The sequence below is a fragment of the Clostridium polynesiense genome (assembly GCF_000820705.1).
GTDB lineage: Bacteria > Bacillota > Clostridia > Clostridiales > Clostridiaceae > Clostridium_AA > Clostridium_AA polynesiense.
Window position 1 is genome coordinate 1 of sequence record NZ_CCXI01000119.1, and the last position, 40,475, is coordinate 40,475.

39 protein-coding genes, 1 pseudogene and 1 riboswitch are annotated in these 40,475 nt (G+C 35.1%); of the genes and pseudogenes, 12 read left to right on the forward strand and 28 right to left on the reverse strand.

Annotated features, from left to right (window positions below):
• Positions 1–145: 145 nt before the first annotated feature.
• Both TA89_RS11330 and galE read left to right on the forward strand, forming a co-directional pair.
• Positions 146–670, forward strand: a complete 525-nt coding sequence (locus TA89_RS11330; RefSeq protein ID WP_040213472.1) for a chromate transporter — start codon at positions 146–148, stop codon at positions 668–670.
• Positions 671–1,038: 368 nt separating this feature from the next.
• Entirely contained in the window at positions 1,039–2,040 is a 1,002-nt protein-coding gene (galE, locus tag TA89_RS11335; RefSeq protein ID WP_040213473.1) for a UDP-glucose 4-epimerase GalE, read from the forward strand.
• 87 nt (positions 2,041–2,127) lie between these two features.
• Here galE and TA89_RS11340 read toward each other — a convergent pair whose 3' ends face one another.
• The 7 genes from TA89_RS11340 to TA89_RS11370 form a co-directional block, all read right to left on the reverse strand.
• Positions 2,128–3,078, reverse strand: a complete 951-nt coding sequence (locus tag TA89_RS11340; RefSeq protein WP_040213474.1) for a Gfo/Idh/MocA family protein — start codon at positions 3,076–3,078, stop codon at positions 2,128–2,130.
• Positions 3,079–3,188: 110 nt separating this feature from the next.
• Entirely contained in the window at positions 3,189–4,850 is a 1,662-nt protein-coding gene (locus tag TA89_RS11345) for a putative ABC transporter permease subunit (RefSeq protein ID WP_040213476.1), read from the reverse strand.
• Positions 4,843–5,568 (reverse strand): ABC transporter ATP-binding protein, encoded by a 726-nt coding sequence (locus tag TA89_RS11350; RefSeq protein WP_040213477.1) that lies wholly within the window; start codon positions 5,566–5,568, stop codon positions 4,843–4,845. The genes TA89_RS11345 and TA89_RS11350 overlap by 8 nt, the downstream gene beginning before the upstream one ends.
• Positions 5,569–5,794: 226 nt before the next feature.
• Entirely contained in the window at positions 5,795–8,425 is a 2,631-nt protein-coding gene (locus tag TA89_RS11355) for a transglutaminase domain-containing protein (RefSeq protein ID WP_040213478.1), read from the reverse strand.
• A gap of 127 nt (positions 8,426–8,552) precedes the next feature.
• Entirely contained in the window at positions 8,553–9,299 is a 747-nt protein-coding gene (locus TA89_RS11360) for a copper homeostasis protein CutC (RefSeq protein WP_040213480.1), read from the reverse strand.
• A complete protein-coding gene (locus TA89_RS11365) occupies positions 9,296–10,729 on the reverse strand; it encodes a leucyl aminopeptidase (protein ID WP_040213481.1) in 1,434 nt (477 codons plus the stop codon). The genes TA89_RS11360 and TA89_RS11365 overlap by 4 nt, the downstream gene beginning before the upstream one ends.
• 315 nt (positions 10,730–11,044) lie before the next feature.
• Positions 11,045–11,335, reverse strand: a complete 291-nt coding sequence (locus TA89_RS11370; protein WP_040213482.1) for a hypothetical protein — start codon at positions 11,333–11,335, stop codon at positions 11,045–11,047.
• On the opposite strand from TA89_RS11370, the gene TA89_RS11375 reads away from it, so the two are divergent.
• Complete coding sequence (locus TA89_RS11375; protein WP_242850129.1) at positions 11,334–11,801, forward strand: nucleoside/nucleotide kinase family protein; 468 nt, start codon at positions 11,334–11,336, stop codon at positions 11,799–11,801. The genes TA89_RS11370 and TA89_RS11375 overlap by 2 nt on opposite strands.
• 67 nt (positions 11,802–11,868) lie before the next feature.
• On the opposite strand, the gene TA89_RS11380 is transcribed toward TA89_RS11375, so the two are convergent.
• The gene (locus TA89_RS11380) at positions 11,869–12,618 is read right to left on the reverse strand and encodes a MurR/RpiR family transcriptional regulator (protein WP_040213484.1); all 750 of its coding nucleotides are present in this window, start codon (positions 12,616–12,618) and stop codon (positions 11,869–11,871) included.
• Positions 12,619–13,016: 398 nt separating this feature from the next.
• On the opposite strand from TA89_RS11380, the gene TA89_RS11385 reads away from it, so the two are divergent.
• Both TA89_RS11385 and TA89_RS11390 read left to right on the forward strand, forming a co-directional pair.
• Positions 13,017–14,573 (forward strand): PTS transporter subunit EIIC, encoded by a 1,557-nt coding sequence (locus TA89_RS11385; protein WP_040213485.1) that lies wholly within the window; start codon positions 13,017–13,019, stop codon positions 14,571–14,573.
• A gap of 19 nt (positions 14,574–14,592) precedes the next feature.
• The gene (locus TA89_RS11390) at positions 14,593–15,918 is read left to right on the forward strand and encodes a 6-phospho-alpha-glucosidase (protein WP_040213487.1); all 1,326 of its coding nucleotides are present in this window, start codon (positions 14,593–14,595) and stop codon (positions 15,916–15,918) included.
• 75 nt (positions 15,919–15,993) lie between these two features.
• Here the strand turns inward: TA89_RS11390 and TA89_RS11395 are convergent, their stop codons facing one another.
• The 3 genes from TA89_RS11395 to TA89_RS11405 all read right to left on the reverse strand — a co-directional run bounded on the left by TA89_RS11395 (position 15,994) and on the right by TA89_RS11405 (position 17,787).
• Positions 15,994–16,521 carry a hypothetical protein gene (locus TA89_RS11395; RefSeq protein ID WP_040213489.1) on the reverse strand — a complete coding sequence of 176 codons (528 nt, stop codon included), beginning with the start codon at positions 16,519–16,521 and terminating at the stop codon, positions 15,994–15,996.
• A gap of 464 nt (positions 16,522–16,985) precedes the next feature.
• Positions 16,986–17,480, reverse strand: a complete 495-nt coding sequence (locus TA89_RS11400; RefSeq protein ID WP_040213491.1) for a GNAT family N-acetyltransferase — start codon at positions 17,478–17,480, stop codon at positions 16,986–16,988.
• Positions 17,481–17,502: 22 nt separating this feature from the next.
• Positions 17,503–17,787 carry a P-loop nucleotide/nucleoside kinase family protein gene (locus TA89_RS11405; RefSeq protein ID WP_479723474.1) on the reverse strand — a complete coding sequence of 95 codons (285 nt, stop codon included), beginning with the start codon at positions 17,785–17,787 and terminating at the stop codon, positions 17,503–17,505.
• A 219-nt stretch (positions 17,788–18,006) separates the two neighbouring features.
• Between TA89_RS11405 and TA89_RS11410 the strand changes: the two genes are divergently transcribed.
• Positions 18,007–18,429 carry a VOC family protein gene (locus TA89_RS11410; protein WP_040213492.1) on the forward strand — a complete coding sequence of 141 codons (423 nt, stop codon included), beginning with the start codon at positions 18,007–18,009 and terminating at the stop codon, positions 18,427–18,429.
• A 345-nt stretch (positions 18,430–18,774) separates the two neighbouring features.
• Complete coding sequence (locus TA89_RS11415) at positions 18,775–19,536, forward strand: alpha/beta hydrolase fold domain-containing protein (RefSeq protein WP_052447457.1); 762 nt, start codon at positions 18,775–18,777, stop codon at positions 19,534–19,536.
• A 216-nt stretch (positions 19,537–19,752) separates the two neighbouring features.
• Here TA89_RS11415 and TA89_RS11420 read toward each other — a convergent pair whose 3' ends face one another.
• The 7 genes from TA89_RS11420 to TA89_RS11450 form a co-directional block, all read right to left on the reverse strand.
• Entirely contained in the window at positions 19,753–20,580 is an 828-nt protein-coding gene (locus TA89_RS11420) for a MurR/RpiR family transcriptional regulator (RefSeq protein ID WP_040213493.1), read from the reverse strand.
• A 94-nt stretch (positions 20,581–20,674) separates the two neighbouring features.
• Positions 20,675–22,189 (reverse strand): DUF4127 family protein, encoded by a 1,515-nt coding sequence (locus TA89_RS11425; protein WP_040213494.1) that lies wholly within the window; start codon positions 22,187–22,189, stop codon positions 20,675–20,677.
• Positions 22,189–22,488 carry a PTS sugar transporter subunit IIB gene (locus tag TA89_RS11430; protein ID WP_040213496.1) on the reverse strand — a complete coding sequence of 100 codons (300 nt, stop codon included), beginning with the start codon at positions 22,486–22,488 and terminating at the stop codon, positions 22,189–22,191. The genes TA89_RS11425 and TA89_RS11430 overlap by 1 nt, the downstream gene beginning before the upstream one ends.
• Before the next feature lies 1 nt (position 22,489).
• A complete protein-coding gene (locus TA89_RS11435) occupies positions 22,490–22,798 on the reverse strand; it encodes a PTS sugar transporter subunit IIA (RefSeq protein WP_040213497.1) in 309 nt (102 codons plus the stop codon).
• On the reverse strand, positions 22,788–23,552 hold the full coding sequence (locus TA89_RS11440) for an HAD-IIB family hydrolase (RefSeq protein WP_040213498.1): 765 nt from the start codon (positions 23,550–23,552) through the stop codon (positions 22,788–22,790). Before TA89_RS11440 ends, TA89_RS11435 begins: the two co-directional genes overlap by 11 nt.
• Positions 23,545–24,828, reverse strand: a complete 1,284-nt coding sequence (locus tag TA89_RS11445; RefSeq protein WP_040213500.1) for a PTS sugar transporter subunit IIC — start codon at positions 24,826–24,828, stop codon at positions 23,545–23,547. The genes TA89_RS11440 and TA89_RS11445 overlap by 8 nt, the downstream gene beginning before the upstream one ends.
• Before the next feature lie 7 nt (positions 24,829–24,835).
• A complete protein-coding gene (locus TA89_RS11450; protein WP_040213502.1) occupies positions 24,836–25,522 on the reverse strand; it encodes an N-acetylmannosamine-6-phosphate 2-epimerase in 687 nt (228 codons plus the stop codon).
• Positions 25,523–25,983: 461 nt separating this feature from the next.
• Here TA89_RS11450 and TA89_RS11455 point away from each other — a divergent pair, with 461 nt between their 5' ends.
• Together TA89_RS11455 and TA89_RS11460 are read left to right on the forward strand one after the other, a co-directional pair.
• Positions 25,984–27,279: a GntT/GntP/DsdX family permease gene (locus tag TA89_RS11455; RefSeq protein ID WP_040213503.1), complete on the forward strand. Its 1,296-nt coding sequence runs from the start codon at positions 25,984–25,986 to the stop codon at positions 27,277–27,279.
• Positions 27,280–27,427: 148 nt separating this feature from the next.
• Positions 27,428–28,201, forward strand: coding sequence for a serine hydrolase (locus tag TA89_RS11460; protein WP_040213504.1), 774 nt, complete (start codon positions 27,428–27,430; stop codon positions 28,199–28,201).
• 264 nt (positions 28,202–28,465) lie between these two features.
• Here the strand turns inward: TA89_RS11460 and tnpA are convergent.
• A pseudogene (gene tnpA / locus TA89_RS18025) lies at positions 28,466–28,703 on the reverse strand (IS200/IS605 family transposase); the annotation flags it as partial.
• 299 nt (positions 28,704–29,002) lie between these two features.
• Between tnpA and TA89_RS18315 the strand changes: the two are divergent.
• Positions 29,003–29,176 (forward strand): hypothetical protein, encoded by a 174-nt coding sequence (locus TA89_RS18315; protein ID WP_156120040.1) that lies wholly within the window; start codon positions 29,003–29,005, stop codon positions 29,174–29,176.
• Positions 29,177–29,703: 527 nt separating this feature from the next.
• Here the strand turns inward: TA89_RS18315 and TA89_RS11465 are convergent.
• The 3 genes from TA89_RS11465 to TA89_RS11475 form a co-directional block, all read right to left on the reverse strand.
• Complete coding sequence (locus TA89_RS11465; protein WP_040213505.1) at positions 29,704–30,099, reverse strand: PPC domain-containing DNA-binding protein; 396 nt, start codon at positions 30,097–30,099, stop codon at positions 29,704–29,706.
• Between the two features lie 64 nt (positions 30,100–30,163).
• Positions 30,164–31,438 carry a bifunctional folylpolyglutamate synthase/dihydrofolate synthase gene (locus TA89_RS11470; protein WP_040213506.1) on the reverse strand — a complete coding sequence of 425 codons (1,275 nt, stop codon included), beginning with the start codon at positions 31,436–31,438 and terminating at the stop codon, positions 30,164–30,166.
• Between the two features lie 7 nt (positions 31,439–31,445).
• Entirely contained in the window at positions 31,446–31,997 is a 552-nt protein-coding gene (locus tag TA89_RS11475; RefSeq protein ID WP_040213508.1) for a folate family ECF transporter S component, read from the reverse strand.
• A 44-nt stretch (positions 31,998–32,041) separates the two neighbouring features.
• Positions 32,042–32,139, reverse strand: a riboswitch (THF riboswitch).
• A 665-nt stretch (positions 32,140–32,804) separates the two neighbouring features.
• Between TA89_RS11475 and TA89_RS11485 the strand changes: the two genes are divergently transcribed.
• Together TA89_RS11485 and TA89_RS19165 are read left to right on the forward strand one after the other, a co-directional pair.
• Positions 32,805–33,245 carry a helix-turn-helix domain-containing protein gene (locus TA89_RS11485; RefSeq protein ID WP_341349994.1) on the forward strand — a complete coding sequence of 147 codons (441 nt, stop codon included), beginning with the start codon at positions 32,805–32,807 and terminating at the stop codon, positions 33,243–33,245.
• Positions 33,246–33,256: 11 nt separating this feature from the next.
• Entirely contained in the window at positions 33,257–33,379 is a 123-nt protein-coding gene (locus TA89_RS19165; protein WP_341349995.1) for a hypothetical protein, read from the forward strand.
• A 93-nt stretch (positions 33,380–33,472) separates the two neighbouring features.
• On the opposite strand, the gene TA89_RS11490 is transcribed toward TA89_RS19165, so the two are convergent.
• The 6 genes from TA89_RS11490 to TA89_RS11515 all read right to left on the reverse strand — a co-directional run bounded on the left by TA89_RS11490 (position 33,473) and on the right by TA89_RS11515 (position 40,242).
• Complete coding sequence (locus TA89_RS11490; RefSeq protein ID WP_040213510.1) at positions 33,473–34,015, reverse strand: phosphoribosyltransferase family protein; 543 nt, start codon at positions 34,013–34,015, stop codon at positions 33,473–33,475.
• A 19-nt stretch (positions 34,016–34,034) separates the two neighbouring features.
• Positions 34,035–35,111 carry a guanine permease gene (locus TA89_RS11495; RefSeq protein WP_040213512.1) on the reverse strand — a complete coding sequence of 359 codons (1,077 nt, stop codon included), beginning with the start codon at positions 35,109–35,111 and terminating at the stop codon, positions 34,035–34,037.
• Between the two features lie 322 nt (positions 35,112–35,433).
• Positions 35,434–36,897, reverse strand: coding sequence for a glycoside hydrolase family 1 protein (locus tag TA89_RS11500; protein ID WP_040213513.1), 1,464 nt, complete (start codon positions 36,895–36,897; stop codon positions 35,434–35,436).
• 30 nt (positions 36,898–36,927) lie between these two features.
• Complete coding sequence (locus TA89_RS11505; protein WP_040213515.1) at positions 36,928–38,778, reverse strand: beta-glucoside-specific PTS transporter subunit IIABC; 1,851 nt, start codon at positions 38,776–38,778, stop codon at positions 36,928–36,930.
• 82 nt (positions 38,779–38,860) lie between these two features.
• Complete coding sequence (locus TA89_RS11510; RefSeq protein ID WP_052447458.1) at positions 38,861–39,700, reverse strand: PRD domain-containing protein; 840 nt, start codon at positions 39,698–39,700, stop codon at positions 38,861–38,863.
• Between the two features lie 269 nt (positions 39,701–39,969).
• On the reverse strand, positions 39,970–40,242 hold the full coding sequence (locus tag TA89_RS11515) for an LPXTG cell wall anchor domain-containing protein (RefSeq protein WP_040213516.1): 273 nt from the start codon (positions 40,240–40,242) through the stop codon (positions 39,970–39,972).
• Positions 40,243–40,475: the final 233 nt, after the last annotated feature.

Genomic DNA, 40,475 nt, shown 5'->3' on the forward strand with positions numbered 1-40,475 from the left:
AAAACATAAACTTAAACAGAAAAACAGTAATAATCCCCATTGTGGTATCTGTTTTAATCGCATTTTTCAATATATCTCCTATAGTTTTCATAGTTCTTGCAGCTTTAGGCGGAATAATATATGGAAAAAGGGAGGAAAAAAGCAGATGAATATTTTTCTGAAATTATTTTTAACATTTTTTAAAATAGGGCTCTTCAGCTTTGGCGGTGGATATGCTATGCTTCCTTTAATTAAAGAAGAAGTGGTAGTTAATAATCTGTGGCTCACATTAAATGAATTTACTGATATAATCGCAATTTCCCAGGTAACTCCCGGACCAATTGCTGTAAACAGCGCTACTTACATAGGCTATACTGTTACCAATTCAATATGGGGTTCCGCTCTTGCCACATTAGGAGTAATACTCCCTTCCTTTATAGTCATGATCATTATCTCCATATTCTTTGTTAAATTCAAAGATAACAAATATGTAGAATATGCCTTTAAAGGTTTAAGACCTGCAGTAATAGGGTTAATAGCTGCTGCTGCTCTGCTTCTGGTTAATAAAACTATATTTATAGATTATATGAGCATAATTATTTTTATAGGGGTTTTCTTTGCATCTTTGAAAAAGGTGGATCCTATACTCTTGATTGTAATTGTGGCGGTGGTTGGATTGGTAGTTTATTAAAAATAATTATTTGATAAATCAATATCATTATCATAATAAACTCTCTTTTGGGAGTTTATTTTTGTATAAAATCAACAATTTTTAATATTAAATAAACTATCTTCATCAGAAAATAAAGGCTCAAACTTGCATAAAATCAACAAATCCTAATCTTAAATTGCAATTATGCTATTTGGCTCTACTTCAATTAACCCTGTATAAAATCAACAGATATTAATCTTAAATGCGGATTAATTTTAAATTATTTTTCTTCTTTATTTATGTTATAATTTTATTGGATGAAAATTATAAAGGTATATTGAGTTATTATGTTGTTAAAACTTTTCATTAAGTAAGAACTATATTTAAAAGTTAAGGAGTGCATAATTATGGCTATTTTAGTTACCGGCGGTACAGGATATATAGGATCCCATACCTGCGTTGAGCTCTTAAATTCAGGTTACGAGGTTGTAGTAATAGATAACCTGGTAAATTCAAAAATGGAAGTTGTGGATATAATTAAATCAATTACTAAAAAGGATTTTAAATTTTATCAAGGAGATCTTCTGGATATAGATATCATAGAAAAGATATTCAACGAAAATCATATTGATGCGGTAATACATTTTGCAGGACTTAAAGCTGTTGGTGAATCAGTTTCAATCCCTTTAAGATATTATCACAATAACATAACAGGAACCTTAAACCTCTGTAACGTTATGAATAAGCATAACTGCAAGAAGCTGGTATTCAGCTCCTCTGCAACAGTTTACGGAGTACCTAAATCTGTTCCTATAAAAGAGGACTTCCCTCTAAGCACTACAAACCCCTATGGAAGCACTAAGCTTATGATTGAGGATATATTAAGAGACTTATATGTTTCAGACAATGAATGGAGCATAGCCTTACTCAGATACTTTAATCCTATTGGAGCTCATTCCAGCGGATTAATTGGAGACAACCCTAACGGAATACCAAATAATCTAATGCCTTATATAACTCAGGTAGCAATAGGTAAGCTTGAATCCTTAGGAGTCTTTGGTGATGACTATGATACCCATGATGGAACAGGGGTAAGGGATTACATCCACGTGGTAGACCTAAGCAAAGGCCACCTAAAAGCAGTAGAAAAAGTTATAAAAGAAAAGGGCGTCAATGCCTATAACCTTGGCACTGGTACAGGCTATAGCGTTTTAGACATAGTAAAAGCCTTCGAAAAATCTACAGGAGTTAAGGTTAATTATAAAATTATGCCTAGAAGAGCCGGAGACATTGCAGAATGCTATGCTGATCCAACTAAAGCAAAGGAAGAGCTCGGCTGGGAAGCAGTATTGGATATAGAGCAGATGTGCAAGGATTCCTGGGACTTCGCAAAAAAGAACTTTAAATAGAAATTACAATAAATGTAACTACCCCTGGGGTGCTTCCATAAAACTGGAAGCACCCCAGGGGTAGTTACATTTTCTTCCTTACTAAATTCATCTCATACCCTTAAGAAGCTTATCCATAATAGCTACAACCTGAAGGCTTAGGTCCATTTTTCCTAAATCATAATTCTGAGATAAAATAGCTTCCTCAGTATTTTTAATTTCATATTCAAAGGCTCTTTTGCTATCCCCTTCAGTTATGACCTCTGAAGTTCCATCAGGATAAACTATTTCCGCCTTATCTGCCCTGGGATAATTATTAACCAGGATATAAGCCTTATCTCCTGCTATAATTCCCCGCTTCGGCAGCTTAGCTCTAAAGGTTAAATTTACGCTGCCTATTTCCTCTTCGGCATTTTTCATAACTATTCCCCACATCTCATCCACACCGGTCTGATATTCAGTGATTACATTTTTAATTTCCCTAGGCTGAGAACTTAGGAAATATGCTACAAAGGAAAGAGCATAAGTACCTATATCCAGCATTGCTCCACCGCCAAGCTCTTTGGAAAAATATCTATTTAAAGGATTGTCCTCTTTAAGACTGCCGAAATTAGCCTGGACCAATTTAATTTTCCCCAAAGCCCCACTACCTATCATTTTCTTAATTTTCCTGAATAAAGGCATATGATAAATAGTCATAGCTTCTCCTAGGAAAAGCTTTTTGCTCTTTGCTAAAGCATATGCCTCCTGCATTTCCCCTTCATCATGCCAGATAGCTTTTTCACAAAGCACATGTTTATCGTGCTTTAAACATTCCATTATGTTTTTATAATGCTGGCTGTTCACTGTGGCAATATAAACAACATCGAGATCTTCATCCAGAAGCATTTCCTCGTAGCTGTTATAGGCTTTAGAAACATTATATCTTTCACAAAATTCCTTAGTTCTTTCACTATTTCTTGAAGCGGCTGCATAGATTTCGTGGATTTTATTCATATTATCCGCAAACTCCTTTGCAATGCCTCCCAAGCCCATAATGCCCCAGTTGAGTTTTTTCATGTATATCACTCCTTTTGAGGAAATTTAATTAATCTATAGCTATATCTTAAAGCAAACTATAAAACTAACTCTTAAAGAATAAATCTTTCAATGCCTTCTAAAGGCAGAATCTAATTAATATTTTCAAACCATCTGCTGATTGACTTCTTCATGATTAAATATAGTATGGCAATGAGGGTAGCAAATACAGCCACTAATGCTATAAATGCAGCAGTAAAGCTTAGATTTAAATTAAATAGGACAATTCCTATGGTAGCTGCAAGAGCTGCACATCCCATAGAAGCAGCAAAGCTTCTAAAATTCTGTTTTACTGCCATAGCTTCATTATCCCAGTTAAGTTTAGGACCGCTGGCATCTACCAACACTCCAATTAAATTAGATAAAATAATAGCCATGTTACCGGTTATGAAAAAGGCTATTAAAAAATAAAGCTTAAAATTCAATACAATCATGGCAATGAATACAAATACAAAAGTGGCATAGGTAACTATAATTCCTGCGGTCATTTTTGCCATCAGCTGCATTTCATAACTTAAAGGGATATACTTCATAAAGAAAGCATTATTCCCCTCTCTGGATATAGCGGTGGAAGACGCAGGTGCCATAGATGCTATACCCAAAAGAGCTGCAGAGCCTATAATAATGATTCCAACCAGCATCCTTTCGTTAAAGGATACATTCCGAATTAAAGCAAGTATTTGAGTAACTCCCATATTATCATTTCCACCGGTTAATAGCGGAAAAATCAAAAATACAGGCCACATAAAATTAATAATTACGCAGTTTAAAAGATACACCGGAGTTCTGACTAAGTTCTTTATCTCCCTTCCTACATAGGTGATAAACGCAGACCTCTTCTTAGTCATTCTTCCAAAGTCGCTTTTGGTTAAATTCTTTCTTTTCGAAGCAATTTCTGCTCCTCCCAATGCTCCTTTAAAGTATAATAAATTTGCTGCTGCCATGAAAATAAGCATCCCAGCTATAGTTAAAATTAAAAATATACCTAAATTAGTAAAGACCTTAAGTATATCCTTTGACAAAAGCATATTTACAGCACTTTTAGCTGTAGGAAAAGCCGCTGCAAGCTTATCTACCAAGGAATTATTCCCCATGGACATAAGCTCTACGATCTTTGACATGTCATCTCCCATAAAATTCATAGATTTTGTTATAAATATATTTATAAATATACCTGAAAAGGCTGCAAGGATTCCTCCAAATAATTTTAGCAGCTCTTTTCTTTTGCCAAGGGAGGTAAAGCTCATCACTACCATGTCCAATATCGCAGCCATGGCTAAAGGCAGTAATGGCAATAGTATAAATAATATAATCATCATTATCCAGTAAATAACTCCGCTGCTGCTTCTTATCCCGAAAAATGCTAATGGAAAAAGAAATGTAAGCATTTGTGTTAAGTATTCATATAATAAAACCGTTGAAAATTTACCCAAAGTTATCTCCTCAGGCTTTAAGGGAAGAGGGAGTAAAAATTCCACATCTTTAGAAAAATAAAAGGTGCTCATTACATAAATTATTCCAAAGATAAATAATATGCTTAAATTTAATGTAACTACCATCCCGACCAGTAGTCCCTGTTGACCTATTGGTTCAAGCATAGTATAAAAACTGTTCATTAAATTTATTATTGGCAATCCTAATCCAAACCCCAATATTAGCACAACCAAAAGAGCCATAGCTCTGCTGTTGTTTTTTGACTCACCAAACCCTGATGTTTTCATAAATAGCTTACACAGTGTCCAAACTCTACTCATGGCTTGTCATCTCCAAGAACATATTCTCCAAAGGAGTATTTTCCGCAGAATGCTGCTTCATTTCTTCAAGAGTACCGCAGAACAATATCTTTCCCTTATTTATTATAGCAATCCTGTCGCAGAGCTTTTCAGCTACCTCCAATACGTGGGTTGAGAAGAATACAGTATTTCCTGCATCAGCATGCTCCCTCATCATTTCCTTCAATATAAAGGAAGATTTAGGATCAAGTCCTGTTAAAGGCTCATCCAATATCCATACTGAAGGGTCGTGGATTAAAGCTCCCATAAGTATTATCTTCTGCCTCATACCATGGGAATAACTTTGTATTCTATCTCCTAAAGCATTACTTAAGTCAAGCTTCTCAGCAAGATCTATAATTCTTGCTTCCCTATCTTCCTTAGATACTTCATATATATCTGCCATGAAATTCAAATATTCAATTCCCTTTAATTTTAGAAACATATCCGGATTATCAGGAACATATCCAAATTGTTTTTTTGATTCCAAAGGATTTTCTAAGGTGTTAATACCATTTATAGTTACAGTTCCGCTATCCTGCTTTGTAATCCCTGTAATCATTTTAATAGTTGTAGTTTTACCTGCTCCATTAGGTCCTAAAAACCCAAAGATCTCACCGGATTTAATATCCAAAGTAACGTCATTTACCGCCTTAACAGCTCCGTCAAAGCTCTTAGTGATATTTTTTAATTCAATCATATAAATTTACCGCTGCCTGCAATGTAAACTTAAGCAGCTCCCCCTTTCAATGTCTGAAATATCTTATATATATTATGTCTTATTTTCTTCAATAATTATAGTGTTTTTATAAAGATAAATAGTAAAAGAATGGAACCACCCCTGGGGTAGTTCCATTTTATGTAAGCTCCCCTGGGGTGCTCCCTTTTTATGGGAGTACCCCAGGGGAGCTTACATTATATGGTGCTTATTCTTTTATGATTCTTGTGAGAAGCTCTGCGACTCCAACATTATATCCGCTGCAGCCGTATATAACTTTGTTTTCCTCATTTACTGCCAAAACTAAAGGCAGTTTTTCCGGATCTACATATACTCTGCGGGCTAAGGTATTTACATTTTCCGAAAAATCATCATAGTATATTTCCACCTTTGGTATCATATCCAAAGTCTTTTTAAGGGTTTTATTTTCAAGGGATGAGCTACTTCTTATTATGAATATAATTTTTCCATCCAACTGGCTGAATTCTTCATTCAGTTCCATAATTTCATTTAAAATATGTTCAGTTGGCTCCACTCCCTCTTCAAGCCAAATAACAATATTTTTGCTGCTGCCCATGAGCTTAAAAGCATCAACGTCATTGTTTTCCTTATCTTTAAGGAGAAAGTTCTCTATTTCATAGCTTTCAAGTATATCAGAAATATTTGATTCTCTCAGGCTTATATTAAGAGTTCTTATATCTCCTTTTTTAAGATTTACTACATACTTATTTAAAAAGACGCTTCCGTTAGGCAGTCTTTTTGAAACCAAAATCCTATAGCTTCCCTCAGGAAGATTTAGGTCCAGAGGCTTGACCACTTCAATATCCATTCCTAAGTCCAAGGTCTTATATCTACCATCCTCCAGCACAGCTATGGTCCAGTTCTGATAATATTTTAAGTCCATATCACTCTTATTCATTAATAAAATGTGGGAGCTATTATGAGTAGTCTCATTTTTTTCAACCTTAATAAATCCATCATTATAGTATTCAATGGATAAGTCCTCTTTGTTTATCCTGGCGGGAATACCCAGGCTTCTGCATATGGAGGTGAACAGAATCTTCTGAGAAAGTTTGCTTCCTATACCTCCTTTAAGAAGCCCTTCAGGAGTAGTGTACAATCCGCTGTATTCATATTCAGGGATTTCTTTAATATTTTCTCTGATATAATTCCATATTTCTGTAGGATTCTGCTCAAAGCTTTTCTTTAATGAATCCTCAAAATAATTCATTATAACCCCTCTAAAATCTGTGAGAGGCTCAAAATGGACTCTTGGACAAAGTACATATTTATAATAAATCTCTTTTGAATATTTTCCTGTAAATTCAGGAGCAGAAGCAATATGAGAGTTTAGTATTTCAAAACTCACATCTGCATAATCCTTTTCTGTGAGATTCAGCAGTAAGTTTATTCTATTTTCATAATCAAAATCATCCTTAGAAAGTGTTAAAAGTTTAAGGATTTCTCTGTAATTCCCCCTAGAGGATTCTAATACCCGCAGAGCTCTCTCATCAAGTAAAGATGCTGATTTACTTTCTGCTGGCTTAATTTCCTCTAAAGATGATACTTCTCCTTCAGCTGTCTTGTTCCCCTCTGAAAATGATAATTTCATTGCCTCTTCCTTAATTTCTCCTTCCAGTGCATTTACCCCTTCCTCTCTGATTTTATTGCATAAATCCACCCTCCTTATATGATCCTCCTTTACACCATCGCTTATGTTATAAGGAGCAGTTTTTGTATCCGAAGGAGGTAATATATCTACAGCTTCCTGAAGAATATCTTCTTCAATCTCAACGCTTTCATCTATATTAAGGACAATTTCATCAAGCTCTTTAGTATTTACAACTTTAAATATAAACCTGTTATCCTTTACCAAATGAATTGCAACGGTGCCAAGACCTAAGGTTAAGGCTGCAATGCCGTCATCCTCTGTGGTTAATTCAGCTGCAGGGAAAAATTCCGAATAATTAAGTATCTCAAAGCTTATAGCAGCTCCCTTCACAGGGTTATTATGAGAATCTACAACTTTAACTATAAACTTTTTGGAGGGAGCATAGTTTGACAGATTATTGATTGTGCTTATCACTTTATTATGAGAAATTAATTCTTCATCTTTAAAATAAGAAGAAAAAATTCTGCTGTGAATCAACATAGCTCTTGCTGCTGCAGAGGTAAACCATCCCTTGTTCAGTACAGGTTCAGGCTCGCAGGCACCTAGATAATGCCATTTTCCATCACACCACACCTCTACCCAGGCATGATTATCATCACAATGAGCCCATCTTGGGGTGTATATCTGCCTTGCAGGAATTCCTATACTTCTAAGAGCAGTTACAGCAAAGGTGGACTCCTCGCCGCATCTTCCAAAGCTTCTCTTTAATACAGTAAGAGGAGATGCAGTTCTTTCATCAGTAGCCTTATATGTAGCTTTTTCTGCACACCAGTAATTAACCTCCAGGGCAGCATCATACATATTTTTATCTTCTACCCTTTTATATATCATGTCATAGAAGGTTTTCCTGCACTTTTCCACAGCTTCATTGTTAATCCTATAATGAAGAACATAATTAAGAAAAATATCTTCAGGAATTTTATGGACCCAGGGAGTGTTTTCTCTTAGAAAAATTCCGTGCTTAACATAATCATAATATATTTCAAAATCATAGCTGAATATATCGCTTAAAGGCATGAATGAATATAAGTATTCCATCAAAAACTTTTCATCACTGCTGCAATGAGAAAGCTTATTTAAAATTTCATCCTTCTTTATGCCGCATAGTGCCATCATTTCATTAAATCTTAAATTCACAAATTCTTTAACCTCTCGGGAAAACTCCATATATTTTCTCCTTTCTCATAGATAAACGGACAACCAGGTGACTGGCACCTGACAATGACATAAAAGACAAGCAGACGTCAGCCACCTATTTATTTTAAGTGGTATAGATTGTCCTCTTTGTCACTTGTCAGGTGCCAGTCACCAGCAAGTCCCTTACCTTTTTTATTTCCTCAGCGGAGGTTCTCTGTATAGTGTATTCACTGATTAGAGGAAGTCCCATACTTACCTCCTCCTTTCTGTATTCCATTCCGCTGTCTAAATCCACTCTTCCTGAAAGATGTAGGGAGGTGGCGTTGGTGTGCTTAATTATCCTATCAGCATTAGTGGAATTCACACCGCTTCCTACTAAAATCTCAACTTTCCCCTTTGACCTTTCCACAAGCTCTTTTATAAGTTCAAGGCCTTCGGTGCATTTATTTTTTTGACCGGAAGTAAGTATTGTGTCTATTCCTAAAGTTTTTGCATCCTCTAGGGTCTTAAAAGGATCCCTGCATACATCAAAGGCACGATGAAGGGTTACCTTCATGCCTTCGGCGACATTCATAAGCTTCTTCATATTTTCAACATCCAGAGTTCCATCAGACTTTAAGACACCAATTACTACAGCATTCGCTCCAGCCTCTTTAAACATCTGTATTTCTCTCTTAATGATTTCAAGCTCATTTTCAGTATACAGAAAATCTCCAAATCTAGGTCTTATAAGTACATTAATGGCTATTCCAACCTTTTCTTTAACCAGCTTAAACAAATTTATACTGGGAGTGGTTCCCCCAATTATGAGATTACTGCAGAGCTCCAGCCTGTCTGCTCCGCCCTTTTCTGCTTCTATAGCAGATTCCGCAGAGTCTACACAAGCCTCTATAATGTACTTCATAGACTAATCTTCCTTTCCTGCTTTTCTGCAAATAAATAATACATGGAAGTAACACCTGCTCCCGTTGCTCCAGGGGATTGATACTCATACAAAGGAGGCTCTACCCAAGCAGTACCTGCAATATCTAGATGTATCCAAGGTCTATCCTCTACAAAGCTTTCAATGAACAAAGCTGCAGTAATGGTTCCGCAGTGGCTCTTTCCCATATTTTTTACATCTGCAATGGTGCTTTTAATCATATTTCTATATTCATCATTTATAGGAAGCCTCCAATAAAGCTCCCCTGATTTCTTATAGGCATTTTTAAAATCACAGAAAAATTTATCATTATTTGTTAATAAACCTGCGGTACTGAAGCCTAAAGCATTAACCACAGATCCAGTTAAGGTTGCAATATCTATAATCTTCGAGGCATTCTCCTTCTTAATAGCATAGGTAACGGCATCTGCAAGTATCAGCCTACCCTCAGCATCTGTGTTTAAAATCTCAATGGTTTTTCCAGACATTGAGCCTATAACATCTCCCGGTATATAGCTGTCATTAGCTATGCGATTTTCGCAGGCAGGTATGATTCCTACCACATTTGCCTTTATATTATTTTTCGCAAGAGCATATACAGCTCCTGCTACCGCTGCTCCTCCGCCCATATCTCCCTTTATTCCCGCCATGGAATTGCTGGACTTAAGGCAGTAGCCTCCTGTGTCGCAGGTAACCCCTTTGCCCACCAAAGCGGTGATTTCTCCGCTTAAAGGATCATTTAAATATCTCATTACAATAAGCCTGGGAGGATTTCCGCTGCTTCTTCCTACCGTGTGAAAAGCCTCCATTCCCGTGTCCATTATATATTTCTCATCATAAACCTCTACCTGTACATTAACTTCCTTTAGAAGCTCCCTTATCTTCTCTGCCATAATATGAGGAGTAAGCATATTTGCCGGAGTGTTAACCAAATCCCTGGCAAGTATTACCCCCTGGGCAAGATTTATACCGTGATTCACTTCATGAGTAAGCTTCACTTCATCTCCACTATAACCCTGAAGATATACATGGCATTCACCAGAGCTTTTTGAAGTACTATAACCTTTAAATTCATAGAGTCCAAGCTTTATTCCCAGAACTATCTCTGAAATACATTCCGCTCCGCATTTATCCAAAAACATGGAAATATCTAAAGAGGCACTGGTTATCTTATATTTTTTAAGCTGTTTAATTCCGAAGGCCACCGCTTCTTTAATCCTAGTAATTGTGAATTTAACTTCTTCTCCAAGTCCAACATATAAAACCGGAATATCTTTTCCGCTGATTACAGGAATACTCTCCAGATATTCTCCTCTGAATATACTGCTGATATGTGAAGGCAGGTTGTCCTCCTCCTTGAGGATAAATACAATATTAAAATCGCATTTTTTAGAGTTATCTACATAAATCATATTTTCCCTAAAAGAAAAGCATCAGGCTCTTCTTTACCTATCCTCCTTTAACTATAATAGTAAGCTTGCACTCTTGCTTGAATTAGTAAAAACCTTTTATGATAGGAATTTATTTGTTTTCCCTGAGGGTTTATATATACATCTCTATCACTGTATCATTTATTCCCTAATGTATATAAGAAGAGATCCCCTCGCACTACCTGATGAACATAAGAAGGAATACCTCACACTAGGTGCACAGCTTTGGTAATGTATTATTAATTCTACGGAAACTCATTATAACCTTCCAATTTTATCAAAATTGCTGATAGGAGTTTAATATTCAACGGAAATCATGCTGTGGCCTTGAACTTTGTCCACATTAAATACTGTATAATCATCAATGGCTTTAAAAGGTATCTCCTGCCTCTGAGGAGGAACTTTTATGGTCTTAACCTTCTTATTTCCTGTAAATATCTTCATTTCAACATTATAAATAGGAATAATATCCTCTATGGTGTATATGTCCTGGGAGCGTTTTTCAGTAATATAGTACAGCAAATGAATAATTTCAGTTGCATCAGTATCAGGAGGAGGAAAAACCACTGCTGTTAATGATTTAAACATTAAACTGCCATCATCAAGAGCGCTATATTTTGATGACTATGATTTTGAGGAATGTCCTGAAGACTTCTTTCAATGGGTACAAAGTGGTGCAGATTATAATGCATGGAATATTGAGGTATTAGCCCATGATATTGAAAATTTATTAAATCAGCCTAATCTTAACTATATACTGCTTGATTATCCCTTTGCATATAAAAACAATCAAATCGAACCCTATATTGATTATGCAATTTTTATAGATACTCCATTAGATATTGCAATGGCAAGAAGAATTTTAAGGGATATGATAAATTCACCTTCAGATTTATTGAAGGATGATTTGAATTCATATCTTTCTCGCGGCAGAATTGCATACTTAGAAATGATAAAAACAATAAAGCCAAATTCCGATTTAATTATCGATGGCAGTTTAAGCATTGATAATATTGTATATCAAATTATTGAACACATTAAAAAATTCGGATAATGTTAAATTTCTGGAAGCACCCCTGGGGTAGTGACAATAAAAGGAAGCACCCCAGGGGTACTCCCTTTTATTTTCCAATATACTTATCCATATACCTATAAAATATGTATTCCATTATAACCAAAGCAGGAATTCTAGATATAAAATTCATATTCCTTATGGAGTACTTTGTAGAAGATATGAATATAGTTCTGTCAGAAAGACTAGATAAGGTATTAATGCTCATATTGGTTATTGATACCACTTTTGCTCCTCTAGACTTTGCTATGTTTGAAGCTTTGATGACCTGAGCGGTTTCCCCTGACATAGAAACTGAGAATACCAAATCATTAGACTCTAAGGTTGCAGCGGAGGAGTACATGATAGTAGTGTCATCATAATAAAAGCATTGCTTTCCTATAAGCTGAAATCTTCTTGCCATTTCTCTGCATACAGATCTTGAAGATCCTTCCCCGTAAAAATCTACCCTATTAGCATTAAAAATTAAATCCAACACCTCATCTACTATGCTTTCATTTATCAGCTGCTTTGTTCTTTCTATATCTTCAAAGGTGGTAACTTCATTGTTAAAGGATATCTGCCTGTTTTGATTTTCCATGGTGAAAATAAGATTGTTCTTAAGTTCTGTATATCCTGTAAACCCTAGCTTTTTGCAGAATCTTATTATAGCTGCAGTGGACATAAAGGTGCTCTTTGAAAGGTCCTGAATCCTCATACTTTTAATATTTTTAGCATTGTCAATGAAGAACTTAAGGAGCTCTCCTTCATTTTTATTTAGCTTGTCTCTATTTTTTTCAATTATAGTAAAGAAGTCCATGATTCCACCTCCTGAGATACATAATATTCTAATTATTTATGCTGCCGGAATAAAAACTTCTTTCCGAAATGTATCAATATAATTCATCAAAAAATTGTTTTTATATACATTATATCCTATTTTTTGCATATGGGTACTTATATTTAATATATTTATCCTTCGGTGAAAAATTTTTCATTTTTGAAATTTTTTCTTCTTTATAACATATTTTCTAAATAGGTAAAATTCATTTAATTAATTATCAATAATACTTATAATGATTTTATAATTAATCAATTTGTAATTAAAAGTTCGGCCGGACAAAAATTTACAGTTATTCAAATAATACTTTCATCATTTATCGAATCATTAAATTATATTTTCATCATTTATAATTTCATTTTTGGAAGGAGATTAATATGTTAAAAAAACTGAATAATTATTTTCAAAGGCTGGGTAAGGCATTTATACTTCCCATAGCATTGATTTCTGTAGCGGGAATATTTTTAGGTATTGGATCCGCTTTCTCAAATCCTAATGTTGTTGCAAATATCCCCTTTCTGGGAAACAAATTTCTGCAAACGATTTTTGTATATTCACGGTCCATAGCAGGAGCTTTGTTTAACAACTTATCCATACTATTTGCAATTTCACTTGCTATAGGATTAGCTAAGGATGAAACTGCTATATCCGGATTTTCGGCTTTTGTTGGGTACGTAATTTTAAATATTACCATTAATACTGTACTTACTTCTAATAAAATGCTGGCAACGGCTGAACTTATGAGACAATCCGGTCAAGGGGTGACCCTAGGTATACAAACTCTGGAACTTGGAGTCTTTGGCGGTATACTAGTAGGAATGGTGGTAGCGGCATTACATAATAAATTTTACAATATCAAGCTTCCTGATTATATAGCATTCTTCGGAGGTACAAGATTTGTACCTATAATTACTACTTTTACTCTTGCTCTTATAGGGTTAATAATTCCTATAATTTGGCCTCCAATAAGCTATGGAATACAAATGGTAGGCTTCGGCATTGCAAATTTAGGCTACTTTGGAACGTTTATATATGGTCTTTTAGAGCGTTTATTAATACCTTTTGGACTTCATCATATCTTAAATGCCATGTTTAGATTTACACCGGTAGGCGGCGAAGCAATAATCGACGGTAAAACCATAGTAGGTGCTTTGAATATTTACTTTGCACAGCTTTCATCCCCAAATACTCAAGCATTTTCCACAGAAGCTACCAGATTTTTAGCTCAGGGCAAGATACCAATGATGGTTTTTGGTCTTCCTGCAGCAGCGTATGCTATGTATAAGAATTCAAAACCAGAAAACCGCAATAGGGTTAAAGGAATTTTATTAGCGGGAGCACTAACTTCTTTAGTAACTGGAATTACTGAACCACTTGAGTTTTCCTTTTTATTTGCAGCTCCTATTTTATTTATAATCCATGCTGTTTTAAGCGGATTTTCCTTTATGTTAAACAGCATGCTGGGAGTTGCCATAGGAAATACTCAGGGAGGAGTTATTGACCTTGTAGTATTTGGAATGATGCAGCCAAACACAAAGTGGATAGTAACCCTTCTTATGGGAATAGCTTATGCTTTCATATATTATTTTGCCTTTAACACTTTGATAAAGAAGATGAATCTTAAGACTCCCGGAAGAGAAGATGTATCAGTATCTGAAGGAGCAGGAATTTCTGTGGACAAGGATATGGAATCAAAGGCTGCAGAGATAATTCAATATTTAGGTGGAAAAGACAATATAGAATCTGTAACCAACTGCTTTACACGTCTAAGAGTTGTGGTAAAGGATATGAATATTGTAGAAGAATCAGGCTTTAGAAATACCGGTGCTTCCGGAGTAATAAAGCCAAGCAAGACAGATATACAGGTAGTATACGGCCCATCAGTTTCACAAATAAAGGTGGCAGTATCTAATGCATTAAAATCTGCAAATTAAAAATACAAGGAGATTAAACATGAGAAGAAAATTTAATGTATCAATAATCGGCGGAGGAAGTACTTGGACACCTGGTTTATTAATGAGTATGTGCAAGATGAAGGATAGATTCCCAATAAATAAACTCACCATGTACGATATAGTTGAGGACCGTCAAAAGGTAATAGGTGAATTTGCAAAGGTTCTGCTTAGAGAAGAATATCCTGAGGTTAACTTTTCTTATACGACAAGTAAAGAGGAAGCCTACAAGGATGTAGATTTTGTCTTTGTTCAAATCAGAACCGGCGGATATAAGATGAGGGAGCTTGATGAAAAAATCCCTCTAAGCCTTGGAGTTATAGGTCAGGAAACCTGTGGAGCCGGCGGATTTGCTTACGGCTTAAGGTCTATAGGAGATATGATTGAAATAATAAATGATGTAAGAGAATACTCAAAGGACGCATGGATATTAAACTATACAAACCCCGCTGCAATAGTTGCAGAAGCATTAAGAAGGGTATTTCCTGATGATAAAAGGATACTGAATATCTGCGATCAGCCTGTCAATCTTCTGAGATCTTACGGCAGGGTTTTAGGCAGGAATGCTGAAGAGTTCGAGCCGGTTTATTTTGGGCTGAATCATTTTGGATGGTTCACTAACCTCTATGATGGAGAAGGAAGGGACCTGCTTCCGGAATTGAAGGAAATTATTAACGAAAGAGGCTTTATCCCTGTAGATGCAGAGCAGAGGGACAAGTCTTGGCTGGACACTTATGCAATGGTTAAAGATATGGTAAAGGATTTTCCAGACTATCTTCCTAATACTTATCTTCAATACTATTACTATCCTGATTACAAGCTGTCAAAACTAAACCCTGATTATACCCGTGCCAATGAAGTTATAAACGGAAGAGAAAAAAGAGTTTTCGAGGAGTGTGCCAGAGTTGCAAAAGCAGGCACTGCAAAAGACTGTGAAATGGTACACAATGATGCTCATGGAGAATTTATAGTTGAAGTAGCTGAATCCATAGCCTTTAATAAAGGACGAATATATATAGTAATCCTTGAAAACAATGGCATAATATCAAACATTCAAGAAGACGCCATGGTGGAGGTAGCTGCTGTTTTAACCGCAAATGGTCCAAGACCTTTAGCAGTAGGAAAGATAGGTACCTTCTACAAAGGCATGATGGAATCCCAGCTTGCTTACGAAAAACTTGCAGTAGATGCATATTTTGAAGGGTCCTACGGAAAAGCCCTTCAGGCTCTTACCCTAAATAGAACTATAGTATCCGCTAAAAAAGCAAGAGAAGTCTTAAATGCCTTAATTGAAGCCAACAAAGATTATTGGCCTGAATTCAAATAAAACAGATTACCAATAAAAGTCAACACCCCTGGGGTGCTTCCATAAAAATGGAAGCGCCCCAGGGGTGGATACATTTTATTCCATAATGCTTTTTAACCGCTCATATAATGAATTATTCAGTTTTCCCTTCATGCACTCCTGAAAGCTTTTATATCCTACCATGTTGCTGCTTACACTGATAACCTGGTTATTTGCCATAAGATTAATCTTCTTTGTGCTTTTGTTATAACTAACAGAATCTATATCCTTCCAGAGAATTTTGGTTTCTCTGGACCATAAATTTCTGTAAGTGATATCTTCTGAACCTGCTACAACCCTTTCATTTAAATAAGATAGTATCAAGTATAGACACAAAGGAATTAAAATTACAGAGAAACCAAAAAGCAGTACATAATCCCTGGAAGAACCTTCAGAAATGAACAAATATCCTAAATAAGCCATCACAGGAAGTCCTATAACCCCTATAATTAAAAACAGCATGTTGTTTCTCAGTACTATATTCCCCTTCTCATCCTTTACAGGCTGCTTTTTAGTACCTTGGTAAAGTATATATAATGCAGCTGCCACCATCAAAGGAATCAAAGCGTTAGGAAATCTTCTCATATGCCACACCTCCTGATTGCTTGTATATAATAATTATAACTAAATAATACCTATTATTCCATATTGAGAAATATTTTTTTTTGCTATTTTATGGATTTTTACAAAAAATATATTAATTAATATGAAAAGAAAAGCCATATTTCAATTTGTATCTACGCCAACCACTCAACCTTCCAATGAAACTTTTAGAAAACTAAAAAAGTACGGAAAAGTCATTATCGAATTTAGTGAACAGCACTTCAGTGCAGCTTATAGAATGTAATAGATAAGTTTGGAGTACCTTTCCAAATTTATGAGGTTCCTGATTATCTGACGCAAAAATAAAGGCATGTCCTAACAGATTTCTGAGCCATTTCCTTAATATTCGTAAAGGAAACTTTATGGTATTCAGCAGATTCATGACATGTCTTTAAATTTTATTTATTAAGGATGTGTACTAGATGTACTTTCTTAATTAAGGAAACCTATAGTATTTTACTGAGAATTTCTCCCGGCAGCCCTTGAAATTCACATAGCTTTTCAGATATAAAGCCGTTCTTTAACAGTATTTTTTTAGAAGGTATATTATTAGGATCAATTATTGCTGTAATTCGGCGTAATTCATGAAGTTTTTCTGCTTTGCTAATAATTAGCTCTGCTGCTTCACTGCCATATCCCTTTCCCCAATAATCCGGACGAATCAGATATCCCAGCTCCGCTTCTAAAGGGTTGTCCTCATCCAAGTCCAACTTTGCTAATCCGATAAACTCCCGTGTGCTTGAAATATATATCTTATAGCTTCCAAACTCCTCATGCCTTTCATTTTTTAAAAGCAGCCTTTCAAAATTATTTTCCGCTTCCTCCAGAGGAATGGCTCTTTCTGTAACCATAGCCATTACTTTTTCATCAGAAACCAAACTGAAATAATAAGGAAAATCCTCCTCTGAACAAAATTTTTCAAAATAAATCCTCCCTGTCACAGTTAACACCTCCAAAAATAATTTATAAAAACCCGTAATTTGCTTCCTCTCCTAAATAATTATCCTGCAAAACTACGGAAAAGCCCGCATTATAATACATTTCTGCAGCTTTGGCAGCCATTTTAAAGCGTAATCTTAACTGCTGGAGAGCCTCTTCAGAGTGTTGAGGAGTCATGTCAATACCGCCTCTCACAATCATCCTTCGAAAGATATCTCCACGAAGATGAACTCCTTTATCAAAAGTTTCCGCAAGCTTTTGAGCTATGGTGGATTTTCCTAAAGCCATTATTCCCGTTATAATATAAATTCCATTTTCAGAGCCTTTTTATTTTCTCCTTTCAAAATAATAAAACTCTAACCTTACTATTTATAATGCAGTTTTAACTGCTTCCTTAGGTACTTTACTTATTAAGCTTCCTTTTATATTTTAAAAAACCAATTATAGCTGACAAGTCCTGTCATATTTATACTATAAAATGAAATTAATCAATATTATCACAAATAATTATAAAGGAGATGTTAATATATGTCACTAAATTTTATTCCATATATACTTATGAAGGGCAGAGGTGAAGAGGCTATTAAGTATTATCAAGAAAATTTAGGAGCTGTGATTCTTTTTAAGCAAAGTTTCGGAGAGGGACCCAAGGAAGAAGTAGAAAAGCTACAAAAAGAAGAATTAACTCAAATCTCTCATTCTGTGCTGAAAATAGGAGAAAACAGAATTATGATAGCAGATAGTATTCCAGAAATCCCCTTTAAAGAAGGCAATCAGGTTTCCCTCTGTCTCACCACAAGCAACATAAGACAAGCAAGGGATATATTTGAAAAGCTTAAAAAAGAGGGAGAGGTACTCATAGAATTCAGCGAGATTTATTTCAGTCCCGGATACGGAATGGTAAAGGATAAGTTTGGTGTTATATTCCAGATTTACACTAACAGAGAGTAATTAAACAGAATGTCTCTGCCTTGTAAAAATTAAAACCTAATAAAATCTTCAGGTGAGAATATGGATTCATACCTGAAGATTTTATTTTATAAACACAAAAAACACCCTTCTTTAAATTTCTATGTATTAATTTTTAAGCTTTTGATAAGAAACAAGCAACCTTCTTGATAAGAAAGCAAATAAGGATTTATGCTATATTATATATCTCTATTTGATATCAAAAAAATCTACATATTATATATCTCTATTTGATATCAAGCAAAACACGTACTATTTATTATATTTGATATTAAAAATTCTTAAGGAAATACTAAAGTAATACATAAAAATGAAGGTGGCGAAAATATGGAATCTCTTCAGAGCCGTTTCTTTAAGCTGCTAATGAAAATAACCAGACAGAAGGACTTTTGGATGCTCACAGGAAAGGATTTTGAAAAAGCATTATATAAGAATTCTCAGCAGGAGCATACACCTCCTAAAGGAATCTATAAAAGCGTTAACGTTAACTCTGATGAATTTGAAGGCTTCAATTATTATATTTTAAGCCCAAAGAGGGGTAAATCTAAAAGGAGAATTTTTTATATCCATGGCGGTGGTTTTGTTTACGAGATGAACCCTCTCCATTGGAAGTTTCTAGCTAAACTGTGCAAGACGTTAAAAATGGAAATAGCGGTACCTATATACCCCCTCCTTCCTGAGTATACCTACGAAGATGCCTATCCTTTTGTATTTAATCTTTATATTAAGGAACTTGAAAAGGTAGATAATCCTGAAGATATGGTGCTTATGGGAGATTCTGCAGGGGGAGGCTTTGCTCTAAGCCTTGCTCAATATTTTAAGAAAAATGATGTAAAGCAGCCTGGAGACATAGTTTTGCTATCCCCTACTGTGGACTTAACGCTTAAGAATAAAGCCATGGACGTAGTGGACAAAAATGATCCTATATTATCAAAACCGGGAATATTAGAAGTGAGAAAACTTTACGGGAACAGCCTAGATCCTAAGTCTTGTAAGGCAAGCCCTCTTTATGGAGATTTAGAGGGATTAGGTGAGATAACTGTTTTTATAGGCACCTACGATATCCTTTATCCTGATACAAAAAATTAAAAGCAGAACTGGATAAAAAGGGAGTTAAAATAAACTACTATGAATATCCGAAAATGCTCCATGTCTTCCCTATCTTTCCCATTCCGGAAAGCAGAGACGCTTTTAAAAAGATTGTAAAGCAGTTAAAAAAGAAGCATTAAAGTAATACCTTCCAAAAAAAGTCACCACCCCTGGGGTGCTCCCATAAAATGGGTGCACCCCAGGGGTGGTGACTTTTTATTCCAATTCAAGTTCAAACTCAATACTGGATAAAGTATCATTCAATACTGAGGATTTTTCATTGTAGTTGCTGTTTAAGAAGTGGGAATAAAGAATGTCCACTACAACCAGCATAGGAAACTGAGGGGAAATCACATTTCCTATGGCGAGATTCTTTGTCACAGCAATGAGAATCATTTCGTCACAGAATTCGTGGAGTTTAAAATCATTATTAGAAGTAACTATTATGGTTTTTGCTTTTCTTGCCTTAGCGGCTTTGAGTCCCTTTAAAATTATTTTTGTTTTGCCGCTTACAGTAAATCCGATCACTAGCGTGTCCTCATCTATAAGTACAGAATTCATCTGCATTATATGAGCATCTACTACGGATTCCACATTCAGGCCAAGACGCATAAATCTTATTTTAAACTCCATTGCCACTATTCCTGAACTTCCAATGCCATACACATATACCTTCTTATACTTCATAAGCATATCTGAAACTCGCTTAAGCTGAGCTTCATCCGTTAAGGTGTAACTTCTATCAAGAAGCTGCTGGTAGGTACTCAAAACATTCTTTTTAAGCTTTCCTACATTCTTTTCCTCTTCATTAAAGGACTGCTCGTACCTATAAATAAATTCTCTGTATCCTTTAAAACCGCATTTTTTCGCAAATCTTGATAGGGAAGCTTTAGATACAAAGAGCTTATCCGATACACTTTGTGCTGAAAAGTCCTGCTTCTTATTGTTATGTATAAAAAAATCAGCAATAACCGCTTCCGTGCTTGTAAAATTGCTGTATAGAGACTCAAGTAAAGGGATTATACTCTTATCATGTTTAGGCATTTAATCTCCATACTCCTTTCGCCAAAAAATCTACTTGGCATTATTTACTATAATAATACCAAATAGATCCTGTTGGTCAAATCTTTTAATACTTTTATTTATCTAAAGCTACATTTATATCCATCCCTATTTCAAACATCCTCTTCCAGGGAGTGTATACTCTGTTTAACTTAAGCTTATATTCCTTAGATATATTAAGCTTATTGTACTCTTCCATAAGAAGCTCTTTAATCATGTTTTCCACCTGAGGCTGCATGTCTTTAAAATCGTAAAAGCTCAATCCATGTTTAGGAAGATAATCCTTTATAACTTTTTGTCTTACCACAGCCTGATAAAGAGCATCTTCAACAATTCTATAAACAAGATGCTTTATTTGGTTTTCCTTATTAGAATTTAGACAAAAGATTCCAGAAGCCAGTACTGTACCCAGGGTATTGCAGTTGGTATTCCAGCCGGCATAAGCAGTAAGCTCAGCTAAAATTCCCAGCCTATCCAAATAATCTATAAGTGTTAAATCTCCCCCGTTAGCAAAGGCTGAATCGCTTAGTATGACTTTTTTCCCATCCTTTATATAACTTTCTATCTTATATACAAAATCTAAAAGATTTCTGTGTGATGTATAAGTTAAATCGATGCCTGAAGCCTGCTCAGGAGCCTCCTGCATATTTTTCCCCGGGGAATTTACAGCAAGAATTATATCCGCTTCTTCAGCAGAATCCACCAACTCTCCTCCACAAACCCTTACATGATACTTCAAGCTTTCATTCATAGGACGGTCTTCATATAATGGTGTAATACCAGGCCCCAAGGTTGAAGCATAAAAAGCGTGAATCTTTACAGTTCTATTTAAGTAATCATTTAGGCATCTTGCTAATAAGGAGTTTCCCACCTCATCTGCACCGGGATATACTGAAGATTTAAATTCCAGCTTCTTTTCCTTTATAAAATCTAAAACTCTCTTTTGAGAAATTGCAGTATATCCAAATTCTGAAGAATCATCCTGAGGAATTACCAGAAAATCTATAACTCCCTCTTCAAGGAGGCTTGCCACACTGATATTCACATCCTCGTTGAATTTCCTTCTGTTTTCGTAATCTGAAAGCAGATTTTCAGGGATATTTATGGAATTTAATTCCTTTTCTTCCCCTGGGGTGATTCCATTTCTTACTTTTTTATCCAGGAGGTACTTTCTTCTGAAGAGCCTGTACCCATACTCACCGTAGTAGTGAGGTTCCTCCTCGGAGGAATCATACTGAGGTGCTCTCATAATGCAGTTGAAGGCATATATCTTTATGTCGGGATTAATTTCCTTAAGCCTTCTTATATTGCTGATGTACCCTTCTGCTTCTTCCCTGGATAGGTAGTGAAGCCTGGAGGGTATAAGGCCTCCATAAATAAGCATATCCATAGAAAGCACCGCATAGCTGCAGCCTTCTGCATTTTCAAATACAAAATCCCAAAGTTCTGAAATTTTCGCAGGTGTTTTTTTGTCACCTAATATATCTGAAGGAGGGGAGATAAGGTTAACTCCTTCTCCTGAGGCTGCAATAAATTCAGGAAATTTTGTATTGCAGGGTCTTTCATCTAAGGGCATAAACAGTATATTCATCACTTTGATAAATTCACCGCCTGATCTAAGGCCGCAGCTCCATCTACCATTCCGTATATACGCATATCTATTACTCCAAGAGGCTTATCTGGAAAACTGCTTTGTATGTCTTTTGCTGCAAATTTAAGCTGTGGTGCTACAAGAACTACATCCACTTCTTCCTTAGTTCTTTTTGCTTCTACGCTGGATAATGCCCAGATTTTTGCTTCTATTCCCTTTTCAGCAGCGGCCTTTTTCATCTTTTCCACAAGGATTGATGTGGACATTCCCGCATTACAAACCAATAAAATATTTATCATGTTACAAAACCTCCTTATATAAATGCATAAATTTTTGTGCTAAAAGCTTAACCAATTCTGCATTCATAAGCTGGTCCTCAGCGTGCATAAGGAGGAGGGAAAGCTCCACCTTATCCCCTGAGGCTTCTTTTTGGACAAGCTCCATATGCCTTTTATGACCGGCAATTAAGTAGCCTTCAGCCTCTTCCAGCATTTCTTCAACAGAATCAAAATCCTTTTTTTCGCACTTATTTATTATCTCCATATAAATGGATTTTGCTGCTCCTACATTAGATATTATGTCAAAGGAGATAAGCTCATTATTTTCCATTTCCATCCTCCTTTAGAATATTTTCTAAAGCTTCCTTTATAGAAGGAACATCGAAGTTCGCTTCTCCAAAGCTGCTTTTTCCCACACAGTAGGAAGCCTTTGAATAAGGAAACATAGAAAAGTCACTTTCTGAATCCCCGATGGATACTATTTCTGCATCAGGATACATGTCCTTTAATGATAACCCTTTTGACACTCCTTTGGGAAGTATTTCTAAGGTTTTATCGGAGGTTTTAACTGCATCCACCTCTTCAAAATTCTCTAAAACGTATCCTCTTACCTTGTTTATTTCCTCCATGTCCCCAATTAACAGGAATATTACCACAGGCTGATAATTAATAACCTCTGTAAAATCCTCTAATATAGTTGAAGAATCATAAAACTCTCTTGGAAAATCAGGATCTCTATCGCTGTGCCAGTATCTGCTGCTTATAGTGTTAAGCTCCACACGCAGGTTTTTATCCTTTATATATCTGTATATTTTAAGAGCTGCTTCCTTGCTTATAAGCCTACCCTTTATATCGTGATCATCCTGCATTACTGCACCATTTTGAGAGATTCTGTATTTTATATTAAGATTATATTTTTGGGCCACATGGATTATATCATGATCTAAACGTCCTGTTACTACTACTATTTCGTATCCTTCTGCCTGTAATTTTTCAAGAAGGCTTAAAGTTTCTCCGCCTCCAATTATTTCATTTCTTTCATCGATTAACGTTCCATCAAGATCAAGAGCTAAAACTTTAGTCATTAGTTACCATCCTTTGTTTATTTGTTATTGCCACGAAAGGCATATATATTAATACTGAAACCGCTAAAATTACCACTACTGTTACCGCTGACATTAAGTGTCCTCCAGTTGCAAAGAAAGCGCTTAATACCGGTGGAGTTGTCCAAGGCACTAATACATAGGTATGAGCCATTACACCTATAGAAGTAGCAAGAGTTCCTATAGTCAATCCTGCAAAGGTAGATAAAATCATTGGAATTACTAAAATCGGATTCATCACCACAGGAAGTCCAAACATTATAGGTTCTGAAATATTGAAAAGTGCTGGCACTAAGCCAATCTTTGCAATCTTTTTATAATCCTCTCTTCGAGATACTATAAATATAGCTATAATAAGAGCTATCATGTTTCCTGCTCCTCCCATGAAGGCAACGGAATCTAAGAAAGGCTTAGTCATAATAGCAGACATAGCTTGCCCGCTTGATAAAGCTGCAGCATTTTGAGTCAAGGAAGCCAGATAAATAGGCTCTAATATAGGGTTAAATATAAAGGCAGCGTGAATTCCTAATCCCCAAAGCAGCATGTATAGTAAATATATAACTCCTAACCCTACTGTAGAGTTAACTATGTTTGTAAAAGGAGTCTGTATAGATTTAAATATCAAATCATTTAAAGGAAGATTAAAGGAGTTTGTTATCATCCTTAAAACACCAAAAGCTAATAAAGTTATAATAACCGGAATCAATTTGTTAAAGGATCTTGCAATAGAAGGAGGAACGCTGTCAGGCATTTTAATAACTAAGATGTCTATCTTAGAAAGCCCTCTTATGAGCTCCACTGTAGCTATAGCTGCAATAAAGGCCATAAACATGGCAGCAGCACCGGTGTAGTAAGTGTTTATATATTCTATTCCCATCTTTCCGTCAAAGGTTATAGGCATCAGTATAAAGAGCACCACCACCGCAATGGAGGGAAGTATTGAAGTATCCTCATTATACTGCTCGGAAAGAGATTTGGCCGTAGTGAAGGTCAAAAGTATTGACATTATAGACATTGTAGCAGGAACTATGGCTGCACCAAGCTCTGTAAGCCCTGTAAAAGGCATGCCGAAAAGCTTATTGGTAAAACCGTTTTCTCCTATAAAAACATTGTTTATAAGTATAAAGAAGGAACCTGCAATCATAATTGGAAGTATTGCTATGAAACCTTCTCTTATAGCTGTTAAATATCTGTTGGAGGCTAGCTTATTTGCTAAAGGAAGAAACAATTCTTCAATTTTATTCATAAACTTATTCATAATATTATTATTCACCTATCCTTTTTATTTCCTCTGTAAATTTTTTTGTAATAATCTGTGGTCTGGTAATGATAGATCCAACCACTACGCTGTAGCAGCCTATTTCAAGTACACGCCTTGCTTTTTCCGGAGTGTCTATGTTACCTTCTGCAATAACCGGCTTTGAAACTGAATTAAGAATATTTTTTATAAGTTCAAAATCGTTTTTATTTACCTGTATACCTTTACTTTCTTCAGTGTATCCCACCAAAGTTGTTCCTATAAAATCAAAGCCCAGCTTGTCTGCATTAACTGCTTCTTCATAAGTAGAGCAGTCTGCCATAAGAAGTACACCCTTATATTCTTTTCTTATTTCTTTAATGAAGTCTTCAAGAGCCAATTTACCCGGTCTTAAGCGGTCCGTAGCATCTAAAGCTATAATATCCGCTCCAGCCTCCATAAGCTCATCTATTTCCTTCATGGTGGGAGTAATGTAAATATCGCTGTCCTCATAATCTCTTTTAACAATACCGATTACAGGAAGATCCACAACTCTTTTTATTTCCAAGATATCCTCTTTAGAGTTAGCCCTTATTCCTACAGCTCCACCCTCTTTAGCAGCTAAAGCCATCCTTCCCATTATGAAGGAGGAGTGGAGAGGCTCATCTTCCAATGCCTGACAGGACACAATTAAACCCTTATAAATATCTTTCACCTTATCACTCCTTAATTATATTAATTTTAAAAAAAGTACTTTTCTTGTGTTTATTCTAAAGGAGTTTGTATTTAATTTCAATTAATACCACTGTTTTAGAAACTAGTTTCAGTAAAATGTAAAGGATTAAGATATTTATATAAAATAAAGCTTATAAAGTGAAAATAGATTCAAAACCTGCAAAGTCCAAAGCAATTACTTTCCAAATTTATATGCACATAACAAAAACTCTGATATAATATATAATAACGAAAATTATCTTAATTTTCAGACTTAGTGTCGCTGCTTTATTTACATGACATATTAAAAATATATCGGAGTAAATAAAACCCAGCAAAGTCAGTATAATTCTGCGCTTTGCTGTTTTTTTTACACATTTTTAGGAGGTGGTTTATAAAGTACGTAATTGAGCATTCACAAACAAGAAAATTATTATTTAATAATTTTAAGGAGGATTAGGTATGATATTTAATTTATCGCCAATTTTTGCTTTAATTCCGCTGGTTATTTATATTATTTTAGCTTTTAAAGACATAAACCCGGTATTAAACGTGGTTATCTGTGTGGTATTAAGTGCAATTATAACAAAGCAGCCCTTTTCATCAATGGGCGGAGTAATCGCTGAATCTTTAGGTTCATTTTTAGGAATGATAGGTTTTATAATCATGATGGGTTCTGCTTTAGGAGCAATCTTAAAGAAAACCGGAGTTGCAGAATATCTGGTGCTGTCCCTTATGAAAAAAATTGGTATAGACAGTGAAAAGAAAGCAATATTAGCCTCTATGATAACTTCAATAGTTTTAGTATCACTTCTTGGTACCTTGGCAGGAGCAAATGCAATAATTGCACCTATTGTTATACCCCTGGTTGCAGCAATAGGGATAACCCCTTCTACCCTGGCAGCGGTATTCATGGGAGCAGGTATTACCGGGCTTTTTATAGGACCTTACTCCCCTCAGGTAGTAACTATATTAGGACTTACTAATATAAATTATTTTAATTATCTCATTGCAGTAGGTCTTCCCGTTGCTGTAGTATGCTGGATAGTTACCTTCATCATGGCAAATAAAATACAGAAAAATACTAAAAAAGTATATGCCTATGAAAATGTTGAAAAACCTGATACAAATTATACTCCAGACAGCAAGGTAAAAAGAGCGGCTCTTTTCTTTGCAGTTTCAATAACCCTGTTAATTATATATGGTATTTATCTTCAAAGCGGCTCTGCCTATGCCATATTAGTTATTACAATAACTGCAGTAATCACAGGAATTGCAGGCGGATTAAATCTTAACACCATATTCGAGGTAATGATTGAAGGTGCCTCTAAGATGATGTGGCTGTTTATCATGTTTGTACTCTTTAATCCTTTTATAACCTTTATAGCAGAAGCCGGTGCCTTTGAAGCTCTGGTAGGACTAATACAGCCTCTTCTTAATTCTCAAAGTAAAGTTGTGTTTTCCTTAATATCAACTTTAACAGGTATCTTCGGTATCGGAGGAGCTGCTGTTGCTCAGTCAGTAGTTATGGACAATATGTTTAAGCCACTGGTTGCCAATCTTCACCTTTCCCCTACATTATGGGCAATGGTGCTTTTGGTAGGCTCACAGATTACCTCCTTTGCTTATCCTGAAGCAGACATGCTTGGTCAAATGGGACTAGCCCAATCTAAGGACATAAAAACTATGGTTAAATTCGGAATAATAATAACTATATCAACAATTTTATTAGTTGTTGTAAGATCCTTTTTAGGCTAAATACAGATGAAATAATCAAGCTTAAGAAGCACAGTATTTTACATATGACTAAAATCAGAAAATATCCGGAAATCACAATATCCTAAAGCCGGCAGTTTTAAAATCTCATTGAGATTACTTCCAAACTAAAGGAAAGGAGCTAATAGATATGCTGGAAAATGAAATAAAAAATTTTATCTCTAATGAAAAAGGCAGAATATCAGTGGCAGTTAAAAATTTAAAGACCGGAGAAACAATAAAGATAAATGAAAATGAAGTTTTCCCCTCTGCAAGCACCATAAAACTTGTAATAATGTCGGAGCTTTTGAAAAATGTGAAGGAAGGCAGGCTTAAATTAAAGGATACCGTTGAAATAACAAAAGAAGATATAACAGGCGGAGATGGGATAATTAAAGAATTAAATCTAAATCACAAGTTTACCTTAGAAGAACTCATGACTTTGATGATAATCATAAGCGATAATACAGCCACTAACATTTTAATAAATCTCCTTGGCATAGATAAAATAAATGCTATGGCAGAATCACTGAATATGAAAAACACAAAGCTTCAGAGAAAAATGATGGATTTAGAGGCTGCCAAAGAAGGAAAGGAAAATAAAACCACTGCAGAGGATTTAGCTAATATCCTTGAACTTATATATACAGGAAAAAACATTAGTGAAGAATACAGCCTCATGATGCTTAACATATTAAAAAGGCAGCAGGTAAAAGGGAGACTGGATTTATATCTGCCGGAAGAAGTGACTATAGCTCATAAAACAGGAGATTTGGACAAGCTAGAACATGACGTGGGGATAGTATTCCTTAAGGATTCAGATTATATTATCTGCGTCCTCACTAAAGATACAGATACCAATAAAGATGGTCGGGAAATAATAGGAAAAATTTCAAAGATGGTATATGATGAATTTAATATATAAAGGCAAGTCTTTATTTAATAAACACAAAACCTTAATTATAAGCTGAGTCATGTGCCACCAGCTAAGCTGGTGGCTTGATTAGCCCTATAAGGGCATGGTTCTGGCGGCGCTACTCGCGCTCTGAAAAAACCGCCAATGGCAAAACATTTACAGCGGCCACCCTCATCGGGTGGCTTTTTTTACTTGCTACCTTTTGCTGGCTCACCCGTGAACGGGTCAATATATTCTTTCATACTTATCTGTTCTGCTATTTGATCTTCTTGTAATGAATTTTGATATACTCATTTTGGGTGGAATACTTATCAACATATGTATATAATCTGTACATGCATTTGCTTCTATTATCTCCACTCCATTTCTTATACATATCTGTCGCAGTATCTTACCAATTTCTGCTTTATACTTACCATATATTATCTATCTTCTATATTTAGGTGCAAATACTACATGATATTAACATTTCCCATTTTGTGTGTGCTAAGCTTTCGATGTCCTTACCCATACGGCACCTCCTATGATCTTTGTTTTGCGATTGTCAGTCGCTTTTATTCTGTCATAGGGGGCTTTTTCTGTTCAGAGCTAAAGGCATTTTATCCACTGGCATAGCCAGTGGTTTTCAAAGCAAACATATAAAACAACACCAGCGTTTTTTGTTGTTGTTTTATTTACCAATAAATTTATTTATATTAAGTACAATATTAAAATTTAAACATAATATTTAATATCAAGTATAATGGAGGATTTTTTATATTTTTATGTAAATAATGTATAGTTAATACATCATTATGCCGAGGTGTTAATATGTTAAAAATAAATCTTAATAGAAGAAATAAAATATTATCACTAATTTTAGCATTTGTAATGGTTGGTTCAGTTGTTATATTATCTGTGACAAAAAAGGTATATGCAAAAGAATATATAATTAATTCCAATATTGATGATGTTTCAAAAGTGCTAATAGATATATATAAGTAAAGAGAATAAATTTAATGAATTAAAAAAAATTGGTATATATTCCCTGCCATATCTGTTAGATGAAATAGATAATGGAAATACTGAATTGATAGAAGTAGTAGAATACTTATATCCTACTGCTAATGAAAAAATTAGTTTACAAAGTGACTACAAGAGCTATGTTAAAGAGCAGAGAAGTAAAATAGATAATTTAAAAAATTTTATAGAATCTTTTAAATAATAATAATATAGGGTATAAAAGCACCTTCCGGAACTTTTGGTAAACAACTTTGATAGGATAGGAGTAACCCTATCCTCTAGTGCTAGAGTATAAAAAAGCACATATAGGGCTTTGCCAGGAAGGCTACATCCACTAATAACTTAAAAGCTCAATGTTTTTAATATTAATAAAAAGAGTAGTCCGTTGCTTAATTAAAGCTAAAATAAATAAAGAACTAGGTATTAGCTAATACCTAGTTCTTTTGATGCTTCTTAACTATATTTAATTATCCTTATTCACATCTATCTACATTTAGTTCTGCAGTTTATCATATATTTTTAATCACCAGTTCATCATAGCCTGTTTCTTCATCAAACTCTCCCTGGAAACTTACTCCGTCAATTTCCAATAGGATTATTTCACCAGTGGTATTTATTATGCATCCTGGGACTAAATGTCCTCCTAAAGTGGATAAATTCTCTCTGGAAAAGGAGATGTGCAGATGAGTCCTGTCTTCTGAAAGAGTCCCCATGAGTGAAACTATCTCCAAAGGTTCATTAACCTCTCTAATGTTCACTCCTCCGGCATCTCTCACCTTTGCCTTAGAAACGCAGCCTACCGCTGATAATACAGCAGCTGCTTTTATTTCTTTTTCCTGTGCATACTCTTTAAGGGATAAAAGAAGATCCTGACCTCTTTTAAGCCTGAAGCAGTGTGTTTTCATAAGGTCTCACCTCTATAAATTTTAATTGCGGATTTATTCTTTTTAAAGATTTTCAGTATTATTCTTAAAGAAAATCAATTTTAATTTCGCTGATGAAATATAAAGAACCAAAAGCACAGATAATATCCTCTTCTCCGGAGCTTTCAACAGAATATTTCACTCCCTGGTCAATGCTTTCAGCCACTATTACCTCCCGGCAGTACCTTTTTGCAAATACCGCAAGTTCCTTAGCAGGAAGAGCCCTTGGACTCTTTGGAGTAACCATAATCATCTTTGCAGCTATAGGAGCAATTAAGGAAAGCATATCCTCAAAACTTTTATCTCCTAATATACCTATAATGAAGGTTATCCTTTTCCCCGGGAAATACTTCTTTAAATTTTCTACGAGAACTGCCACTCCCATATTATTATGAGCACCGTCTCTTATAAAAATAGGTCTTTCCCTTAAAAGCTCAAAGCGTCCCGCCCATCTTGTGTTATAAAGACCCTTATAAATAGCTTTTTCATCAATTTTATAGCCTTTTTTCTGAAGCACTTCTATAGCTTTTAAGGCTAAAGCAGCATTTTCTCTCTGATAGCTTCCTAAAAGCTTTATTTCTAAATTATCATAGCCTAAAGCATTAAATTTCTGACCTTTATAATCAGAGTTTAATGGAATGATTTCTGAGGACTGTACCGCTGAGAGATATGCATTTTCTTCCCTGCATCGCCGCTCTATAACCTTCTGAGCTTCCTGATGCTGAGAAGCAACAACCACAGCGCCTCCCTTTTTAATTATCCCTGCCTTTTCAAAGGCTATTTTTTCCAGTGTATCTCCTAAAAAAGCTGTATGATCAATGCCTATAGGAGTTATTACCGCAGCTTCAGGTACGGAAATTATATTTGTAGCATCCAGTCTCCCCCCCATTCCAACCTCTAATACCACTATATCGCAACCTTTATTTACAAAGTACTGAAAAGCCATAGAGGTTACGATTTCAAATTCTGTATGGGAAGGCTCTGAACCCTTTTCAATTTTATCCAGTATTTTAGAGATATAGGTTATAATCTCGGAAACCTCATAGTCAGAGATCTCCTCGTCATTAACTCTTATAATTTCATTAACTTTAACAAGGTAGGGGGAATTATACACCCCTACCCTGTAACCTGCTTCTTTTAATATTGAAGCTATAAAGGCTGCTGTTGAGCCTTTACCGTTAGTACCGGCTACATGTACAAACTTAAGCTTATTTTGAGGATTACCCATAGAGTCAAGGAGGTTCTCTATGGCATCCAGTCCCGGCTTTGTACCGAGAGACTTTCTTTTATTTAAAAATTCAATAGCTTCTACATATCTCATAATTTACCTATCTTTCACATTTAAATGCCAGCTGATGCTGGATGCTTCCAGGTAATCTGCATAACACCTGATTCCATAAGATTCTTATTGTAAAAATCTGAACCGGTGTCATTATAATAGCCTTAGCTATCCTTTTAGGAAGTAAAGCTACAAATCCCATATCCATTATCATATATAGCCATAATGTATCTAACCCAAGGTTTAATACAAATGTAACTATAACTACTGCTATACTAACATTTAAAAAGCTTTTTCTTTTGTTGTGTAAAAATACTCCATACACCGCACCGGTTAAGAATGCAGTTAGGGTAAATCCCGGGAAGAAACCTCCTCCTGTAGGGAATAATAGTATGCCTATAAAATCAGCTACGGCAGCTGCAATCCCCCCCAGTATAGGTCCAAAAAGTATGGAAGTCAAAGCTATAGGTATAAAAGCAAAGCCTATTCTGACTATAGGTGTTTGAATGGATAGAAACCTTTCAAATATTATAATCAGCCCAATAAGCATGCTGATAACCACCAGATCCCTGGTGCCAAATCTTTTCTTTAAATTTTTCATAATAACCTCCTTATTTTACCACATTAAGAAGGTATTCTCTTTGTGGCAGCGGCAGCGGAAATACATCGCAAATGACAAACCATTTTTCGTCCAAGGGCAACCTCCTATCCCTTGGCACTTTACGCATATTTCCTACTCTGCATTTTTTGTTTATACCTTTATTTTACTTGAGTTACAAGTAGATAACAAGCGATATGTTGAAACACAATGTTATACTTTTGTTAACTTTCATACTTAAAGTAAGTACCGTAAATTTTCAACTTATTATCAATTATCTTTATAAATGCATTATCATAAAGCCCATAAATAACAGCATGCTGTGATGCCTCATGGATGTCTTTCATATGATCTTTACTTGCTGAATCTAAATGAGGCTCGATATTTATGTCTACAAGCCCAATTCCATCATAAATAGATAACTTCCAGTTAATTAAATATAATTTACATACTATTCTTTTTTGCCTTTTAACTGGAATTATAAACCATAAAATATGTATAATATAAATATAAAACATTTAATAATAATATTTAGGAACAATTTAAGTTCGGAATAGTCTTAGATTGCGTAATAAAGATTAATTAATATAATATGTAGACACAAATAAATCATAGAAGTGGGGAACTAAAAGATAATTTTGTTCGGCTTATTGCTTTTAAAGATCATATTAATATTGAAGCAAAATCAGTAGTTTTTCACAATGATGAATTGTCAAATACTTTTGACATGAACAAAACAGGCAATATCAAAGACTTTTGATATAAAAATTTCATTTGAGGTTATAGACTAATAGTGCAGGAGGACATTATATGGAGATTGGAGAACAAATAAAAAAATATAGAACAGAAATGAAGCTTTCACAGGATGAATTATCTGAAAAGATTTTTGTATCTCGTCAAACTATCTCGAATTGGGAAAATAATAAGAACTATCCTGATGTGAAAAGCTTACTATTACTAAGCTCTCTTTTCAATGTATCTCTTGACATATTAATTAAAGGAGACCTTGAAGAAATGAAAGAACAAATCAACAAAGAAGATATTGATAAATTTAAAAATGATGGCAATATCTTTAGTATTCTGCTATTATGTACAATTTTATTGCCTGTGCCACTTACAGTACTCATGGGATATGTTGGGTTTGGAATTTGGGGATTGATTGCTCAGCATCAATATATTATGCCCTTCGAGTTGAAAAATATAAAAAGAACTTTAATATCCAAACTTATAGGGAAATTATTGATTTCTTAGAGGGTAAAAACATGAATGAACTTGAAAAAAATCAGGAGTATGGAAAAAGGCCATATCAGAAGTTTTTATTAGCAGTAGGTGCTGGTTTATTGACAATAGTTGTAGCGGTCATTCTGGGATTTATATTATTATAGCTGATAAATTTCAAACTAAAAATTTTATAAAAAAGATAGGGGTAATTGCTTACTCCCTATCTTTTCTCATCTTAATTTAAAACATTTAATTAATTATAAAGGAAACAATGGAAGCTCCTCTAAGAAGATTATATCCTCTCTCTTTGCAGCATCTCCCTCTGCAAGGATAGCCGCTTTAGCTGCTACCTTAGCTCCTGCTTTTTCTACCAGTCTGGTTATGGCATCAAGAGACTCTCCTGTGGAGATAACATCGTCAATTAAAGCAACGGTTTTGCCCTTAATCATTTCTGCATCCTTGCCGTCTAAGCATAAAACCTGAGGTTTTTGAGTGGTTATGGAAACCACCTCATCTACAAGAGGTTCGTCCATATAAGGCTTTATACTTTTACGAGCAACTATATACTTAGATTTATTTAAAAGGCGGCTTATTTCGTTAACAAGAGGTATACCCTTTGCCTCTGCGGTAATAAGGTAATCCACCTCAGGTAATTTCTTAGCAAGCTCTCCTGCTGCTGCAGTAACAAGCTCACAGTCTCCTAAGATTACAAAGCTCGCAATAGCCAGATTAGGAGCGATTTGTATGATTGGCAGTTCTCTTCTTAGTCCTGCTACATTTAATTTATATGTATTATCCATTATTTTTATCCCCTTTCTGTTATATACCAAGACCTGCAGCAAAAAGCAGCTTCAATGCTATACCGCAAACCATTCCTATGAAAGGATCGGTGAAGGCTGTAACACCAATTGTCACACCGGCCACTATGTTATCTCCTGGATTTGCACCGGAAAAAGCGGCTGCGGCATTAGTAGGAACAGTAACCACAGCACCAAGGATCAATAAAAATCCTGCTATAGATTGGCTTGGCACAAACTTACCTATCTTAGGAAGCATTCCTGTAAACAGTATTGCAGCCATAATTACCATCATTATAATTCCTGAAGTAACAGCGTGAGGTGCACTGGCAGTGGCAGATATAATAGCTTCTACAGGAGCTCCTCCAAAAAGAGAGCTGGCAGCATCAGCAAGTCCTGAATAAATTGTAAGATGATCTATATTTTGTGAAGTACCTGCAATCCCTCCGGTTATAGAACCAAAAGCGATGTTAGCACCTATTGTTAAGCATGCAAGAGCTAATGCTCCTCTAAGAACAGAAAAGTTAAACATAGGTTTAATCATAGTAAGCTTGCCCATTTTCTCTTCAGGAATTATAGATGTTATTTCCTGATTGCAAAGCTTAGCAGCAGCACTGGAGACCACAAGGGAAATAACTATGGTATAAACCAAATTTTGTCCCATAAAGAAATAAACCACAACAGCAGTAGCAATGGACACCATACCTACCAGCTTATTTTCTTTTGTCATATCAAAGGCTACCTTTGCCAGCACTAATCCCACACCTGCCATCATAGCATTTAATACAACATCTCCAGCAAAATCAACTATTAAAGTAAGTAATCCTCCTAAACCAAGGACTACCATAGCAATACCAGCAAAGAACACCATAGAAAGACGCTCGCGCATACTTTTACCCATAGTTCCTGCCATTACTATTGTCTCAGCCTGGAAGGATATAGGAGCTACTGAACCAAGAGCAAAACAAGCAATAGCACCTATTATAAACCCTAAAGCGGTAGGTACTGAAGCAAAGCCCATGGATATAGCTAAAAGACCTTGAGGAATACCGTTTAATACAACACCAATTGCAGCTAACAAATCCTGAAAAAATTCCATAAAAACTCCTCCCTTGATAAACATAACTTATAGGAAAACCCCCGATGTTCATCAAAACATATTTTTAAACTTAAGATAATTGCGGTTCGAACTTTACCGAACTATTTTCTAATTTTAACATTAATAATTCGGTTTTACAAGGGTATTTACGGATATTTTTATAAGCTAGATTATGTAATGTTTGCTTTTTTAAGGACAAACAAGAGGACAACCAGGTGACTGGCACCTGACAAGTGACAAAAAGGAGCATCTATAGATTAAAAATCCATAGTGCTCCTCTTATTCTATATATTTTTATAACACGCAATAATATTTATAAGCCTTATAATATATTGCCATTTGATTCAATTACTTTTTTATACCAATAAAATGAATCCTTTTTTATTCTCTTTTGTGTTCCATTGCCGAAATTATCTTGATCTACATATACAAAGCCATATCTTTTAGACATTTGAGAGGTTCCGCAGCTTATAAAATCTGTTGTTCCCCAAGTAGTATATCCCATAACCTCTACTCCATCCTTTATAGCCTCTCCCACCTGCTCTATATGCTTCTTTAAATAATCAATTCTATATGAATCGTGAATCTTACCATCTTCTGATACATCGTCATTGGCTCCCAAGCCGTTTTCCACTATGAACAAAGGAACCTGAAACTTATCATACAGTCTGTTTAAAGTAATTCTAAGACCGATAGGGTCAATTGGCCAATCCCATTCAGTCATTTCTAAATAAGGATTTTTTAATGCTCCAACAAGACTCCCTGAATCCGTAGCTATATGTTTAGGATCTGCAGACGCCAAATATGTCATATAATAGCTAAATGCTATGAAATCAGCTGTATTATTGTTTAATATATCTGAATCTTCAGGACTCATTTCAATATTAATGCTGTTTTCTTCAAAATATCTATACATATATTGTGGGTACCTACCCCTTATAAGCACCTCAGGATAAAAGGTATTTATCTGTTCCTCCTTCAAGGCCTGGAGCTGATCTTCAGGTTTTGAAGTAGCAGCATAAGTTTCCAGTCTTGCTATCATGCATCCTATTTTAGCCCCAGGCATTATCTCTCTTGCAGCTTTTGTAGCCAAGGCGCTGGCGACTAATTGATGATGCGTTGCTTGGTATTTTATCTGTTTTTCATTTCCGTTATACTTTGATGCGTCGCAGATAACCCCTCCGCATGTATAAGGACTTGTCAGCATCATATTCAATTCATTAAAAGGAATCCAATATTTTACTCTCTTCTTATATCTATTGAAAATTACCTTAGCAAATTTAACATAATCCCCAATAGCTTGTCTACTTTCAAATCCATTATATTTCTTAACTAAGTGAATAGGCATCTCATAATGAGTTATGGTTACAAGAGGTTCAATACCGTATTTCTCTAACTCATCAAAAACCTTATCATAAAAGGCTAACCCTGATTCGTTAGGCTCCTCCTCATCTCCTAAGGGAAAAATGCGTGTCCATGCTATTGATAGTCTGTATACTTTAAATCCCATTTCTGCAAAGAGAGCAATATCCTCCTTATACCTATTAAAAAAATCAACCCCTTTTCTTTTAGGAAAATAATATTTCTCCTCATTATTCATATACTCCATAAGTTCTTTAGAAGAAACTTCTATCTTCATATTGTCATTGCTATGCTCCATTTTTCTATACGGATGCATATCTGATATAGATAACCCCCTTCCATCTGCGTCATATCCACCTTCTGCCTGACTGGCTGAGGATGCTCCTCCCCATAAAAATTCTTTCGGAAAAACTATATTATTCATTTTTACCTCCTGTAATTGATATTTTATTTATTATTTAATAGCTGCAAGCAGCTTATCTCCTGCCTTTACATCATTATTATTAGCAACGGTTAGTACATCTAAATATTCATCACTATTTGTAACTATTATTGGGGTAACTACCGAAAGACCTTCGTCAATAATTCTGCTTCTGTTAAATTCTAATAATAAATCTCCTCTTTTAAAGGTATCCCCCACCTTTATCTTTTTAAAAAAGACATTCTGTTTTAAATTTACAGTTTCCAGACCTATGTGAATTAATAGTTCAATACCATCATTAGACTTTAATCCCATTGCATGACCAGTATCAATCAAAGCGGTAATAATACCGTCAAAAGGAGCGATTATTTTGTTGTCACAAGGATTTAAAGCAACTCCTTTACCTACCATTTCTTTGGAAAAAGTATTATCATCAACCTTTTCAAGGGGAATTAATGAACCTGAAATAGGACTGGATATAATAAAATTACTTTCCTTATCTACTGATGCTGATTTTTTATCCTCTAGTTTCTCTGATTCTTCTGAAACATCCTCAAAGCCAAAAACTAAAGTTAGTCCAAAAGCTAGTACGAAACTTACAGCTACCCCTAAAAGAGCAATAATAAAGTTTCCAACACTTCCATCAGGATTAACGGTTACAGGTAATGCAGCAATCCCTGGTGCCACGAATCCAAAATATCTCATTCCAAGTGATAAAGCAACAGCACTGACAGCTCCCCCTGAAATCATCACTGCATAGAGTGGTTTTTTAAGCTTTAAGTTAACACCATATAATGCCGGTTCTGTAATACCCAAAAGAGCCGAAACTCCTGAAGAAATAGCTACATTTCTGAACTGCTTATTTTTTGTTTTTAAAGCTACAGCAAATACTGCTCCTGCCTGAGCAATATTAGAGAATAAGCTTACAGGAAAAAATCCATTATCATATCCATAGCTTGATAAGTTCTGTAAAAGCACAGGAAAATAAGCATAATGCATACCTGTCATAATTATAAGGGGATATATTCCTCCCACTAAAATCCCTGCTATTAAGGGGAACTTATCAAATAAATAATTTGATGCTAGGGCAACATAGCTTCCCATATAGGTTCCTATAGGACCTATAAAAGCAAGAACTATAGGCACAGTTATTGTAAGGGTAAGTAAAGGTGTAAACACCAGCCTTAAAGTTTTAGGAATAATCCTGTCAAGGTATTTATATACATAGCTCATTAACCATATTCCCAATATGATGGGAAGCACAGAAGAAGCATATGAAACAACGGGAATATGAAGAATATTAAGGAATTTCATAGGTGCTTCCATGGATAAAATACTTGGATACATCAGTATACCTGCTAAAGAAATTCCAATAAATTCATTCAACCTAAACCTTCTTGACGCAGAGGCAGCTAATAAAAATGGTAAGAAATAAAAGGCAGCATCAGAGATAATATTTAAAATAGTATAGGTATCCCCTGAACCTTCAATCCACTTTAAGGTAACTAAAAGAGATAGAACTCCCTTCATAATACCTGCACCCACTATAGCGGGGATTATTGGGGTAAATATTTGGGCTATAGTATCCAATATATTATCCAAGACTCTACTCTTTTTGGGAGCCTCCACGCTTTTCTGAAAATTAAGCATAAGATCTAGTTCATTGAAAACATTATTAACATGATTTCCCAAAATAACTTGAAACTGTCCGCTTTTAAACTGTACACCGGCAACTCCTTCTACCTTTTCCAGTTTTGTAATATCAGCCTTTTCATTATCCTTAAGATATAATCTTACTCTGGTTATACAATGCAGCCCATCTGCTATATTTTCTCTTCCACCTGAAAATTCAATAATCTTTTCTGCTATACTTTTATAATTCATTTTTTACCTCCTTTAAATAAAAAAAACCTAAAAGTATCGCTAAACATAGCGTACATTTAGGTTAAGCCTTTTCAGTAACTCCCTATTGCTTCATTCGTATTCTTGCAATATGTAATATTAAATAGAACTTTTCATTATCAGAATAATACATGTTGTACTTTTCGCCCAAATAAGCATTTATTATTTTCACACATTCAAATTCCTCAGGATATTTTCTCTTTGCAATTGAATACAGCTCCTTCATATCCTCTTCAGGAACCTTTTCCATCCTAAGCTGCCTTATAACAAAATATCTCAGATGAGCCAAAAACCTAGCGTATCCAGGCATATTTTGATGTATCCATCCCTTAAAGTATTTTCTCACAATATCAAGCACTTCACTTAGTATTTTTGTAATCTCCATGGTTTCATGCAAATCTTCCTCATTCATTACAGCATTTACAAAATGCATAGCTATATAAACCACTTCAGATTCAGGCAACTGTATCTTTGTCTCCTTTAATACTAAATTAACAGCATTTCTTGCAGCCATATATTCTAAAGGATAAATATATTCTATCTCCTCCTGTAGCGGACTTTTAAAACTTCTTCCCTGCTGCTCTCTCTCTACAGCGCAGTTAATATGGTCTGCTATTGTAACCAATACCATAGGATTCAGCTTTTTCTTCAGAATCCCTTCAGCAGATTTTATTATATCCCCGGTAACATCTAAAACCTTTACAGGGATATCATTTAACATGTCTACTAATTTGTTTTGTTCCTTTACGGTCTTCGGATAAAACTTCTGTGTAACATTTTTTTCATCAACCTTGTCTCCTTTTTTCTTAGAAAACCCTACCCCCTTTCCTATTAAAATAATTTCTATTCCGGAATCATCTTTAGCCAGTACTATATTGTTATTATAAGGTATCACTATATTCACGGCATCCTCCCCCTTACATGAAAAAAACCAAGAGATGTAATCATATCTTTACACCTCTTGGTAATGCCTTCAAAAGTTACACCCAAGACTATATTAATCTCATTATAACTCTTGTTACAACTTTGTCAACACTATAATGCTAAATTTTCTAAATATTTGTAACTTTATATGTTATTTTGTCTTTTTTTTACAAAATATAGTTAAAACCTTTTACTTTTACTAGAGCGAAAAGGCCCAGGAAAATATCCTGAGCCTCATTTATTATGATATCATTTATTATATTTTTTCATTCTATAACCTAAAACACAAACTCCGGCTAAGCTTAAAACAGCAGTTAATATAATAAGGTTCATATTACTGTTATCACCGGTATCAGGGTTTTCAGCATTTTCCCCAACATTACTGCCGGAAGGGACTTTTACAGAAGCTTCAGGTTTAGCAGGGTTATTAGGAGTTTCCGGTGTAACCGGTTTCTCCGGAGTTCCTGGCTTTGCAGGAGCTTCAGAGAACGTCCATGAATTTGTGTAAATAATTATAAACAAGATATATAGAATTGGAAATTACTACAGAGAGCAAGCTCTGTAGTAATTTTTATTGTTGTAGAATACCACCTGCTATGCGGGTGGTTCAAAAAAGCTTTCAGCGGTGAGTAGAAAAAAAGAAAACCTCCGATATAAAATAGAATTAGGTTTGCCGACCAAAACTAGATTATACGGAGGTGTGTCCTGATGGACAATAGTAGTTTAGCACACAGCAAATATGATTGTAAATATCA

What these genes read in the sequence shown, in the direction of transcription:
- TA89_RS11330 (WP_040213472.1), top strand. Translation starts at nt 146, where the DNA reads ATGAATATTTTTCTGAAATTATTTTTAACATTTTTTAAAATAGGGCTC.
- galE (WP_040213473.1), top strand. Translation starts at nt 1,039, where the DNA reads ATGGCTATTTTAGTTACCGGCGGTACAGGATATATAGGATCCCATACC.
- TA89_RS11340 (WP_040213474.1), bottom strand. Translation starts at nt 3,078, where the DNA reads ATGAAAAAACTCAACTGGGGCATTATGGGCTTGGGAGGCATTGCAAAG.
- TA89_RS11345 (WP_040213476.1), bottom strand. Translation starts at nt 4,850, where the DNA reads ATGAGTAGAGTTTGGACACTGTGTAAGCTATTTATGAAAACATCAGGG.
- TA89_RS11350 (WP_040213477.1), bottom strand. Translation starts at nt 5,568, where the DNA reads ATGATTGAATTAAAAAATATCACTAAGAGCTTTGACGGAGCTGTTAAG.
- TA89_RS11355 (WP_040213478.1), bottom strand. Translation starts at nt 8,425, where the DNA reads ATGGAGTTTTCCCGAGAGGTTAAAGAATTTGTGAATTTAAGATTTAAT.
- TA89_RS11360 (WP_040213480.1), bottom strand. Translation starts at nt 9,299, where the DNA reads ATGAAGTACATTATAGAGGCTTGTGTAGACTCTGCGGAATCTGCTATA.
- TA89_RS11365 (WP_040213481.1), bottom strand. Translation starts at nt 10,729, where the DNA reads ATGATTTATGTAGATAACTCTAAAAAATGCGATTTTAATATTGTATTT.
- TA89_RS11370 (WP_040213482.1), bottom strand. Translation starts at nt 11,335, where the DNA reads ATGTTTAAATCATTAACAGCAGTGGTTTTTCCTCCTCCTGATACTGAT.
- TA89_RS11380 (WP_040213484.1), bottom strand. Translation starts at nt 12,618, where the DNA reads ATGGACTTCTTTACTATAATTGAAAAAAATAGAGACAAGCTAAATAAA.
- TA89_RS11385 (WP_040213485.1), top strand. Translation starts at nt 13,017, where the DNA reads ATGTTAAAAAAACTGAATAATTATTTTCAAAGGCTGGGTAAGGCATTT.
- TA89_RS11390 (WP_040213487.1), top strand. Translation starts at nt 14,593, where the DNA reads ATGAGAAGAAAATTTAATGTATCAATAATCGGCGGAGGAAGTACTTGG.
- TA89_RS11395 (WP_040213489.1), bottom strand. Translation starts at nt 16,521, where the DNA reads ATGAGAAGATTTCCTAACGCTTTGATTCCTTTGATGGTGGCAGCTGCA.
- TA89_RS11410 (WP_040213492.1), top strand. Translation starts at nt 18,007, where the DNA reads ATGTCACTAAATTTTATTCCATATATACTTATGAAGGGCAGAGGTGAA.
- TA89_RS11415 (WP_052447457.1), top strand. Translation starts at nt 18,775, where the DNA reads ATGGAATCTCTTCAGAGCCGTTTCTTTAAGCTGCTAATGAAAATAACC.
- TA89_RS11420 (WP_040213493.1), bottom strand. Translation starts at nt 20,580, where the DNA reads ATGCCTAAACATGATAAGAGTATAATCCCTTTACTTGAGTCTCTATAC.
- TA89_RS11425 (WP_040213494.1), bottom strand. Translation starts at nt 22,189, where the DNA reads ATGAATATACTGTTTATGCCCTTAGATGAAAGACCCTGCAATACAAAA.
- TA89_RS11430 (WP_040213496.1), bottom strand. Translation starts at nt 22,488, where the DNA reads ATGATAAATATTTTATTGGTTTGTAATGCGGGAATGTCCACATCAATC.
- TA89_RS11435 (WP_040213497.1), bottom strand. Translation starts at nt 22,798, where the DNA reads ATGGAAAATAATGAGCTTATCTCCTTTGACATAATATCTAATGTAGGA.
- TA89_RS11440 (WP_040213498.1), bottom strand. Translation starts at nt 23,552, where the DNA reads ATGACTAAAGTTTTAGCTCTTGATCTTGATGGAACGTTAATCGATGAA.
- TA89_RS11445 (WP_040213500.1), bottom strand. Translation starts at nt 24,828, where the DNA reads ATGAATAAGTTTATGAATAAAATTGAAGAATTGTTTCTTCCTTTAGCA.
- TA89_RS11455 (WP_040213503.1), top strand. Translation starts at nt 25,984, where the DNA reads ATGATATTTAATTTATCGCCAATTTTTGCTTTAATTCCGCTGGTTATT.
- TA89_RS11460 (WP_040213504.1), top strand. Translation starts at nt 27,428, where the DNA reads ATGCTGGAAAATGAAATAAAAAATTTTATCTCTAATGAAAAAGGCAGA.
- TA89_RS18315 (WP_156120040.1), top strand. Translation starts at nt 29,003, where the DNA reads ATGTTAAAAATAAATCTTAATAGAAGAAATAAAATATTATCACTAATT.
- TA89_RS11465 (WP_040213505.1), bottom strand. Translation starts at nt 30,099, where the DNA reads ATGAAAACACACTGCTTCAGGCTTAAAAGAGGTCAGGATCTTCTTTTA.
- TA89_RS11470 (WP_040213506.1), bottom strand. Translation starts at nt 31,438, where the DNA reads ATGAGATATGTAGAAGCTATTGAATTTTTAAATAAAAGAAAGTCTCTC.
- TA89_RS11475 (WP_040213508.1), bottom strand. Translation starts at nt 31,997, where the DNA reads ATGAAAAATTTAAAGAAAAGATTTGGCACCAGGGATCTGGTGGTTATC.
- TA89_RS11485 (WP_341349994.1), top strand. Translation starts at nt 32,805, where the DNA reads ATGGAGATTGGAGAACAAATAAAAAAATATAGAACAGAAATGAAGCTT.
- TA89_RS19165 (WP_341349995.1), top strand. Translation starts at nt 33,257, where the DNA reads ATGAATGAACTTGAAAAAAATCAGGAGTATGGAAAAAGGCCATATCAG.
- TA89_RS11490 (WP_040213510.1), bottom strand. Translation starts at nt 34,015, where the DNA reads ATGGATAATACATATAAATTAAATGTAGCAGGACTAAGAAGAGAACTG.
- TA89_RS11495 (WP_040213512.1), bottom strand. Translation starts at nt 35,111, where the DNA reads ATGGAATTTTTTCAGGATTTGTTAGCTGCAATTGGTGTTGTATTAAAC.
- TA89_RS11500 (WP_040213513.1), bottom strand. Translation starts at nt 36,897, where the DNA reads ATGAATAATATAGTTTTTCCGAAAGAATTTTTATGGGGAGGAGCATCC.
- TA89_RS11505 (WP_040213515.1), bottom strand. Translation starts at nt 38,778, where the DNA reads ATGAATTATAAAAGTATAGCAGAAAAGATTATTGAATTTTCAGGTGGA.